Origin of the sequence: Brevibacterium sp. Mu109, from assembly GCF_900169375.1 — a bacterium.
Lineage (GTDB): Bacteria > Actinomycetota > Actinomycetes > Actinomycetales > Brevibacteriaceae > Brevibacterium > Brevibacterium yomogidense_A.
In genome coordinates this window covers 57,672-113,131 of sequence record NZ_FXZF01000002.1, presented here as the reverse complement: position 1 = coordinate 113,131, position 55,460 = coordinate 57,672, and the positions used below count along the sequence as shown (strand labels likewise).

The following is a 55,460-nucleotide window of genomic DNA, read 5'->3' as shown; positions in this document are numbered from 1 at the left end:
CGCGGTCGGCTCGTCGAGGAAGACGAGGCGCGGGCTGCCGATGAGTGCAGCGGCGAGCCCGACGCGCTGGCGCTGTCCGCCGGAGAGTCGTCTGATCGATCTGTCCGCGAACGCGTCGATGCCCAGTCGGCCGACCAGGTCGTCGACGTCAGCCGGATCCCGGTAGAGGCGGGCGAGGTGCCGCAGCACGGCCACGGGCTTGGCGGACATCGGCAGGCCGCCGTCCTGGAGCATGACCCCTGTGAGGTCGGCGGTCCGCGCATGGTCGCGGTCGGGGTCGAGCCCGAAGATCCTCACGGTGCCGGAACGCGGTGTGCGGAGTCCCACCGCACACGCGATCGTCGAGGACTTCCCAGCGCCGTTGGGACCCAGCAGTGCGTGGACCTGTCCCTCCTGAGCGGTGAGTGAGACGTCCTCGACGGCGGTGGACCGGCCGTACGACAGGGCGATGCGCTCGACGCACAGGGGGAGGGTGCTCATAGGCACCACACTGTACTGTGTCGCGTTCGCCGGGACGCATACGTGACGGACGCGACAGGGTGCACGGAACACAGTGGGTGACCCCCGACGTTTACAGCAGTACAATTACGTCAGAGACTTGTTGCACAAACGAGTGCACTGACTGGTGAGGAGGTTCCGTGACTGCAGCAGAAGCGCTGCCGACCGAAGACGGCAGGACCCGCCAGCGCGTGCTGAGCGCCGTCCTGGACCACGGGCCGATCTCCGCGTCGTCGCTGGCGAAGATGATGGGGCTCACCGCAGCCGCCATCCGACGCCATCTCGACGCACTCACGGACGACGGCCTCATCGAGGTCAGGGCCCTCGCGGGCCAGCGTGCCGGTCGGGGACGCCCGGCACGGCACTACACCGTCACCTCAGCCGGCCACGCACAGATCTCGCACACCTACGACGAACTCGCAGTCGACGTGCTGGAGTACGTCAAGGATGCGGCCGGACCGGAGCTCGTCGAGGGCTTCGTCCGGCAGCATACGGATCGTCTGCGGGAGCGCCTGCGCGATCGTCTGCCCGACTACCGGCAGGGCGCCCAGGGGGAGGGGACCGTCGCGGAGCGCTCGCGTCGGCTCGCCCGGGCGCTGGATCGGGAGGGCTTCGCCGCATCGGCGACACCGGTCGCGGCCGGTACGCCGATGGAGGCGATGCAGCTCTGCCAGGGTCACTGCCCCATCAGGAATGTCGCCGAGCGCTTCCCCGAATTCTGCGAAGCGGAGCTCGGGGTGCTGTCCGAGTACGTCGGCGTCGATGTGCGCCGACTGTCGACCCTTGCGGGCGGCGCACACGTCTGCACCACACACATCCCCACGTCCGCACTGGCTCGTCCCCTCATCGGCGAGCCGGGCACGGACCCCAGGCAAGGAGGTTCACGGTGACCGACACCGCCGAGACCAACAGGATCCTCGAGCTCAACCCCGAGCTCAAGGACATCGGTGCCTACCAGTACGGCTGGCACGACAAGGACGAGGCCGGCGAGACCGCGGAGCGCGGTCTCAGCGAGGACGTCGTCCGGAACATCTCCGCGATCAAGGACGAGCCGGACTGGATGCTCCAGCGCCGGCTCAAGGCGCTGAAGCTCTTCGAGAAGAAGCCCATGCCGTCGTGGGGTGCCGACCTCTCCGGCATCAACTTCGATGACATCAAGTACTTCGTGCGCTCGACGGAGGGCCAGGTGCAGTCCTGGGAGGACCTCCCCGACGACATCAAGACGACGTACGACCGCCTCGGCATCCCGGAGGCGGAGAAGCAGCGCCTCGTCGCGGGCGTCGCCGCGCAGTACGAGTCCGAGGTGGTCTACCACAAGATCAATGAGGAGCTCGAGCGCCAGGGCGTCATCTTCATGGACACGGACACCGCCCTCAAGGAGCACCCGGAGATCTTCCAGGAGTACTTCGGGACGGTCATCCCCTCCGGCGACAACAAGTTCTCCGCGCTGAACACCGCCGTGTGGTCGGGCGGCTCGTTCGTCTACGTCCCCAAGGGCGTCCACGTCGAGATCCCGCTCCAGGCCTACTTCCGCATCAACACGGAGAACATGGGCCAGTTCGAGCGGACGCTGATCATCGCGGACGAGGGCTCCTACGTCCACTACGTCGAGGGCTGCACGGCACCCATCTACAAGTCGGACTCGCTGCACTCCGCAGTCGTCGAGATCATCGCGAAGAAGGACGCCCGCGTCCGGTACACGACGATCCAGAACTGGTCGAACAACGTGTACAACCTCGTGACGAAGCGTGCGATCGCAGAGCAGGGCGCGACCATGGAATGGGTCGACGGCAACATCGGCTCGAAGGTCACCATGAAGTACCCGGCGATCTGGCTGACGGGCGAGTACGCGCGCGGCGAGACGCTGTCGGTCGCGTTCGCCGGTGCGGGACAGCACCAGGACACCGGTTCCAAGATGGTGCACGCCGCGCCGCACACGCAGTCGTCGATCGTCGCGAAGTCCGTGGCACGCGCCGGAGGCCGTTCGGGCTACCGAGGCCTCGTCCACATCCACCCCGGTGCGCACGGGTCCTCGAACAACGTGCTGTGCGATGCGCTGCTCGTCGATGACAACTCGCGGTCGGACACCTACCCGTACATCGACATCCGCGAGGACGACGTGACCCTCGGCCACGAGGCGACGGTGTCGAAGGTGAGTGAGGACCAGCTCTTCTACCTCATGTCCCGCGGGATGGAGGAGACCGAGGCGATGGCGATGATCGTGCGCGGGTTCATCGAGCCGATCGCGCGTGAGCTCCCCATGGAGTACGCACTCGAACTCAACAAGCTGATCGAACTGCAGATGGAGGGTTCCCTGGGCTGATCGGGTCCCCACAGACCCTGCTCAGCACACTCGGAACCACCAGGAGACCTAAGACACATGACACAGACACTGGATACGCGCTCCGGCGTGCCCGCACTCCTCAACGGCCGCCAGGACCGCATCCGCAGCTTCGACCTCGCGGACTTCCCCCCGGTCACCGGCCGGGAGGAGGAGTGGCGCTTCACCCCGGTGAAGCGCCTGGCCGACTTCTTCGAGGACGCCGGGACCGACGCGGCGCTCTCCATCACCACTGACCTGCCCGAGCAGGTGACCGTCGAGACGATCGATCTCGAGGCGGCACGCGCCCTCGGCATCCTCGAGCCCGAGGACCGCCCTGCCGTCATCGCGGCGGCGCGGGCCGGGGGAGTGACCCACTACTCGATCCCCGCGAATGCGGAGATCGACGAGCCCGTCATCATCCGCGCGAACGGCACGGGCGACGACACCGTCCATGGGCACGTGCTGCTCACGATCGGCGCCAATGCCAGGGCGACGGTCGTCTTCGAGCACGAGGGCCGCGCCCGGTACTCGGAGTTCTTCTCCGTCATCGTCGAGGACGGAGCGTCACTCACGCTGGCGTCCCTGCAGATGTGGGACGACGGATCCGCGCACCTCGGGCAGCACGACGCGCTCGTCGGCAAGGACGCGCACTACCGCCACATCTCCGTGACGCTGGGCGGCGACATCGTCCGCCTGGGCTCGAACGTGCGCTACCGGGGCCCCGGCGGCGAAGCGGAGCTGCTCGGGCTCTACTTCGCGGACGCGGGCCAGCACCTCGAGCACCGCACCTTCATCGACCACAACACCCCGAAGGCGACCTCGAACGTCATGTACAAGGGCGCGCTGCAGGGGAAGGACGCTCGCAGCGTCTGGGTGGGCGACGTGCTCATCCGTCCTGAGGCAGAGGGCATCGACACGTACGAGCTCAACCGCAACCTCATCCTCACGGACGGTGCCCGCGCCGATTCGGTGCCGAACCTCGAGATCGAGACCGGCGATATCGAAGGTGCGGGTCACGCGTCGTCGACCGGCCGGTTCGACGAGCAGCACCTCTTCTACCTCATGAGCCGCGGCATCCCCGAAGAGGAGGCCCGTCGACTCGTCGTCCGCGGCTTCTTCAACGAGGTGATCCAGAAGATCGGCATCCCGGAGATCGAATCCGCGCTCACCGACAAGATCGAAGAAGAGCTCGCGCGGAGCGTCCAGTGAGCCTCGTCCCCGTACTCCCCGCAGCAGACCTGGCCGCCGGCTCCGCCGTGCGCATCATCGTCGAGGACCGGGAGGTCTGCATCGCGCGGACCGAGGACGGAGACGTCCACGCGATCGACGACGTGTGCACGCACGGTGAGGTCTCCCTCGCAGAGGGCGACGTCATCGGCTGCACGGTCGAGTGCTGGCTGCACGGCTCCGCGTTCGATCTGCGCAGCGGGGAACCCACGACACCGCCGGCGTTCGAACCCGTCGAGGTCTACGCGTGCGAAGAGCGCGACGGACAGATCTTCGTCGACGTCTCCGGCTGACAACACACTTCCACTCAGACACGAATACGAGGTAGTCATGACCACTCTCTCCATCAAGGATCTGCACGTCTCCGTCGAGACGGAGACCGGGCCGAAGGAGATCCTCAAGGGCCTCACGCTGGACATCAACAGCACTGAGACGCACGCGATCATGGGCCCCAACGGCTCCGGCAAGTCGACGCTCGCGTACGCACTCGCGGGCCACCCCCGCTATGAGGTGACGTCCGGCACCGTCACGCTCGACGGCGAGGACGTCCTCGCGATGTCCGTCGACGAGCGTGCGAAGGCGGGCCTGTTCCTCGCGATGCAGTACCCCGTCGAGGTCCCCGGCGTGACCGTGACGAACTTCCTGCGCACCGCGAAGACCGCGGTCGACGGCGAGGCCCCCAAGCTCCGCACGTGGACCAAGGAGCTGTCCGCATCCATGAAGAACCTGCGCATGGACCCGGAGTTCGCCTCGCGCAGCGTGAACGAGGGCTTCTCCGGCGGTGAGAAGAAGCGCCACGAGATCCTGCAGATGCAGATGCTGAAGCCGAAGTTCGCGGTGCTGGACGAGACGGACTCCGGACTCGACGTCGATGCCCTGCGCATCGTCTCCGAGGGCGTCAACGTCGCGCGGGAGAACAGCGACCTGGGCGTCCTGCTCATCACGCACTACACGCGCATCCTGCAGTACGTCCGCCCCGACCGCGTCCACGTGCTCGTGAACGGCCGCGTCGCGGAGTCCGGCGGCCCGGAGCTCGCCGATCGCCTCGAGGCCGAGGGCTACGACCGCTTCCTCGTCGAGGCCTGAGCGGATACGCGTCGATGGATCATCTCGAGACCACCCGCGTGCGGGGCGATTTCCCGCTGCTGGAGCGCACGGTCAACGGCAAGCGGCTCGCGTACCTGGATTCGGGTGCGACCGCGCAGAAGCCGACGTGCGTCATCGACGCGGAGCAGGACTTCCTCACCCGGTCGAACGCCGCCGTCCACCGCGGGGCGCACACCCTCGCGGTGGAGGCGACGGACGCCTTCGAGGCCGGCCGGTCCGCCATGGCCGGGTTCGTCGGCGCGGCGGAGGAGGAGATCGTCTGGACGAAGAACGCCACGGAGTCGCTCAATGTGATCTCCTACGGCTTCGCGAACGCCTCCGCAGGCCTCGGCGGGTCCGACGCGGAGCGGTTCCGTCTGGGTCCCGGCGACTCGATCGTCGTGACGCAGATGGAGCACCACGCGAACCTCGTCCCATGGCAGCAGCTCGCGCTGCGCACGGGGGCCGAGCTCCGCTGGCTCGGGCTGACGGACGATGGCCATCTCGACCTCACTGATCTGTCGGAGGTCGTCGACGCATCCACCCGCGTGGTCGCGTTCACGCACGTGTCCAACGTCCTGGGGACCGTCAACGACGTCCCCCGGCTCGTGGAGCGGGCCCGCGAGGTCGGTGCGTTCACGGTGCTGGACGCGTGCCAGTCCGCGGCGCATCTCCCGCTCGACCTCCACGGCCTCGGCGTTGACTTCGCGGCGTTCTCCGGGCACAAGATGCTCGGCCCCACCGGGGTCGGCGTGCTCTACGGACGCAAGGAGCTGCTCGACGCTCTGCCGCCGGTGCTCACCGGCGGTTCCATGATCACGACGGTGACGATGGAGGAGTCGGGGTTCCTGCCCGCACCGCAGCGGTTCGAAGCGGGCACGCAGCCGGTCGCCCAGATCGTGGGCCTCGCAGCGGCTGTGGAGTACATGAGCGAGATCGGGATGGACGTCATCGCGGCGCATGAACGGGCGATCGGTGCGGCCCTGCTCGACGGAGTCGCATCCGTGCCCGGGGTCCGGATCCTCGGACCGCGCGATCCGGCCGTGAGGATCGGCGCCGTCGCGTTCGACGTGGACGGCGTCCACGCCCATGACGTCGGACAGTTCCTCGACGCCCAGGGCGTCGCCGCACGCGTGGGCCACCACTGCGCCCAACCGCTCCACCGCCGCTACGGCATCACCGCCTCGACGCGCGCCAGCGCCGCCGTCTACACCGACCAGGACGACGTCGACCAGTTCGTCGCGGCACTCCGCGGCGTCCGACCGTTCTTCGGCCTGGATGGAGGCACACCATGACGGATCTCACACAGCTCTACCAGCAGGTCATCCTCGACCACGCGAAGCAGCGCGTGGGCGAGGGCACCCTGCGCGCACCGTCCGCGGACGAACGGCCCGCGGGCTTCGGCTCGTCGCATCAGGTCAACCCCACGTGTGGTGACGAGATCACCGTCGAGTACGGTCCCGTCACCGGCACGGAGCACCCTCTGGTGTGGGACGGCTCCGGCTGCTCCATCTCCATGGCGTCCGCGTCCGTCGCCGGCGAACTGCTCCAGGAGCAGGGCGCCGACGGCTTCCGCACGGCGGCACCCGCATTCCGCGAACTCATGCACTCACGCGGGAAGGGCGAGCCGGACGAGGACCTGCTGGGAGACGCAGCCGCGTTCCAGGGCGTGTCGAAGTTCCCCGGTCGCATCAAATGCGCTCTGCTCGCGTGGGTGGCGTTCGAGGACGCGATCGCGCAAGCTGAGACTACGAAGGAGTGATCACCCATGCCTGAAGTCATCGATTCACCCAGCACCGCGTCGCCCGAAGAGGTGACCGAAGCGCTCTATGACGTGATGGACCCCGAACTGGGCGTCAACGTCGTCGACCTCGGACTGCTGTACGGCGTCAACGTCGACGAGGAGGGCATCGCGATCGTCGAGATGACGCTCACATCCGCAGCCTGCCCCCTCACGGACGTGCTCGAGGACCAGGTCGCCCAGGTGCTCGACGGGATCGTCCCGGCGTTCCGGCTCAACTGGGTCTGGATGCCGCCGTGGGGCCCGGAGAAGATCACCGAGGACGGCCGCGAGCAGATGCGCGCGCTCGGCTTCAACATCTGAGCGTCACCATCTGAACCACCGGTCCACCGGGCTTCGGAGCGCAGGGGCTTCCGCGCCGTCGGCACTGACACGTGCTGACGGATGCGGGGCCCCTGCGTCGTTCCCGGTAGCATGATGTGGCCCCGAAACACGTCCCACCCCGAAACGGAGAATCTGTGACCCTCACCGCCGCCGCCGATGGATCGGCACTCGGCAACCCCGGCCCCGCAGGCTGGGCCTGGTACATCGACGAGGAGCGCTGGGCGGCAGGCGGCTGGCCCTCGGGGACGAACAACCGCGGTGAGCTGCAGGCCGTCATCGAACTCCTGGAAGCCGCAGCCGACGTCGACGATCTCCACATCCTCTGCGACTCGAAGTACGTCATCAACTCGATCACGAAGTGGATGCCGAAGTGGAAGCTGCAGGGCTGGAAGAAGGCCAACAAGGAAGACGTCCTGAATCGTGACCAGATGGAGCGACTCGACGCACTCATGACGGCCCGGGACGCGGCGGATCTCAGCGTGCGCTTCGAATGGGTGAAGGGCCACTCGGGACACTCGCTCAACGAGGCCGCCGATGAGCGCGCCCGCGCAGCGGCAGAGGCCATGCGCGCCGGCAGGCCGGCTCCCAGCGGCCCCGGGATGGGGACGCCGAACGGCGCCACAGCCGAGCCCACCCTCACCACCCCCGAGGCGGCTGCCACCGAGACCTCCACGGTCGTCGTGTCGTGCCCGCTCGAGGTCGACCTCGCGGAGGCGATCGTGTCACGTGCACGGTCCGCCGGCCGCAGCCCGCAGGAACTGCTCGCGGATCTGATCCGCACCGGATGGGAGGCCCGCGCATGATCTCTGCAGGAGACTTGAGCGTCGTCGTCGGCTCGCGCACACTCATGACGGGTGTGTCGTTCCGCGTGGACAGGGGAGACCGTGTGGGTCTCGTCGGCCGCAACGGCGCGGGGAAGACCACACTCACCAAGGTGCTCATGGAGGAGATGCAGCCGACGGAGGGCACCGTGTCCCGCTCCGGTTCCATGGGCTACCTCCCGCAGGATCCGCGCGCCGGCGATCCGAAGTCGACCGGCAGGGAGCGGATCCTCGGAGCCCGTGAGCTCGATGTGCTGGCGCGACGCATGCGTCGGGCCGAGGAGCAGATGTCCTCACCGGATCCGAAGGTGATGGAGAAGGCCATCGACAAGTATCCGCGCATCGAGGCGGAGTTCGTCGCCGCAGGCGGGTACGCCGCGGAGTCGGAGGCGTTCTCGATCGCGGCCAACCTGGGACTCGACGAGCCCCTGCTGAATCAGACGCTCGACACGCTGTCCGGCGGTCAGCGCCGCCGTGTCGAACTCGCACGGATCCTGTTCGCCGCGCCGGACACGATGATCCTCGATGAGCCCACGAACCACCTCGACGCGGAATCCGTGATGTGGCTGCGCGACTACCTCAAGACGTACTCCGGCGGACTCGTCATCATCTCCCACGACCTCGATCTGATCGACGAGGTCGTGAACAAGGTCTTCTTCCTCGACGCGAACCGCCAGGTGATCGACATCTACTCGATGTCCTACCGCCAGTACCTCAAGCAGAGGGAGGCGGACGAGCGGCGACGTCGCCGGGAGCGGGCGAACGCGGAGAAGAAGGCGTCTGCCCTGCACGCCCAGGCGGACAAGATGCGGGCGAAGGCGACCAAGACGGTCGCGGCGCAGAACATGGCGAAGCGCGCGGACAAGATGCTGTCCGGGCTCGAGGCGGAGCGTGCCGCGGACAAGGTCGCGCACCTGCGCTTCCCCGCACCCGCCGCCTGCGGTCGTGTGCCCCTGACGGCGGAGGGCCTCTCGCAGTCCTACGGATCGACAGAGGTGTTCACGGGCGTCGACCTGGCGATCGATCGTGGGACGCGCGTCGTCGTCCTGGGCTTCAACGGAGCCGGCAAGACGACGCTGCTGCGCCTGCTGGCCGGTGTCGAGGATCCGGATTCGGGCGAGGTCGTACCCGGTCACGGCCTCAAGCTGGGCTACTACGCGCAGGAGCACGAGACGCTCGACATGTCGAAGTCCGTCCTGGAGAACATGCGCGCGGAATCGCCGCACCTCGACGACACCGGAGTGCGCACCGTGCTGGGCTCGTTCCTCTTCAGCGGAGACGACGTCCACAAGCCGGCGAGCGTGCTGTCCGGCGGTGAGAAGACCCGACTGGCCCTGGCCACACTCGTCGTCTCCAGCGCGAACGTGCTGCTGCTGGATGAGCCGACCAACAACCTCGATCCCGCATCACGCGAGGAGATCCTGTCTGCGATCCGCCGGTACGAGGGCGCCATCGTCCTCGTGACCCACGATGAGGGCGCGGTCCAGGCACTCGACCCCGATCGGGTGCTGCTGCTGCCGGACGGCGATGAGGACCACTGGTCGGAGTCCTACCTGGACCTCGTGACGCTGACCTGACTGAGCGTGCCCGGCTGGGTCTCAGACGCCCAGCTGGGAGTCGAGTGCCGCGTCCTCGTCCTCCTGCTCGCGTCTGCGCGAGCGCGGGATCTTCCGCGGTTCCATCCCGAGGTTGGCGGCCAGCGCAGCCTTCCGGGCGGCAGCCTGACTGCGCCCGGGGCGCTTGACGCCCCCTGCCTTCAGCGCCTCCTTGTCCACCACGACGTACTCGACGCCGTCCACGACGGAATCCTCCGCGAGCTCGTCGTCGCGCTCACCGCGGCGGATGGCCGCGCGCTCCCGCTTCGCGGCGTAGGCGACTCCGACCAGGATCATGATGCCGAAGGTGATCCACTGGAACGTGTAGCTCAGGTGCGAGCCCGGGTCCGTGTTCGGCTCCGGCAGGGCCTCGAGGGGTTCGGCCGGGGGCGGTTCCTCGGAGTCGAGGTACCCGTACGCATTCGCATAGGCCTCCTCTCCCACGATGAGCGGCGGATCGACTGCCACGACGGACTCACCGGTGTTCTCCGACGGGTCGCCTTCCTGCGCGGGACGCAGCCACGCGGAGATGGTGACCTCCCCCGGGGGAGGGGCGGGGGCCTCGGCGGCGGATGCATCGGCACCGGAGCCGGACTCCCAGCCGCGGGCCACGAGCAGCGTGCCGCCGCCCTGCACATCGAAGGGCACGAGGATCCAGTAGCCCGCGCTGCCGGCCTTCGGGCGGTTGCGGGCGACCACCGATTCGTCAGTGCGATAGGTGCCCGTCGCCTGGACGTGCGTCCACTCCTCGTCCTCCGAGAACGGCGCATCGGTGCTCGGCAGGACCTCGTCGAGGGGCACTGCCGGGGCGCCGTAGTGCGCCTCGATGCGCTCGATCTCCGCGTCCCGATTCGCGCGGCGGTCGTTCTGCCACGACGCGAGGAGTCCGCAGACCAGCGCGGCGACGATGGCGAAGGCGAAGTACTGCAGCCATCGGCGGGAGAAGAGGAGCTTCATCCAGCACCCTCGGGGATCGCATGGGCGTCGACGGTCTCACGGTGGAAGCCGCGCAGCGAGAGGAACTCCTCGAGGTGCTCGCGGTGCTCGTCGCACGCGAGCCAGACCTTGCGCCGGTCCGGAGTGTGGAGCGACGGGTTGTTCCACAGCAGAGCATGGACGGCCGCGTCGCCGCAGCCCTTCGCGGAACAGATGAGCGCGGGTGCCTCAACGGCCATCCTCGTCCTCCTCGGGTGTCGTGCGGTCGTACGTATCGGCCAGGACCTCGCCGACGATCAGCGGCTCCGCGGACGCGTCCGGCGCCTCCCGTGCGTCGGATGCGCCAGAGCGATCAGAGCGGGTCGGTTCGGGCGGGAGGACGGACCGCGGTGGTCCGTCGACGCCCGACATGTCGTAGTGCACCAGCCGCTCGTTGCGGGAGTTCGCGATGACGACCGCGATATACGGCAGCACGACGGCGCCGCCCAGCATGACCCACCGGAGCGGACCGGTGACGACGAAGGCGAGCAGAAGGCACACGACTCGGATGATCATCGAGATCGTGTAGCGCCTCACGCGCTGTTCGTAGTCCTTGTCAGCGGATTCCTGTGCATCCGAGACAGAGGTCGGGGGTCTGTTCTCCGCCATAGCCACTGCTCATTCTATCTCCGATAGTGTGGTCCCTGTTCATGCCCACCCCGCAGACCGTGTGATCTCTGCGGCTCAGCTCGACCTGCCCAGGAGAGATGACAATGACCCAGACCACCCCGAGTGCTCCAGAGGCCGCCGTGACACCTCGCGTCGTGCTCGTGACCGGCGGCAATCGCGGCATCGGACGGACGATCGCGGAGCAGATGATCGCCACCGGCCACCGGGTCGCGGTCACCTCGCGCAGCGGCGACGCGCCGGACGGGGCACTCGCCGTCGCGGCGGACGTGACCGATGCGGACTCACTCGATCAGGCGTTCACCACCGTCGAAGCGGAGCTGGGCCCGGTCGAGATCATCGTCGCGAACGCGGGCATCACCGCGGACAACCTCCTCATGCGCATGACGGATGACGAGTTCACCTCCGTGATCGACACAAACTTGGGCGGCGCCTACCGCACGGCCCGCCGCGCGATCACGAACATGATCCGCGCGAAGTACGGCCGCATCGTGCTCATCTCCTCGGTCTCCGGGCTCTACGGAGTGGCCGGGCAGTCGAACTACTCCTCGTCGAAGGCGGGGCTCGTGGGCCTCGCCCGGTCGATCACGCGCGAGGTCGGCTCCCGCGGCATCACCGCCAATGTCGTCGCGCCGGGCTTCGTCCGCACCGACATGACGGACGAGCTGCCGGAGAAGCAGCAGAAGGAGTACCTGCAGCAGATCCCGGCGAAGCGCTTCGCGGAGCCGGACGAGGTCGCCAAGGTGGTCCGCTGGATCGCCTCGGACGAGGCCGCGTACATCTCCGGTGCCGTCATCCCGGTCGACGGCGGCCTGGGCATGGGACACTGACCCACACGACTCTTCGCACGATTCTTCGACGGCAGACGTCGCCCTCGACACCCTCTGATCAGAAAGGCCCACCTATGGGAATCCTCGACGGTAAGCGCATCCTCATCACCGGCGTGCTCACGGAGGCGTCGATCGCCTTCGCCGCGGCCCGCCTCGCACAGGAGCAGGGAGCGGAGGTCATCCTCTCCTCGTTCGGCCGCCAGATGAAGATCACCTCGGTCATCGCGGAGCGCCTCCCGCAGACGGCTCAGGTCATCGAGCTCGACGCGACGAACGACGACGACCTCGCCGCGCTGCCCGAGCGCCTGGGCGGGAACATCGACGGCATCGTCCACGCGATCGCCTTCGCACCGAAGGACGCACTGGGCGGCGTCTTCCTCGACACCCCCTTCGAATCCGCATCCAATGCGTTCCACGTCTCCGCGTACTCGCTGAAGTCGATCGCGGTCGCGGCTCGTCCCGTGCTCAACGAGGGTGCGGGCATCGTCGGGCTCACGTTCGATGCGCGGATCGCCTGGCCGGCGTATGACTGGATGGGCGTGGCCAAGGCCGCTCTCGAATCGACCTCCCGCTACCTCGCGAAGTACATGGGTGCCGACGGCGTGCGCGTGAACCTCGTGTCCGCCGGTCCGCTGAAGACGACCGCGGCGAAGTCCATCCCCGGCTTCGAGGCATTCGAGGACGTCTGGGGCCAGCGCGCACCGCTGGGCTGGGACCAGACGGACACGGAGCCCGCGGGCAAGGCGATCGTCGCCCTGCTGTCCGACTGGTTCCCGGCGACGACCGGTGAGATGGTCCACGTCGACGGCGGTCTGCACGCGACCGGCGCCTGACCCCCGTGGCGGGCGGGTACGGTGAGAGCATGCCTCTCCTCGTACTCGCCCGCCACGCGCATACCATCCCCGCAGCCGAGGCCGGAACCGACGACTTCGACCGGCCCCTCAGCGACGCCGGTCAGGCCCAGGCCCGCCGGATGGGGGAGCACCTGGCCTCGCTCTCACCCGCGATCGACACGGTCATCGCCTCCTCAGCGGTCCGCACAGTCGCCACCGCCGAGGCCATCACGAGCGGTCTGGGTGCGGCACCTGCCGCTGTGGTGAAGGATCCATCGCTCTACAGCGGCTGGGTGGATGCCTGGGCCGATGCGATGGCCGCGATCCCGGCCGATGCTGCCGGAGCCGTCATCGTCGGACACGAACCGACCGTGAGCGGTGTCGTCGCGCATGTGACCGACGGCGGTGCCTCCGGGCAAGTGCCGCGGTTCCCGCCGAGCTCCATCGCGGTGTTCCGCCTGGAGTCGTGGGACGACCTGAACGCGCCGCACGTCGCCGGCGCGGCGCGGCCGGAGCTCATCCGTCACTTCAAGGAGTGAGGAGTGCGCGTCGGGCCTGTTGCCACACCGTCATGAGGTCCCGCTCGTCGACGATGACGTCCGCGTGGGGGCGCAGAGCCGGCTTCGCGCAGAAGGCGACGCCCACCGCGGCCGCCTCGAGCATGTCGATGTCGTTGGCACCGTCGCCCACGGCGATCGTGCGCGATACGTCGATGCCGCGCGCGCGGGCGATGCTCTGCAGATGACGGGCCTTGCCGGCGCGGTCGACGATCTCGCCCAGGACGCGCCCCGTGAAGACCTCGGTGCCGCCCTCCGCGCGGGTCTCGAGGTGGTTCGCACGCACCTCGTCGATCTCCATCCCCCGCGTCACCTGTTCGATGACGGCGGTGAAGCCCCCGGACAGGAGTGCCACCGCCCAGCCTGATGCCGCAGCCGCGGCGACGACCTTGCGAGCACCGCGCGTCAGCGTGACCGCGGCCGCGGCATCGGCGAAGACGCTGACCGGCAGGCCCTCGAGGACCGCCACCCGCTCCCGGAGGCTCTGGGAGAAGTCCAGCTCTCCGCGCATCGCACGCTCCGTCACCGCAGCGACCTCGTCGCGTCTGCCCGTCGCGTCGGCGAGCAGCTCGATGACCTCCTCCTCGATGAACGTGGAGTCGACGTCGAACACGAGCAGGCCCTGATCAGTCATGATTCGATCCTAAGCCGAGTGAGCGCGGTGATGACCCGGGCCGCCGCGCTGTGGACCTCGGCGAGTGCCGGGCCGACCACCGGACCGCCCGTCTGGGCCGGCACCGCGAGCGAGGACAGGCTCCCGTGCACGTGCAGCGCCGTGTGGAGGCTGCGGGCCGCATCGTGATCGCCCGTGAGGAGTGCGAGCGCCGCGTGCTGCGTGTCGTCGTGGTCTCCGGACAGATCCGCCTGCCAGTCGCGCCAGGGAAGGTCCGCGAGGGGCTCTGAGTCTGCGTCCGTGAACGACTGCCCGTGCGCTTCGACGGCCGCGAGCGCGTGCATGACGGACTCGCGCAGGCGGCGTGAGGCCTCGGCGGGGGTGGTGTGGTCGACAGTGGTGAACACGGACGGTGCGCAGGGCACGACTACGACATCGCCCTCCAGACCCACCGCGGCGACTGCAAGGGCTGCGCCGTCCGCATCCTCGACGACGCACAGCGCCCGGGTCCGCGCAGAAGCGCGCGCCGTCGCCCGGCGTCCGTCGCGGTCCAGGCGCGGCACCCGCAGCGGCAGCGACGGGTGGACGGGTTCGGCACGGACCCTCACGGCTCCGGCACGGCGCAGACCGGCGGCCCAGAGCAGCAGCCCGGCAGGGACCTCGGCGCCGGACCCCGCAGGGGGCGCGAACACGGTGTCGGACACGACCAGCGGGACCGGCAGGCCGGCGGACACGAACGCCTCCGACACGTCGTCGGGGACAGTGCGTTCCGCCAGCCGCGCAGTGACCGCGGTGGCGAAGAGGACGGGGAGGAGGGGTGTCGTCGTGAGCATCGCTGGAAGTATAGGGTGACAGGTATGAGTGCAGTGGTGGAGTTCGATTCGGTCAGTGTCCGTCGCGGTCAGACGATCCTCCTGGAGGAGCTCAGCCTGACGGTGCGCGAAGGCGAGCACTGGGCCATCCTGGGGCCCAACGGTGCCGGCAAGACGACCCTCCTGCAGCTCGCCGGGGCGCGCATGCACCCGACCACGGGCACGGTGAACCTGCTCGAGGAGACGCTGGGACGGGTCGACGTGTTCGAGCTGCGACCGCGCATCGGCTTCGCCTCGTCGAACCTCGCGCAGCAGACCCCCGGTTCGGAGATCGTGCGGGACCTCGTGCTGACCGCAGCCTACGGAGTGCTGGGCCGGTGGACCGAGGAGTACGAGGAATCGGACGTGCAGCGTGCCGAGGACCTGCTCCACGCGTTCCGAATCGGAGATCTCGCGCACCGGCCGTTCGGCACCCTGAGCGAAGGGGAGCGCAAGCGCGCCCAGATCGCCCGCTCGCTCATGACGGACCCGGAGCTCCTCCTGCTCGACGAGCCCGCCAGCGGCCTCGACCTGGGCGGTCGCGAGGAGCTCCTGCAGGCGCTGACGGAGATCCTCGGCTCGCCCAGCGCGCCGACGACGATGATGGTCACCCACCACGTCGAGGAGATCCCCCAGGGCGTGACGCACGCTCTGCTGATGCGGGACGGCGGCATCGTGTCCGCGGGCCCGCTGCGTGAGGCGCTGACCGCTGAGAACCTCACCGCCACGTTCGATGTACCCGTCATCCTCGATGAGCAGGACGGGCGCTTCACCGCTCGCGCGCACGACTGATCCGTGGAGATCTACGAAATCATAGCCATCCTCCTCGCGGGGGTCGGCGCAGGGGCCATCAATGCCGCCGTGGGATCGGGCACACTCATCACGTTCCCCGCTCTCGTCGCGTTCGGGGTCCCGCCCGTCACGGCGACGATGAGCAACGCGATCGGCCTGATCCCCGGAGGCGTCGCGTCGTCCTTCGGCTACCGCGAGGAGATCCGAGGGCAGGGCAAGCGGCTGCTCAAGCTGGTGCCGGCGTCACTGATCGGCTCGCTGGTGGGAGCGTTCCTCCTCCTCACGCTGCCGGACGACACGTTCGAGTCGGTCGTCCCCGTCCTCATCGTGGTGGCGCTGCTGCTGGTGGTCTTCCAGCCGATGGTGCAGCGCTTCCTGCGGAAGAAGAAGACTGTTGAGATCGTGGAGACCGCCGAGGTCGATCCGGCTTCCGCAGGCATGGGTCTCCTGTCGCCCGGTCGGTGGATGCTGGTCACCCTCATCGTGTTCCTCACCGCGATCTACGGCGGCTACTTCGCCGCAGCGCAGGGGATCATCCTCGTAGGCCTGCTGGGGCTGGTCCTGCCGGACAGCCTGCAGCGGATCAACGGGGCGAAGAACGTGCTCGTGCTCGTCGTGAACATCACGTCTGCGACGGTCTACACGATCGTCGGCTTCGATCGGATCCATTGGCTCGCGGTGCTCCTCATCGCGATCGGATCGCTGTTCGGCGGGTACTTCGGTGCACGCGTGGCACGGAAGCTCAGCCCCGTCCTGCTGCGCGTCATCATCGTGGTCCTGGGCCTCGTGGCGTTCTGGCGCATCCTCGCCCTGTGATCGGCCGCAGGATCCCGTGAGCATCTGGAGGACGCGGCAGTGAACACCCCGAAGAAGCCCGAACCGACGGATGAGGAGATCCTCGCCCTCGCACAGACGTGGGGGATCGACGTCGAGCGGCTGCGGTTCATCGACGAGCGTTCGGACGATTCGGAGGGCGCTGCCGCTACCCGAGACACAGCTGCTCTCGTGGCGGAGTACTCGCAGCTGACCGACGTGCGGCTGCGCGCGTCGACGGAGGCCGCCAACGGCCTCTACATCGCGGAGTCGAGCAAGATCATCAACCGTGCCCTCGCCGCGCATCACACGCCGAGGTCGTTCTTCATGACCAGACTGTGGTTCCCCCGTCTGGTGGAGACGCTCAGCAGCACCTGGAGGCGCGACGCACCGATCCTCATCGGATCGGACGCACGGATCGAGGGCATCACCGGATTCCATCTGCACCGGGGAGCGCTGGCATCCATGGAGCGTCCCGACCCGGTGCCCGTCGCCGAGGCCGTGGCGGGCGCACGACGGGTCGTCGTCGTGGAAGACGTCGTCGACCACACGAACGTGGGTGCGATCTTCAGGTCTGCGGCGGGCCTCGGCGTCGACGCTGTCCTGCTCTCTCCCGAATGCGCCGACCCCCTGTACCGGCGATCCATCCGCGTGTCGATGGGGACGGTCTTCCAAGTGCCGTGGGCCCGCTTCACACGATGGCCGCACGGACTGGGGGAGCTGCGGGAGACCGGCTTCACCGTCGCCGCGCTCGCGCTCGAGGAGGACAGTGTTCCGCTGAAGGAGTTCGCCGCCGGTGCACCCGAGCAGGTGGCGCTGGTCATGGGCACCGAGGGCGACGGGCTGCGGCGGGCGACCATCGATGCCGCCGACGCGACCGTGCTCATACCGATGGCGCACGGTGTCGATTCCCTCAATGTCGCCGCGGCGACGGCTGTCGCCTGCTACGCACTGCAGATCGATGAATGACGACATCGCCGAGTGAGAAGGTCGCAGAGTGAGAAGAAGGAGTCGCTTCGATGACGATGAATCAGCCGCAGCCTGAGTCCGCACCGCGGGTAAGACCCGATCGCGCGGTCCTGGCCCGGCACCTCGACGCTGTGAGGATCACCGGTCGGGTCGCGACTCCGCGGGAGAACAATCTGGCCCACATCGGGCGGTTCCTCGCACAGGAGCGGCAGTTCGACTTCGGGGTCTCACTCTCGCGCGAGTGGACCGAGGACGAGGTGTTCGACCTCATGGTCGACAGAGTCGGGATCAGCGACGACCGCCGATTCGTCGAGGGCGTGGATACGATCTCCGCGGAGAAGTGCATCGACGCACTGGACCGGATGCGATCCGTGCTGCTGGAGGTCGTGGAGGCGCGCGGGACGCTCCTCTTCGCGACCGGGCACCCGGCGGGCCTCCTGCCTGTGCATCAGGCAGTGGCCGCGTGGGCGCAGTCGCGCGGTGCCACGATCGCGGGCCTCCAGGTCGATGAGACGTCCGAACCCGTGTGGGTGAGTGCTCCAGCGGGTGCTCCGGTGGGTGGTGATGTGCGGCGGATGGACCGCGTGCACGTCTGGCATCAGCACGGCGGTCTGCCGCACACGCATTTCGCAGAGCCGATGCTCGCCCTGCTCGAAGCACTGCAGTCGACGGGGGAGGGTACACCGGACCTGGTCGTCGCGGACCATGGCTGGGCCGGGGCCGCCGGCAGCGCGGGCCTGCGCACAGTGGGGTACGCGGACTGCAACGATCCTGCGCTGTTCGTCGCCGAGGCGCAGGAACAGGTCGACGTCGCCGTCCCCCTCGACGACAACGTCCTGCCGCAGTTCTACGAGCCTCTCATCGACTACCTCGTCGGCGAGTAGCGCGGCCCCTCAATCGGCTGCACGGCGCTCTCACCCAGCAGTGCAGTCCGTGCCGTAGGGGTTCTCGTTGCAGTCATCCTCGACGCGGTACTTGTGGTAGCGGTAGACCGTCATGGAGAGGCCGTCGCTCTGGACTGCGGCGGTTCCCGGGATCGGGCTCCAACCGCCGCCGTAGCTGTACTCGCCGGTGTAGACAGTCGTGAGCGTGACGGTGCGGTCGCCCTTGTCGCTGTACGTATGGGTGATCGACCCGTACTGGGGGTGGCTGGGCTCCCTGCCGGGAGACGTCGCGGAGGTGGAGTTCCCGTCGCCGAAGTCCCAGTGGAACTCGATCGGTGTCGCACGCACCTGCAGTGGGAAACCCAGCAGTTCCGCGGAGAACTCCCTGACGCTCGCATCCGCCCAGAAAGCGGTCGGTTTGCCGATGACCGTCCAGTCGACGGGGAGAGCGTGCGGAGTCGACGGCGGAATGTCGAAGCTCGCGAAGTCGGACTCGCTGGGAATCGGGGGAGCTATGCCACCGCCGCCGTCCGGGTCGGACTCCGGATCGCCGTGCTCGCATATGGTCGCTTCTTGCCCCTCTGGAATCTCGCACCAGGACCCGGGTCCATCGGGGTCGGTCCGAGGTCCTCCGCCGCCACGTCTGTCGCCGCGGTCTCCACCGCCATTCCCGCCGCCCCCGCCGTTGTCCCGTCTTGGAGGTGGTTTGTTCCCTCCACCGTCGCCTCTACATTCGATTTTGTTCTTCCCACGATGTGCGCAGTCCGGACCTGCCGAGTTTGTTGAGAGCGACTGTGCTGGAGGGCTGACTTTTATTGTTGCGAGCATTGGCAGGAGGATCATTAAAGTGACTGCTACGAGGAACTTAGCGGATCTCATTGCACCCCGCACCGTCCTCATAGAACCTTTGGTTGTATAAGGTCCACTCTGAGTCAATCAGTTCGGCTTCAACATATCCCATTGTTTCTATATCCTGGTTAACCTCATGGCCCTCAACGGCATCACCAGTATCCGGGTCAACCACGCCCCAGTGATCGTAGTCATAACAAATTCCGACCATTGCGTAATTGTGATCCTCGAATCGCCAAACCGCAGTATCGGAAATGGTGACAGAACCGCCTACTTCGTGGCCATCAGCGTTAACTTCTGAGACAAACTCTTCATGTGACGAGATAAATTTCGGATCCAGGTTGTCTTTAATGGACTGTAAACCAGATACTGATTGCGCGGTGACATCCGACGTATACGTGCTGAACTCATCAATCAGCAGCAGGAGTTCTTCGACCTCGGCTTCGTCCTCGGCCGACAGGTCGACTTCGCTCGTATAGGGCGGCAGAGACGGCTCATACTCGGCTGGCTCCACTGACTCGTCGGCGCCGGCAGTGGGGCCGACTGTGGGTACTGCATCGGCTGCGCCCGAACACCCTGACAGCCCGATCAGCGACAGCGTCGTCAGTGCCGCTCCGGCGATCCCCAGTGCTCGGCGAGTTTTCTCACCTCGACGAGACCGTCCGTGGCACAACCGTGCGCCTGGTCGGAACTCCTCCACCCGCAACCACCTCATCAGCATCGATGCCAGTGGGCGTTAATCTATACGCTCTCCTCGAGTTTCGGAAGAGAACGACCAGGAGCTGTGGAAAACTTCCGAGCGGGGACCCCAGCCGCGCGAGCCCCCCTACACGCCCGCAGTCAGGCTTCGCGCCGTCAGGCGATCTCGACCGCGAGGTCCTCGACGACCTCGGCGGCGGGAAGCTGTGCGAGAGCCGCTCCGGGCATCACGATCTTCGACCCGCGGATCCCGGAGCCGATGACCACCTCCGCCTGCTCCACCACACGCGAGTCGATCAGCAGACGCCATCCCTCCGGCAGACCGATCGGACCGATGCCCCCGTACTCCATCCCGGAATCCTGAACCGCTCGATCCATCGACAGGAAGGAGGCCTTGCGCACGTCCAGCAGCTTCCTGGCCCGCTTATTCACGTCCGCTCGCGTGGACGCGAGCACCACGCACGCCGCGACACGCTCATCCCCGTCCCGCGTCCCAGCGATCACCACACAGTTCGCGGAGGCCTCCGCAGGCAGGTCGTACGCCTCCATCAGCGCCGCGGTGTCGGCGAGGTCCGGATCGATCGCGAAGGCGCGAGCGTTCTGCAGCGCGGCCGGGGCCTCGGCGGCGGCTCGGGCGACCGGGTCGCCCAGGAGGGGCGGCTGGTGCTCGACTGCCTCGGGCAGGGTGAACGTGGTGACGAACTCGGGAAGAATGCTCATGCCCTCAGCCTAGCCACGAGCGGTCCGCACCTGTGTACAATGAGTAGCTGGTCCGCGCGCGGCCCCTCGGGGCCAGACCTCCATGTCGGTCGCGGACAAGTGCGGAATTCGGGCACTGGCAGGCAGCGCGAGCTGCATCAGGGCCTGATCAGAATTCACAGCAAAGGACTTAAAATGAAGAAGGACATCCACCCGGAGTACAGCCCGGTCATCTTCAATGACCTCGCTTCCGGCACCAAGTTCCTCACCCGGTCGACCGCGACGAGCGAGAAGACCCTCGAGTGGGAGGACGGCAACACGTACCCCGTGATCGACGTCGAGATCTCTTCGGCATCGCACCCGTTCTACACGGGCAAGCAGCGCATCCTCGACTCCGCCGGCCGCGTGGAGAAGTTCAAGGACCGCTACAAGGGCTTCGGCCGCCGCGGCTGAACGCGTTCTCACACGGCTGCGGGCCCGGAATCCTCTTCGCGAGGGTTCCGGGCCCGCAGTCGTTCGGTCCAGGCGTTCAGTCCTCGGCGCCGTAGTCCTCCACTGTCACGAACAGCCCCTCCTGCGGCTGAACACGCGAGGCGGGGTGGAAGAGCGAATCGACCCCGGTCGCGTTCACGAGCGAGGAGGCGATCCCGTGGGCGACCCGGGCCTTCGCGCTCCGGACCGCCTCCGCGACGTCAAGACCCGTCGCGAGTCCCGCCGCGATCGAGGAGGCGAAGGAGCACCCCGCACCGTTCACGAGCTTCTCGTGAGCCTTCGGCGCCGTCAGGACGGTGACGCGCTCTCCCGACTCCGTCTCCTCGAGCAGGACGTCGATGGCGTCCGGTCCGGCCAGACGCGCGCCGCCCTTCACGACGACGTGCTTGGCACCCATCGCCTTGATCGCGCGAGCGGCCGTGACCATCTCGTCGATCGACTCGATCGGATCCGCGCCGGTCAGCGTCGCCGCCTCCTCGAGGTTCGGGGTGATGACAGTCGCCAGGGGCACGAGGTTCTCGACGAACAGGTCCTTGAGGTCGACCATCGTGCCGCTGCCCTTGCAGACGAGCACCGGGTCGAACACGTAGGGCAGCTCGTTCTCACGGAGACGGCCGGCGAGGGCGAGCGCCGAATCGACGGACCCGAGCATCCCCGATTTGATGACGGAGAAGTCGTGGATCGCGAGTGTGGATTCCAGTTGCTGGACGATGAGGTCCGTGTCGAGGAAGTTGATGACGTGCCCGAACGAGTCGTCCGGATCGAACGTGACGACGCAGGTGACGACGGCGGTGCCGAACGCACCGTACTCGTTGATCATCTTGAGGTCCGCTGCGATGCCCGCACCTCCGGACACATCAGATCCTGCAATGGTGAGGACGCGGGGAGTGGTGGGATCAGTCATGCGAGACGATGTCCTTCGTCGTTGGTCTTCAGTGTCTGCCTCCGAGCTTCGACGACGGGCCTGGGGAAGGCACATCGCTGAGCCCGAATGGATCGCCTCGATCATATCGCTTCGTCACGCCCCTCCGGGGTACCCGTGCTGTCGCCAGGCTTCGTAGACCGCGATCGAGGCGGAGTTCGCGAGATTGAGTGACCGGCGGGACGGCTGCATGGGGATCCGCACCTGGAGGTCGACGTGCGGATCGTCGACGACCTCGTCGGGCAGCCCCGTGGATTCCCTGCCGAACAGGAGCACGTCGCCGGGCTGGTAGGCGACGTCCGCGAAGCTGTCCTGCGTGTGCGTGGTGAAGGCGATGACGCGGCGGCCGCCCAGCGTCTCCCACACGTCTTCCAGGGTCGGATGGACGGTCACGTGCGCGAGGTCGTGGTAATCGAGACCGGCTCGCCGCAGCTTCGCGTCGGAGAGGTCGAAGCCCAGGGGCTCGACGAGGTGCAGATGCGCTCCGGTCACGGCCGCAAGACGGATTGCGTTGCCGGTGTTGCCGGGGATCTCTGGAGTGTGGAAGACGATGCTCAGGTCCTTCATAAGAGCTTCAGCCTACTGACGTCCCCGCGGGGACGTCGCAGGGGCCCATGGGGGAGCGGCAACAGCGGACCGTTCGGTTTATCTATCGTTCATGATGCGCAGTTCGATGATCGGATATCCCTTTGAGCGGACTTCCATGTCCGTGCCTCCTTCTACTGTGTCAGCACAGCAGCAGATCGGGGAGCCCACCCGCGACGACGGCGTCGCGCATCCCCGATGGACCCGATGGACCTCAGGAGGATGCGATGACGGACAGCACCGACGACACTCAGGGCGACGGCCTCCCCAGCGCGGTCGGGATCGACGAGGCGCAGGAGATCGCGGACCGCATGCGTCGCCTCGCCGGCAGCATCGCCCGGCAGCAGGCGCAGTTCCTGCAGCTGCTCGACCAGATCGACCGGTCAGAGGCGTGGACGCACTGGATCGGCGTCCGCACCCTCGCCCAGTGGGTGTCCTTCGTGTGCGAGATGGATTCGCACACCGCACGGGAGCACATCCGGGTCATGCGGGGCCTGCGCGCGCTGCCGCAGGTCGCCTCCCTGCTGGAGGAGGGGAAGATCTCCTTCAGCAAGGCGCGCGAGATCACTCGCCTGAGCGGTCGCATCGACGACGAGGAGGCGGCGGAGATCACCCGGCATGCGACCGCCTCACAGATCTCCGCGATGGTCGCCGCCTATCGGCGACTCGACCCGTCGGATCCGGAGGGCATCGCCGAGGTCCGGGTCCCCCTGGCATCGTCCGCCGAGGCCCCCGGCAGTGAGGAGGCCGCGGTCACTGTTCGTCTGCCTCGCCGGCTGGAGCAGGACTCTCTCTACATCTCCACCCAGCAGTACGGGCGGACCCGCATCATCCTGGATCTGCCGGAGGCCGATGCGGTCGAACTCCTGGAGGCGCTCGATGCAGTCCGCGATCGCCTTGACCGCACGGAAGAATCCGACGACGGCGCCGACGGCGGACCCGACAGCGGGGGAGAGGCGTCCCCTCCACCGCCCGTGCGCGCCGAGCATCGTGCGACGCGGGTCGATGCCCTCCTCGAGGTCATGCGGGAGCACCGGGATGAGATGTCGCGGAAGGACCGGGGACGCGCGGCCCGCGCCACAGTCGTCGTGCACGTCTCGCCCGAGGCCCTCGGTGCAGGCAGCGGCGCAGAGGGTGCAGAGAGCGCAGAAGGTGCAGACGTCCCCGCGGGGACGTCACGGAGGCTGACGGAGCGCTGCCACGCTGCGGAGCGCGGCCCACTGACGACCGCCTCGGCGGCTCGCCTGGCCTGCGGCGGCGAGCTGGTCGGAGCCCTCGTCGACGCCAGCGGAGACGTGCTTGCGCTGGGGCGCTCCCGCAGACTGGCATCTCCGCAGCAGCGCATCGCGCTGTCCGCCAGGGACCTCCACTGCCAGTTCCCCGACTGCACCCGCCGCCACAGCCTGGAGGCTCACCACATCCGCATGTGGAGCGAGGGCGGCCCCACGGACATGGACAACATGCTCCTCCTCTGCCGATCGCATCACATCGCCGTCCACGAGAACCGCCTGCGCATCACCCGCGCCGCCGACCGGCCCTTCACCGGCGCCCTGCGCGCGGGGTCGGGGTTCGACGTCCACACGGAGGAGGGCGCGCTCCTCCGCGCAGGCGATGAGCTGCTCTCGGATCCCTCCGACTGCCCCGATTCCGCGGACCCCGCCCCCGCGACGTCTGTCACCCATCCGTCACTCGTCGACCTCCCGAATGCCCGACTGGGGCCCTGTGAGCCGGACATCGTGACGATCGGCGGCGGGTGGGGCTTCACCCTCGATGCAGGGGTCGCGTGGCTGTTCGATGCGGAGAGGACACTGCGCGACCATCGGGCCGGCGGGCAGGCGCAGGGCTCTGCGTGAGCGACACCAGCACACTTGCCGCGTTCGAACGTGTGTTCGATACTGGGGGTATGTCCGTCGCCCCCACACCCGCCACCGCCGCAGCAGATGCGGTGACGGATGCGCGCGCACTCACGCAGAAGCTGAGTCGTTCCCTGGGCATCCCCACGGCGACGGCCCTCATCGATCAGGCACGCCCTCGGCCGGTCGGCTCCGCACTCGCAGGACTCTTCGCGCGGGGAGGCCTTCCTCAGGGAGAAGTCGTCTCCCTCAGCGGGCGGGCCGTGCTCTCCCTCGCGCTGGCCTGCTGTGCGGAGACGACCCGGGACGGAGGGTGGTGTGCGGGCATCGGACTGGGAGCACCAGCGGCCTCAGCGATGCGGGATCTGGGAATCGACCTGTCACGCTTCGTCTGCCTGGACACCCCTGCACAGGACTGGATGCGCGTGACGTCGATCCTGCTGGAGTCCTTCGACGTGCTCGTCGTCGATCCGGGGTTCTCCGCCTCGGCGGGGGACCGAGCGCGGATCGCCGCCAAGCTCCGGGACAGCAGAGCGACCCTCATCCTGCTGAATGGTCCTGGAGCAGCGAAGGGAGGAGTGAAAGAGCGTGGGAGTTCGTTCCCCGGAAGCTCCGAGCGGCTGACAGTCCTCGAGGAATCCTGGGAGGGGACGGATCGTGGCACGGGCCGTCTGCGCAGCAGGACCCTGCGCCTGCGCAGCGCGCACACCGGCGAGCACACCCTCGTCCTCCCCGACTCCCACGGCGCGACCACAGCTCCGCGGTCTCGCCCCTCCTCTTCCTCCGCTGCTCCCGTGGCCTCCGCCGCTGTATCCCACAGCGTCCCCGCAGGGACGCTCCGTCTCGTCTCAGACTCCTCCACACGCTCCGACGGTGCCCCATGACGCAGCGGCTCCTCGCCCTCATCGTTCCGGATTGGCCAGCGCTCGCAGCGGCGATCGACGCGGACCTGTCCGCCACGGATCCCGTCGCCGTCCTGCGGGCGAACCGGGTCGTCTCCGCGAATGCGCCGGCCCGAGCACTGGGCATCAGCCGGAACATGCTGAATCGGGCCGCACGGAGCCGCTGCCCGGGCCTGGTCCTCACCGCGTGGGATCCGGAAGGGGAGGCCCGCCTCTTCGTCGCAGCGACGCAGGCCCTCGACACCGCAGTGGCCCGCTTCACCGTGCTGGGGCCCGGAGCGGTGAGCGTTCCGGCCGACTCCCTGCAGCACGTCCACGCGGATGAGGCCTCCGCGGTGGAGTATCTTCTCGCCAGACTCACGGAGTCGACCGGCTGGGAGTTCCTGCCCGGGATCGCGGACACGCCCTTCGCCGCGCTCCTGGCCGCGCGCACCTCCACCCGTGTCGAAGCCGGTCGCACCCCGGAGTTCCTCGCCGTCCAACCCGTCCACGCGCTCGAAGCCGCGGACCTCCTCGACGAGACCCTCGACCCGGAGGACCTCAGCGATCTCGTGAGCGTGCTCTCCCGACTGGGGCTCCGCACACTGGGCGACCTCGCGCGGCTCGATCCTGCAGACGTGGGAACCCGGTTCGGACGGCTGGGGATGCGTGCTCGGGATCTGGCACGGGGCCTCGGCGATCGAGGGCTGCGCGACCACACGCGCGAAGCGGACCTGTCCGTCGAGGCGCCGCTCGAACCTCCGACGCCGCGCACGGACGTCCTCGCCTTCCGCGCCCGCAGCGCCGCCGCAGAGCTCTTCGCCTCGGTCCGTCGGCGATCTCTCGCGTGCACCCAGGTGACGATTCGGCTCACCGCGACCTCGGGGGACCACCACGAGCGGACGTGGCGGCTCGAGGACATGGACGACAACCGGGTCGCGGACCGGGTTCGCTGGCAGGCGGAGGGCTGGCTGAGCTCTCGGACCGGGCGGAAGACACGGAAAACGCGGAAGAAGGAGTCCGAGCAGAAGGAGACTGCACAGGAGAAGGCTGCCCAGAAGGAGGCTGCCCAGGAGATCGCGCCCGAGGACGACCTCGGTCTCGACGAGGGGATCGCGCTCCTCACACTCACCGCGGCAGAGCTCGCGGCCCCACTCGAGACCCAGCGCAGCCTCCTCGACGGGAGCTCCGGCGACGTCTCCCACAGCCTCGAGCGGGTGCAGGGCCTGTTCGGCCCCGATTCCGTGCTGGTCCCCGGCGTGCAGGGAGGTCGGGATCCCGGTGAGACGAACCTCTGGACGCCGTGGCAGCAGACGCCCCGTGCCGCACGCGATCCCGAGGCCCCCTGGCCGGGCACGATCCCCGCCCCGCACCCCGCACGCGTCCTCGACACCCCCATCGAGCTGCTCGATGAGTCCGGCGCGTCCGTCAGTGCCCGGCCGGCAGGTCTCGACAGGCCGCCCGCCCTTCTGCGCATCCCCGGATCCGGGGCGTACCGGATCGTGGATCATTCGTCAGCATGGCCCGTCGACACCGGCTGGTGGGACCCTGCTCTCCGCCAGTACCGGGTGCGTCTCCAGGTGCTCGCCGACGACGGCACGGCCTTCCTCGTGTGCAAAGAGGAAGGGCGCTGGCGCCTGCTGGGAGAGTACGCATGAGGGAAGTGGCCGCATGACGGGCTTCAACCCGCGCACGCCCTGGTCCGAGCTCGAACGCAGGCTCTCCGACCGGCCCCCACCCGAGCAGGCGCGCACAGACCAGCCGAGCACAGACGAGCCCGGCACAGATCTGCCCGTCTCCGTCGGATCGTGGGGGACTCGACCTGCCCGGAGACTGCCGGACGAGACTCCACACGACAAGGCACCGGCACACCGCGTCCCCGCGGGGACGCCCTATGCGGAGCTCCACGCTCACTCTGACTTCAGCTTCCTGGACGGGGCCTCGGAACCGGAGGAGCTCGTCGAGACAGCGGTCGCCGCAGGGCTCACAGGACTCGCCCTCACCGACCACAACGGCCTCTACGGCGCCCCGCGCTTCGCCTCCGCCGCCGCAGAGGCGGGCCTCTCCACGGTCTTCGGCGCGGAGCTGTCGATCGGCCTCACGGAGCACATCCCCGGTCAGGTGGATCCGGACGCGGAGCACCTCCTCGTGCTGGCCCGCGGGGTGGACGGCTACCGGCGCCTGTCCGCCGCGATCACGACGGCGAACATGCGCGGCGAGAAGAACAGGCCGGTCTTCCACGCGGAGGAGCTCCTCGAGGAGACACGGACCTCCGGGGCCTGGCAGCTGCTGACCGGGTGCCGGAAGGGACCACTCGCCCGTGCACTCGACGACCCAGACGACCCCGACGGCGGCCTCACCGCCCTGCGGAACCTGCGCGATGCCGCAGGCCGCGACAACCTCGCAGTCGAGCTCACCCGCCACGGGCTGCCGGACGATGACGAGCGCATCCGCCACCTCACGGAGCTCGCGGAGCGGACGGGCCTGCCCCTCGTCGCGACGAACGCGGTCCACTACGCCACCCGCGCCCGCCACCGCGACGCGCAGGTGCGCGCGGCAGTCCGCTCCCGCCGCAGCCTCGACGCGATGGCGGGCTGGCTGCCGCCCACCGCCTCGGCCCGCATCCACACGGGCGAGGAGATGCTCGCCCGCTTCCCCCGCGCCGCGGTCGCCCAGTCCGCGCGCATCGCCGCCGAGGCCGCCTTCAGCCTCCGTGCCGCCGCACCCCGCCTGCCCACCACTCCGATCCCGCCGGGCCACACGGAGGCCGAGCACCTGCGCAGCCTCGTCTTCCCCGGAGCCCTCCACCGGTACGGCTCCCGTGAGACGGCGCCTCAGGCGTGGGCGCAGGTCGACCGCGAACTCGACACGATCGAATCGATGGGCTTCTGCGGCTACTTCCTCATCGTGTGGGACATCGCCCGGTTCTGCCGGGAGCGCGACATCTTCTGCCAGGGCCGAGGATCCGCCGCGAACTCCGCCGTCTGCTACGTCCTGGGCATCACGGCGGTGGACGCGGTGCGCTTCGGGCTGCTCTTCGACCGCTTCCTCACCCCTGACCGGGAGGGCTACCCGGACATCGACGTCGACATCGAATCCGATCGTCGCGAGGAGGTCATCCAGTACGTCTACGACCACTACGGCAGAGACCGCGCCGCACAGGTCGCGAACGTCATCACCTACCGGGCGAAGTCGGCGGTCCGGGACGCGGCCTCCGCACTGGGCTACGCACCCGGCCAGCAGGACGCCTTCTCGAAGGGCATCCGCCGCTGGTCGAGCCTGCCCGCAGCCGGCGAGCCGGTGGGGGACAACGAGGACGGGGTGCCCGGCCCGGTCCTCACCGCCGCCGCCGGCCTGCTGGGGACGCCCCGGCACCTCGGCATCCACTCCGGCGGGATGATCCTCGCGGATCGGCCGATCGGCGAGGTCGTCCCCATCGAGCCCGCCACGATGGAGGGGCGCACCGTCGTCCAGTGGGACAAGGACGACTGCGCTGCGATGGACCTCGTGAAGTTCGATCTGCTGGGGCTCGGAATGCTCACCGCCCTCCACGAGTCGATCGATCTCATCGCCCGGCACACGGGGGAGCGGATCGACCGGGCCGCACTCCCGCAGGAGGACCCGGCGGTCTTCGACATGCTCTGCGCGGCCGACGCGGTGGGCGTCTTCCAGGTCGAGTCCCGCGCACAGATCGGCACCCTGCCGCGACTTGCTCCCCGCAGCTTCTACGACCTCGCCGTCCAGGTCGCGCTCATCCGGCCGGGCCCCATCCAGGGCGGATCCGTCCACCCCTACATCCGCCGCCGGCAGCAGAAGGAGGAGGTCACCTACCTCCACCCGCTGCTGCGCTCGAGCCTCGAGAAGACGCTGGGCGTGCCGCTGTTCCAGGAGCAGCTCATGCAGATGGCGATGGACGTGGGCGGGTTCTCCGGGGCGGACGCGGACGAGCTGCGCCGCGCGATGGGATCCCGCCGGTCCGAGACGCGGATGCGACTCCTGTCCGAGCGCTTCCTCACGGGAGCCGCAGCCCGCGGCGTCGATGAGGAGATCGCCGTGGCGATCTTCGACAAGATCGCCGCGTTCGCGAACTACGGCTTCCCCGAATCGCACGCGATCAGCTTCGCGAACCTCGTATACGACTCGGCCTGGCTCAAGCGGCACCATCACGCGGCCTTCACCGCCGGGCTGCTGCGCGCCCAGCCGATGGGCTTCTACTCCCCGCAGTCGCTCATCGCCGACGCCCGCCGCCACGGGGTCGGCATCCGTCCCGTCGACGTGAACGCCTCCCAGGTGCTCGCGGATCTCGAGGCGGACCCCGCGTCCGGCGGCGGATGGCCGGATGCCGCCGGGGGACTGGCGATCCGGGTGGGCCTGGCCTCTGTGCGGGACGTGGGGAAGGACGCCGCCGAGGTCGTCGTCGCCGCCCGCAGCGACGACGGCCCCTTCGCGTCGGTCGGCGAGGTCGCCCAGCGGACAGGGCTGTCCACCCGCGCACTCGAGGGACTCGCGACGGCCGGCGCGTTCGCCTCACTCGGCCTGGACCGCCGGGAGGCGCTGTGGGTGGCCGGCGGGCAGGCGGGTGCCTCTCCGGCGACGCTGCCGGGGACCTCGGGCCCGGAGACCGCACCGGCGCTGCCGGGCATGGACGCCTTCGAGACGACGCTCGCGGAGCTGTGGGCGACCGGGGTGACCGTCGACGGGTACCCGACGGAGGTGCTGCGGGAGGCTCTGCGCACCCGCGGGTACGGCTCCACGCGGGATGCGTGGGACGTTCACGACGGCACCCGTGTGACGGTCGCCGGCATCGTCACCCACCGCCAGCGGCCGTCGACCGCCGACGGGATCACGTTCTTCAACCTCGAGGACGAGTTCGGCATGCTCAACGTCGTGTGCACCCGCGGACTTATGCAGCGGCACCGCAGGATCGCACTCACGAAGAACGTCCTCGCGGTGACGGGCCTCATCCAGCGGGCGGACGGGGCACTGCGTCCCGATGGCGCGCCGGGCGCCGCCGTCGTGAGCCTGTATGCGCACCGGCTGACGCCGATCGCCACGGACATCGCCCCGCGCGCCCGTGACTTCCAGTGAAGTCGATGGTCCCCAGTGACGTCGATGACTTCCAGTGACGCGCTGTGACACCGGAAGAGTCCGATTGTGACGTTCGATGACGCACCCCTCGCCGGTCGGCTGCGGGTTCAGCCACGATGGACCCAGTACGACACTGACGGACCTCAGTCCGGTGCCCGGCCCCACGCCGCGCGCCCTCCAGCGAAGGAGCTCCCCATGACCGCGTTCGAGACCCTCCAGATCCACGCCGGCCAGGAGCCGGACTCGCAGACCGGCGCCCGCGCGCTGCCGATCTACCAGACCACCTCCTTCGTCTTCGACTCCCAGAAGACCGCGGCGGACCGCTTCGCGCTGTCCGACCTCGGCCCGATCTACACCCGTCTGGGCAACCCCACGAACGAAGCGGTCGAGGGCCGTGTCGCAGCGCTGGAGGGAGGCGTCGGCGCCGTGCTCGTCGCCTCCGGCCAGTCGGCGGAGTTCCTCGCGCTGCTGAACGTCGCGGGCGCGGGCGACCACATCGTCGCGAGCGGCAGCCTCTACGGCGGCACCTACAACCTCTTCGCGGTGACCCTCCCGAAGCTCGGCATCGAGACGACCTTCGTCGAGGCGGGCGACCCCCAGGCCTGGAAGGACGCGGTCCGGGAGAACACGAAGGCGTTCTTCGCCGAATCGATCGCGAACCCGCGCTCCGAGGTCCTCGACATCGCGACCGTGGCGGATCTGGCCCACGACGCCGGCGTCCCGCTCATCGTCGACAACACGATGGCGACCCCCTACCTCGTCAAGCCGATCGAGCACGGCGCGGACGTCGTCGTCCACTCGGCCACGAAGTTCCTGGGCGGACACGGCACGTCGATCGCAGGCGTCATCGTCGACTCCGGGAACTTCGACTACACGCGCTACCCCGATCGCTTCCCCGGCTTCAACGAGCCCGACGAGTCCTACAACGGCCTCGTCTTCGGCCGTGACCTGGGCCCCGACTCGCCCTTCGGCGCGAACGTGTCCTACGGCATCAAGATCCGCGTCCAGCTGCTGCGCGACCTGGGTCCCGCGGCCTCGCCGTTCAACGCCTTCCTCATCGCCCAGGGCATCGAGACGCTCAGCCTGCGCATCGAGCGCCACGTGGAGAACGCCAAGAAGGTCATCGACTTCCTCGACGGCCACCCGCAGGTGGAGAAGATCCACTTCGCCGGACACTCATCGAGCCCCTGGTACGAACTGGGCAAGAAGTACCTGCCGAAGGGCGCGGGCTCCGTGCTCGGCTTCGACATCGCCGGAGGATTCGACGCGGCGGTCGCCTTCGTGGACGCACTCGAGCTCCACTCGCACGTGGCCAACATCGGCGACGTCCGCTCTCTCGTCATCCACCCCGCCTCGACGACCCACTCGCAGCTGAGCGAGGAGGCACTCGTCGCTGCGGGCGTGAACCAGAGCTTCGTGCGGCTGGCCGTGGGGATCGAGGGGATCGACGACATCCTCGCGGACCTGGAGACGGGCTTCGCCGCCGCGCAGGCAGCGGCGGGAGCCTCCTCGGGTCAGGACACCCAGGGTGCCCAGTGACGACTGTCGTCCCCGAGACCTCGCACCGCACGCGCACCGCGCGTCTGGGAGCACTGACACTGGAGACCGGCGTCGTGCTCCCGGACGTGACGCTCGCCTACGACACGTACGGCGTGCTGTCCCCGCAGCGGGACAACGCGATCCTCATCGAGCACGCGCTCACGGGCGACTCGCATGCCCACGAGTGGTGGGACGGGCTGATCGGCCCCGGCCGGACGCTCGACACCGACCGCTGGTTCGTCGTCTGCGCGAATGTGCTGGGCGGCTGCTCGGGCTCGACGGGACCGGCCGACCCCACGAGCGCTGAGCACGCGGGGAGCGCCTTCCCGCTCATCACGGTCCGCGACACCGTGCACGCAGAGCTGCGGCTCGCGGATCAGCTGGGGATCGATGTGTGGCACACGGTGCTCGGCGGGTCGATGGGCGGCGCTCGTGCACTCGAGACCGCTCTCATCGCCCCGGACCGGGTGGCCCGCACCGGTGTCTTCGCGGCTCCCGCCTTCTCCGATGCGGACCAGATCGCGTGGGGCCACATCCAGATCGCAGCGATCCGCGCGGATCGCGAGCGCGGCCTCGGCATCGCGCGGCAGATCGCCCACCTGACGTATCGCGCCGATGCAGAGCTCAACCACCGGTTCGAGGCGCGCCAGCAGGCGACGAATGCTCCTGCACAGGAACCGGGGGAGAGGTACTACGCGATCCAGAGCTACCTCGACCACCAGGCGGGGAAGCTCCAGGGCCGCTTCGACCCGGATTCGTACGTGACCCTGTCACAGGCGCTCATGGACCACGACGTCCGCCGAGGCCGTGATGCGGACCTGCGCCGGGCCCTCGCGGGAGCCGGGGGCCGGTTCCTCGTGGCCGCCGTCACCAGCGATCGGCTCTACACCCCTCCGCAGGTGCGGCTGCTCGCCGACAGCCTGCCCGCCGGTGCCGAATTCAGGACGATCACCAGCTGGGCGGGCCACGACGGCTTCCTCACGGAATCCGATCAGGTCGGAGCGCTCATCTCCGAGCTGCTCGCTTCCTGAGCTCCTTCTCGTCCACCGGCCAGTCAGAGCGTGCACGCGCGGCGCGGTAGTAGGCACGGGCTTCGTCCTGCCGCTCCGCCTCCGCCCCGTCGGCGATCGGGGAGCGACGATGCGCCGGGCCGTAGCCGAACGAGTCGACGAGGTCGAGCGAGTTCTCGGCGAGCTTCGCGCACAGGGAGTCGATCGTCGGACCGATAAGGCGGGCCCGTGCCATGGGCAGGCGGCCGTGCATGCTGTGCCAGCCCATGTGCTTCTCGATGAGGGTGAGGCCGTAGAGGTCACGGATCCTCCGCAGGATCTTCGCCTCGTCCGGGTGCCGGCCCTCGTCCTCGACCCGGTGCATCTCCGTGTTGAGGCCCTGCCACTTGAGCAGCTCGATGTAGGCGATCGAGGCTTCGATGAGCTCGTTCTGGTGCTTGTTGAACAGCGCCGCGCTGTCCGCCTGGCTCATCGAGCGCGCCGGCCGCAGCGCCTGGGCGACCGAGGCGACCATCGTCTCGACGCGGTCGGAGAGGAGTGCCTCCTGCACCTTGCCCGACCGGACCCGCTTCGATCTCACCGATGTGGTCACGAGGTCGCCGATCGTCCGGCCGATGTTCGCGACGCCCGTGCGGAAGAGGGTGTGCTCTGCGGCCTGCGCGCCGATGAAGCGGGCGGCACCGCCGAAGTCGATGTCCTTGAGCTCCTTCGCGTAGTCGGTGAGGAGCCGCTTGCCGACCAGCTGGAGGAGGACTGTGTTGTCACCCTCGAACGTCACGTACACGTCCATGTCCCCGTAGAGGCCGACGAGCCGGTTCTCATCCATGTACCCGGCACCGCCGCATGCCTCCCGGCTCTCCTGGATCGTGTCGAGCGCGTCCCACGTGCTGAGTGCCTTGAACCCGGCCGCCTGCGTCTCCAGCAGCTCGCGCTCCTCACCGGATTCGTCCGCGCCGGAGAACACCGCGTCGAACGTGTGCAGCAGCGTGTCGTGCGAGATGGCGTTCGCGTAGGTCTGGCTGATGAGCGGCATGAGCCTGCGCTGGTGGCGCTGGTAGTCGATGAGCCGCGTCTCCTCGACGGGTGAGGTCGATGTGAACTGGCGCCGGTCGTGCGCGTACCGCACCGCGATGTCGAGCGCGAGCTTCGACGCGACGACTGCGGCCCCGTCGAGCGAGACCCGTCCCTGCACCAGGGTGCCGAGCATCGTGAAGAAGCGGCGTCCGGGTGAGTCGATCGGCGACGAGTACTCCCCGTCGGCCGTGACGGCCCCGTAGCGGGTCAGGAGGTTCCCACGGGGGACCCGGACCTGGTCGAAGGCGATCCGACCGTTGTCGACGCCCAGGAGTCCGCCCTTCTTCCCGTCGTCCTCGATGGTGATGCCGTCCACGACGCTGCCAGCCTCGTCGCGGACGGGGACCACGAACGCGTGGACTCCGTGGTTCACCCCGTTCGTGATGAGCTGCGAGAACACGACCGCGGCACGAGCGTCCCGTGCAGCGTTGCCGATGTACTCCTTCGTGGCCGCTCGGAACGGCGTGTGGATGACGAACTCCTGAGCCTCCGCATCGTAGGTCGCGGTCGTCGCGACCTCGGCGACATCGGATCCGTGGCCGATCTCCGTCATCGCGAAGCTGCCCAGGAGTCGGCCGGACAGCGCGTCGTCCAGCCACTTCTCGTGCTGTTCGTCGTTGCCCAGGTGCATGATCGCCCCGCCGAACAGTCCGAACTGCACGCCGGCCTTGATCTGCAGGCTGGGGGATGCCGCGACGAGCTCCTCGAAGCCCGCGACGTACTCCGCGTGGCTGTTGCTGCCGCCCTCGCCCTCGGACAGCGGCAGTCGTGTGAGACCGGATTCGGCGACCGCCGCGATGCCTGCGGTGGTCGCAGCCCGCAGCTCCTCGAGTGTGCCGTCGGCGGGCAGGTGGAGCGACGGATCCTCGGTGAGGTCGCGCATGCGCCGGCGGGCCTCGGCCCATTCGCCGTCGAGCACGTCTCGCAGGACCGTCGCATCGATCGTGAGCGGCGTCTTCCCTCGGTTCATTCGTCTTCCTTTCGTGAGGCCCACAGCCACGTGGCGAGGCGGGTGGTGAACTGTTCGGTCGAGTCGGTGTCTGCCGAGCGGTCGTCGCCCAGCCAGTTCAGGGTGCAGCTGCGGACGAAGCCCACGGCGCCCGAGGCCCACATCCGCTCCGTGGAGCCGGTCAGTCCCATGCGCGCGCACAGGAGGTCGACGACGTCGTCGAGGAATGCGCCCCCGCCGTCGTCCGAGGTGACGACGGAGTCGCAGAACCGATAGACGGCGGGGGACCGCACGCCCAGGGCGACGAAGGCGGAGATCATCGCCTCCAGCGCCTCCTGCGGAGTGCCGTCCGGGCGCCCAGCCTCATCGAGCGACCGGCGGATCACGTCCATGGCCCAGTCGCCCATCGCCTGCTGCAGCCCCCGACGGTCGTGGAAGTACCGGTAGAACACCGTCTTCGACGTTCCCGTCGCCTCCGCCAGGCCGTCCATCGACACCGTCTCGCCCCGCGTGGAGATCGCGATGCGGGCGCTGCGCAGGAGCTCACGGCGGCGCGTGCGGCGGTGCTGCTCCCAGCGGAGGCTCCGACCATCGCGGACGGTCTCATCGGTCATCGCACGGGCTTTCATGTAACTGACGGTATCAGGTACGGTCGGTACCGGTGAATCGGCTCAGAGCTGACTGAATCCGTCCGCGCGACACCCCCAGACGCGACACCTCAGACGCGTTCCCTCCAGAGAGGACCCACTCCATGACCCAGTCCCCGCAGCCCACGCGACCCGCAGCGATCCTCGGCGGCAACCGGATCCCGTTCGCGCGCGCCCATAAGCAGTACGCGCGCGCATCGAACCAGGACATGCTCACGAGTGCCCTCGACGGCCTCGTCGCCCGCTTCGGACTGGCGGGGGAGAGGCTGGGCGAAGTGGCCGGCGGCGCCGTCCTCAAGCACTCCCGTGACCTCAACCTCACGCGCGAGGCCGTGCTCGGCTCCGCGCTGTCTCCGGAGACTCCCGCGTTCGACCTGGGGCAGGCGTGCGCGACGGGGCTCGAGGCGACGGTGTCGATCGCCCAGAAGATCCGTCTGGGACAGATCGACGTGGGCATCGGATCTGGTGTGGATTCGGCCTCGGACGCTCCGATCGCGGTGAGCGAGGAGCTGCGCGGTGTCCTGCTGGAGCTCAACCGCGCGAAGACGATGTCGCAGCGCCTCAGGGCCGTCTCCCGCCTGCGGCCCTCCGATCTCGCGCCGGCGCTGCCGGACAACGGCGAGGCGCGCACGGGGCTGTCGATGGGCGAGCACCAGGCGATCACCACCGCGGAATGGGGCATCTCGCGCGAGGACCAGGATGCCCTGGCGCTGGCCTCGCACCAGCGGATGGCGGCCGCATGGGAGCGCGGCTTCTTCGACGACCTGGTCACCCCCTACCTGGGAGTCTCACGCGACACCAACCTGCGGGCGGACTCGACGATGGAATCGCTGGGCGCACTCAAGCCCGCGTTCGGCCGCGGTCTGTCCGCGACGCCCACCATGACGGCCGGCAACTCGACACCGCTCACGGACGGCGCGTCCTCTGTGCTGCTGTCGTCGCAGGAGTGGGCCGCGGACCACGGAATCGAACCGCTCGCGTACCTGGTCGACGCCGAGGCCGCGGCAGTCGACTTCGTCACCGGCAGCGAGGGCCTCCTCATGGCACCGGCCTACGCCGTGCCGCGACTGCTGGCCCGCAACGGCCTCACGTTCGCAGACTTCGACGTCTTCGAGATCCATGAGGCGTTCGCCTCGACTGTGCTCACCCATATGGCCGCATGGGAGAGCGAGGAGTTCTGCCGCGAGAAGCTGGGACTCGACGCACCCCTGGGCCCGATCGATCGCGACAAGCTGAACCCCAACGGCTCGTCGCTCGCCGCCGGCCACCCGTTCGCCGCCACCGGCGGGCGGATCATCGCGTCGGTCGCGAAGCACCTCAAGGAGACCGGCCAGCGTCGCGCACTCGTCTCGATCTGCGCCGCCGGAGGCCAGGGCCTCACCGCGATCGTCGAGGCCTGACAGACACCACCACTCGGAGGAACCCATGACTGATCGCTACACCAAACTCGCCAACGGTCCGCTCAAGGCACTGGTCAAGACGCTCGGGCTGCCCAGCCCCGTCCCGCTGCGCCGTCACAGTGACGGCGCGTACCTCAGCGAGCCCGTGCTCGTGCTGGGAGCCGGTGCCGCTGCGGACGCCTACGCACAGATCCTGCTGGACAACGGCTTCGAAGTCCGCCGCAAACCCACCTCGGAGAAGCTGTCGGCCGTCCTCGCCTTCTTCGACGAGGCGCAGGAGCCGACCGACCTCTCGGAGATTGCCCTGGAGATCGGGGGAGCCCTGCGCGGGCTCGTCCGCTGCTCCCGCGTGATCGTGTTCTCCCGCGATGCCCACATCAGCCCGGAGCGTCCCGCGGACACGGACCCGGCCCTCAACGCGACGCGCAACGGTGCGGTGGGCCTCATGCGGTCGCTCGCCCATGAGATGCGGGGCGGGTCCACCGCCAACGGCATCGTCGTGTCGGACGGCGTCCCGATGGACGCCCCGAGCGTCGTGAGCGCCCTCTGGTTCCTCCTGTCCTCGAAGTCCGCCTACGTATCGGGCCAGCCGCTGCACGTCACGACGGCTCACGGAGAGGCCGCCACCGCCGAGGCACTGGCCGGTGCACACCTGGACGGTCGCCTGGCCGTCGTCACGGGTGCGGCGCGGGGGATCGGCGCGGCGATCGCCGCGACGCTCGCCAGGGACGGAGCGACCGTCGTGGGCGTCGACGTGCCGCAGGCCGGCGACGCGCTCGCACGAACGATGAATGGGATCGGCGGCACCGCACTGCAGCTGGACATCACCGCGGAGGACGCGGGCCGGGTCATCGCGCAGCGCGTCGGGGAGCCGATCGACATCCTGGTGCACAATGCGGGCATCACCCGCGATCGGATGCTCGCGAACATGGAGGCCTCGCGCTGGGACTCCGTCATCGCCGTGAACATCGCCTCGCAGCTGCGGATGAACACGCAGCTCACCGAGGCGGGCGCATGGGGCAGCGCCCCGCGGATCATCTCGCTGGCCTCCACCTCCGGCATCGCAGGCAATCGCGGTCAGACGAACTACGCCGCCTCGAAGGCCGGGGTCATCGGGATGGTCGCCGCGTCCGCGGATCGCTTCGCCACACAGGGCGGAACGATCAACGCCGTGGCCCCGGGCTTCATCGAGACGGAGATGACCGCGAAGATGCCCACGCTCACGCGTGAGGTCGCGCGCCGTGTCGCGAGCCTGCAGCAGGGCGGGCTCCCCGTGGACGTCGCCGAGGCGATCGCCTTCCTCGCCGCACAGTCCTCCGGAGGGATCTCCGGCACGACGCTGCGCGTGTGCGGACAGAATCTGGTGGGTGCCTGATGCTCAGGACGTATCTCGCCGCTGCGGGTTCGAGTGTGCTCAAGCGCATCCGCCCCGCTGCCGCCGGCCCCCTCTCCCGGGTCGCCGGCCCAGAGTCCCCCCGCCGCACGGAGACCGTGACGGCCGATCCGCAGACGGTCGCGGAGTTCTGCCGCGCCGTCGGAGAACCGGTCCGCAACACCGTGCCGGTCACGTGGCTGCACGCCCAGGGGTTCGCAGCCAGCCTCTCGCTCCTGAGTGCTCCGGACTTCCCCGCTCCGGCCATGGGGATGGTGCACGTCACGAACTCCCTCACCCAGCTGCATCCCGTGCGCGTGGGCGACGCCGTCACCGCCACGGTGTGGATCGACGCGATCCGCACGCACCCGAAGGGGACGGAGATCGTCGTCGCGGCCGCGTTCGACGTCGACGGCCGGCGCTGCGTCGACGAGCGCTGCCATTACCTCGCGAAGGGAGTGCGGGTGGACGGTGCGACTCCTCACGACCCGGCGGAGCGCACGCCGTTCGAGGCACCCGATGCCACGATGAGCTGGAGGCTGACGCCCCGGACGGCGGATACGTATGCGCGAGTCTCCGGCGACGTGAACCCGATCCACCTGAACGGACTCGCGGCGAAGGCATTCGGGTTCAGGGGCCGGATCGTCCACGGGATGTACACAGCGGCCCGTGCGCTCGCATCCGCCCAGATCCGCGCCGATGCCTTCACGTGGGACGTGGAGTTCGCGACCCCCGTGGTGCTGCCCTCGACAGTCGCCGTGCGCGTTGCCCACGGCAGCGCTCTGACAACAGTCGACGTGTGGAATCCGCGCGACGGACGGCCCCACATGCTGTCCTCCATACGCACCGAGAGCGGCACCGAGAACGGTACGGAGAATGGTACGTCGAACGGGCGGCAGTGAGCCCGCTCACAAGCGGTCGGATCGATTTGGACTGGACCTGAGGAGTGTGTAATCTTGTCTCTGTTGCCCGCGCGGGTGGCGGAATTGGTAGACGCGCTAGCTTGAGGTGCTAGTGCCCTAATAATGGGCGTGGGGGTTCAAGTCCCCCTCCGCGCACAGCAGTGAGTGAGGCCCCTGGCCACGGAGAGATCCGCGGTCAGGGGCCTCACTCATTCACGAGGGCCCCACCCCTCAGCTCAGGGGAGGTCGCGCAGGATCCATCGGCCGGCCGAAGAGGGCCATGCGCCAGCCCGGCGGGCGGTGATCCGACCAGTACCGCTCCACGGCCTCCTCGTAGCAGTCGACGAGGCTCTCCGTCGCATTGCGCCAGCCGTGCTTCTCCGTCTCCTGACGGCCACCGGCGGACAGCCGTGCCCGCAGCGCGTCATCCTCGAGCACACGTGAGACCTTCGCCGTGATGTCGTCGACTGAGCCCGGCTCGTGGAGGAGGCCCCCGACGCCGTCATTCACCGCGAAGGGAAGCCCGCCGGCGCGAGCGCCGACGACGGGGACGCCCGAGGCCATGGATTCGAGGGCGACGAGGCCCAGCGTCTCCGTGGTCGAGGGGAACACGAAGAGATCGGCACTCGCATACGCGGCGGCCAGCTCCTCGCCGCCCATGTATCCGGTGAAGACGGTGCGGGTTCCCGCGAACAGACGCTCCAGCTCCTCGCGGTGCGGTCCCGATCCGACGAAGGCCAGCCGGACGTTCTCCGGTAGCCGATCCATCATCGGGCGCAGCAGGTCGAGGTCCTTCTCCTTCGACAGCCTGCCGACGTAGACCAGCAGCCGATCATCCGGGTTGCCGGCCGTCAGGCGCTCGCGCATGGAGCGGTCCGCGCGCTCGGGACTGTAGGCATCGGTGTCGACGGCCTTCGGCCACAGCTGCACGTTGCGGATGCCCGAGCCGCGCGCCCGCTGCACCATCTGCTGCGAAGTGCAGAGATTCACCTGGGCGAAGTTGTGCATCCAGGTGATCCAGCGGCTCGTGGTGTCCGTGATCCACTCCAGGCCCAGACGCTCCGTGTACGACGGCACGTCGGTGTGGAAGCTGGCGACCAGCGGCAGATCCCGCCTCCGCGCCGACAGCGTCCCGTACGCTGCGAGCCAGATCGGGTTCACAGCATGCACCACATGGGGGTGGAAGCGCTCCATGACCCGTGCGATCTCCGGAGTCGGCAGGCCGACGGACAGCTCCGGATACCAGGGGCGGAACGGGACCGCCCGCACCCGGACGACCTCGAAGCCCGCGAACGACTCCGGGGGGTGGCCCGGAGCGAAGACGACGACCTCGTGCCCCATCGCCTGGAGCTGCTCGAGGGAGCGGACCAGCCGCGTGACGACTCCGTCGACCTTGGGGAGGAAGACCTCCGTGAAGACGGCGATGCGCACCTGGTCAGCCGGCCGTCACGCGGACTCGGCGATCCGTGTCGGTGCACCGACCGCCTGGTTCTCGGTCCACAGCGACGTCGCCGGGATCTTCGTGAGGTCGGCACGATCAGCGTATCGACGGGCCGTCTCCTCGACCTCCTGCAGGAGTCCGGAGGAGAGGGTCGTCGGCTCGAGGCCCAGATCGAGGAAGGTCCGGTTCGACGCGTACAGGTCGTTCTCCGCGGACTCCTGCCGGGGGTTCGGGACGAGCTCCAGCGAGGCGCCGGAGATCTCGCAGATGAGCTCCGCCAGGTCGCGGACCCGGTGGGTCTCCGTCATCTGGTTGAAGATCTTCACCTTGTCCCCGCCCGCGGGCGGGTTGTCGACCGCGATCGCGATGCAGCGCACCATGTCCTGGATGTGGATGAAGGCGCGCGTCTGCCCACCCGTGCCGTGGACCGTCAGCGGATAGCCGACGGCCGCCTGCATGAGGAAGCGGTTGAGGACGGTGCCGTAGTCGCCGTCGTAGTCGAAGCGGTTGATGAGGCGCTCGTCGAGCTGGGTCTCCTCCGTGTGGGTTCCCCAGATGATGCCCTGGTGGAGGTCCGTGATCCGCAGCTTGTCGTTCTTCGCGTAGAACGCGAAGAGATGCTGGTCGAGCACCTTCGTCATGTGGTAGATCGAACCGGGATTGGACGGGTAGAGCATCGTCTGGTCGATGAGCTCGCCGGTCGCATTCCCGTCCGCGTCCTCGCCCGGCACCTTCACGTCGAGGTAGCCCTCGGGGATGCGCATGCCCGCCGTGCCGTAGCCGTAGACGCCCATCGTGCCGAGGTGGACCAGGTGCACATCGAGATCGGATTCGACGATCGCGGACAGCACGTTGTGCGTCGCGTTCACATTGTTGTCGATCGTGTACCGCTTGTGGGAGGGGGACTTCATCGAGTACGGGGCCGCCCGCTGCTCTGCGAAGTGGATGACCACCTCCGGACGGGCCTGCGACAGCAGTGCAACGAATTCCTCGTAGTCCTCGGCGAGGTCGACCTCGTGGAAGTCGATCGTCCGTCCCGTGGCCTCGGTCCACGCCGCGAGCCGCTCCTGCGGGGTGCGGATGGGCGTCAGCGAATCGGTCCCGAGCTCCTCATCGATCCGACGGCGGGACAGATTGTCGACGATTCCGACGTCGTGGCCCAGCTGGGAGAGGTGGAGGGCCGCAGGCCATCCGCAGAAGCCGTCTCCGCCGAGGACAAGGATGCGCACGTATGTCTCCTTCAAACGTTCATGTCGAGCTCTGGTCTCGTTCGTCGCTCCACACTACCCGCCCCGTAGACTGGCTGATGGACAGTGTTCTACATGGAGGTGAACTCATGACGGACGCCCAGGTCGGGGCCCCGCTCCCCGACATGCCCGACGACTTCTCATCCGTGCTGGTGATCGTCGCGCACCCCGATGATCCCGAGTACGGGATCGGCTCCGCGGTCGCAGCCTGGACGCGCGCCGGGAAGCGGGTGGGCTATCTGCTCGCCAGCCGGGGCGAGGCCGGCATCGAGGGGCTGGACCCCGCAGAGTCCGCGATCGTCCGCACGAAGGAGCAGGAGGCCGCGTGCCGGGAGGTCGGCGTCACCTCACTCGTCTTCCCGGACGAGCCCGATGGGCGGATCCTCGCGACCCCTCAGCTGCGCACGAAGATCGCCCATGAGATCCGTCGCTTCCGACCGGAGCTCGTCGTGCTGCTGAACTTCCAGCCCACGCGGGGCGGACGGTTCTTCAATTCGGCCGACCACCGCAACCTCGGCCAGGCGGCGGTCGACGGCGTCGCAGACGCCGGCAACGAATGGATCGTGCCCGGCGCGCGCTACGACGGAGTCGCCCGCATCGTGGAGTTCGGTGCTGAGCCCACCCACCGTATCGACGTGACGGACGGGGTCGAGGCGGCGGTCGCCTCCCTCACGTGCCACCGGGAGTACCTGGCCGCGCTCTCCGACGAGCCCGTGGAGGAGCAGGCGCGTGCCCAGATCGACTCGACCCTCACCCATGAGGACGGGCGCGCCTACCTCGGGTTCCGCGTGTACGGCTGAGCGTCGACCTGAGCACCTGAGACCGCCCTGACGAAAGGACCTGTTCCATGACGCAGTCCCCTTCCACGCCCCAGCCCCACGATCCCTACGAGAGCGCCGTCGCAGAGACCACCCGGATCGCGCAGCGACTCATCCGGTTCGATACGCAGAACTGGGGCGAGGGGAAGGCGAACCCCGAGCTCGAGGCGACGGAGTGGATCGCGGCCCAGCTGGCCGAGGTCGGCCTCGAGTCCACCATCAGGGAGTCCGAGCCCGGTCGCGCGAGCCTCGTCGCTCGCATCCCGGGCACTGATCCGGACGCCGGAGCCCTCGTCGTCCACGGCCACACCGATGTGGTCCCGGCCGACGAGTCGGAGTGGTCCGTCGATCCGTTCGGCGGCGTCATCGAGGACGGGCTCCTGTGGGGCCGCGGCGCCGTGGACATGAAGAACATGGACGCGATGATCATCTCCAGCGTCCGCGACATGCTGCAGAAGGGGCTGCGTCCCCGACGTGACCTCATCATCGCCTTCTTCGCGGACGAGGAGGCCGGCGGGGGATACGGGGCCGGCTGGATGGTCGACAACCACCCGGAGCTGTTCTCAGGCGCGACCGAGGCGATCAGCGAGGTCGGCGGCTATTCGACGACCATCCGCGGACAGCGCGTCTACCTCGTGCAGACCGCGGAGAAGGGCCTCGCCTGGCTCCGCCTGCTCGCCCACGGCACCGCCGGCCACGGTTCGATGGTCAACGACGACAACCCGATCACCCGACTCGCAGGGGCGATCTCCCGGATCGGCGCGCATGAGTGGCCGGAGGACATGCCCCAGTCCACGCGGGACCTCCTCGAAGGGGTCTCGGAGATCACCGGCATCCCCTTCACAGCGGAGACGACCGAAGAGCTCATCAGCGAGCTCGGCACCGTGTCCCGGTTCGTGGGCCCCACGCTGCGCAACACCTCCAACCCGACCATCCTCCAGGCCGGGTACAAGCACAACGTCATCCCCGCGACGGCCCAGGCGTTCGTCGACTGCCGTGTGCTGCCGGGCCAGTTCGAGGACGTCATGCTGACGATCAAGGAGCTCGTGGGAGAGGGGATCGACGTGGAGCCCGTGACCGTGGGCGACGCCGTCGAATCCCCCTTCAGCGGTCGGCTGGTCGACACCATGAAGTCATGCCTGCTCGACGCGGATCCCGGCGCGATCGTGCTGCCGCACACGATGAGCGGGGGCACGGACAACAAGTCGCTCGCGCGCCTGGGGATCGTCGGGTACGGCTTCGCGCCCCTGCAGCTGACGGATGACCTGGACTTCGCAGCCATGTTCCACGGCAAGGACGAGCGCGTGGCGCTGTCCTCACTGGACTTCGGCACCCGCGTGCTCAGTCGGTTCCTGCTGGAGGCGTGACGACTGAGCGCCGCGGCGGCTCCGCCCGCCGCGGCCATGACGCGATGACCACGCCGATCAGCACGCACGTCATCGCGACGATCGTCGTGACGGTGATCGTGGCCCCCGGGTAGACGAGGTCCACGACCAGCGAGCTCAGCAGGTTCCCGAAGAGCGACGTCATCGACACGAGCAGCACCCCCAGGTGACTGACCGTCGTCGACGTCACGCCGATGAACACGACCCCGAGCGCTCCGCCGATCAGCAGCCACGCCTCACCGGGCATCTGCGGCAGCCGCTCGACACGCGTGCCGGCCGCCCACACGGCTGCGCTGCACACGAGCAGGAAGACGAAGCCCACCAGGAAGTTCACGGTCGTGGCGGTGATCGCTGAGCGCGACGACTCCCGGACCCTGCCGTTGAGCGCTGCCTGCACCGAGGTCAGGGTCCCCGCCAGCAGCGGCACCAGCGGTGCCCAGAGCGGGATGCCGCGTGAGAATCCACCCACCGACACCAGCACGACGCCCGCGAGCACGACGATCGTGCCGATGAGCCTCCGCGCCGACGGCGGTGTGCGACCGCCGGGCGGCAGCGATGTGTTGTCCACGACCAGTGCCCCCAGCAGCTGGCCGCACACGAACGACATCGTGAGGATGGAGACGCCGATGAGGGGCACGGTGAGAGCCTGCGCGAGCACGACCGTCGAACCGCCCAGTCCTCCGAGCAGCATCCACCAGCGCACGGAGCCGCCCCGCAGATCCGCGAGGAGACGGCCCGCACCCCTACGCGCTCTCGCCGATGCCGCGAGGACGAGGACCATGAGGAGGAGGCCGCCGAAGAAGCTGAGGGTCGCGGCGTAGACACCCGAGCCGATGACGCCGGCGAGCGATCCGTTCGCCCGCGACTGGATGGCCATGAGGAAGCCGGCGAGCGCTGTCGCGGCACCGGCGAGGAGGATCGTTCCGTCTACCCGCACCCGGTGACCGTATCACCGGCCTATCCTGGGGTGATGGAGATCATCCTGGTGCGCCACGGCGAATCGACCGCGAATGCGGGCGGAGTGCTGGCCGGACGCGACGATTCCGTCGAACTCACTGTCACGGGCCGCACTCAGGTGCGCGAGGCCCGCGACCTCATACCGGAGCTCACAGGCGACAGTCCTGCCGCGGTCTTCAGCTCGCCCATCCGGCGGTGCCTCATGACCGCGGACGAGCTCATGCGGCCAGACGGATCCGTGGACGCTTCTCGTGCTGATCCGCAGAGCGCGCCCGCTGCCCGCACGGTGCTCGAGGAGCTCTCCGAGGTCCACTACGGGGAGTGGACCGGCAGGAGGATCCGCGATCTTCTGAAGGAGCCGCTCTGGGAGACCGTGCGGTCCACTCCCAGCCGCGCCCGGTTCCCGGGAGGCGAATCGCTCGCCGAGGTCGCAGTGCGATCCCGCGCCGCGCTCGAGTCCGCGTGCGAACAGGCGCACGAGCGCGGCGCGAAGGCGGCGATCCTCGTATCCCACGGCGATGTCATCAAGATGATGCTGGCCCACGCACTCGGCATGGAGGTCGACAGCTTCCAGCGGATCGCGGTCGCTCCGGCATCGGTGTCTCGACTCGTCGTGGGGAAGACCGGGTCGGTCCCTCCCATGACGGTCACCATGCTCGGTGCGACGGCCCGGGGGCGGCGCGCACAGGCGCGCCGGCCGGGCGGCGGACGCTGATCAGAGCGGCTGCAGGACTCCGGTGCCCAGCAGGATGTAGATGAGGACACCGATGGCCACGCGGTACCAGACGAAGACGGCGAACGACTTCGTCTGGACGAACTTGAGGAAGCCGACGATCACGACGTATCCGACGACGAACGCCACGATTGTCGCCAGCGCGGTGGGGCCCCAGCCGAGCACCATCTCGTTGCCGGCCGACACCTCCGACAGGGACTTGTAGAGGCCGTAGAAGCCGGAACCCATGACTGCGGGCACCGCCAGCAGGAACGAGTAGCGCGCCGCCTCGGGGCGGGTGAAGCCCATGAAGCGACCCGCCATGATCGTGCCGCCGGACCGGGACACGCCCGGGATGAGTGCGAGCGCCTGGGCGAATCCGTAGCCGAGTCCCTGCCCCCAGGTCATCTTGTCGAGGGTCTGGACGCGCGGTCCGACCTTGTCCGCCACGCCCAGGATGAGGCCGAAGACGATGAGCATCGTCGCGGTGATCCACAGGCTGCGCAGGACGGAGTCGATCGCATCCTGGAAGAGGAGGCCGAGCACGACGATCGGCACCGAGCCGATGATGATCAGCCAGCCCATCCGGACCTTCGGGTCGCTGCGGGACTCACGGCCCACGAGCGATCGGCACCACGCGCCGATGATCGACGTGATGTCCTTCCAGAAGTAGACGATGACGGCGGTCTCCGTGCCGATCTGGATGATCGCAGTGAAGAACGCACCGGGATCCCGGCCGGGCAGCAGGAACTCGCCGATGATCCGCACGTGGGCGGACGACGAGACCGGCAGGAATTCGGTGAGGCCCTGGACGATGCCCAGGATCACGGCGATGATCCAATCCATGGAGGATCATGTCCTTTGCTTCGGGGGCGTGAACCACGTCAGGCTACCCCTCATCCGGTAGCCTTCGGAACTATGCATTCGAACCGGATGGGCAATACGGGCCTGCAGGTGTCCGATCTCTCACTGGGGACCTTCGAATGGGGTCGACGCGTCGACGAGGCGACCGCTCGGGAACTCCTCGACGCCTACGCCTCCGCGGGGGGCACGGCACTCGAGCTCCCCGCCTTCGACGCCCCCGCCGTGGGTCTCGTCACAGGCATGCGGATCCCGTCCCGCGTGCAGCTCCTCGCACGGGTGGGAGTGCGCGCGACCGAAGCGGGGGGACCGCCCCAGCTGCGGACCGGCCGCTCCGATCTCCTGACAGATGTGCGCACCCTGCTGGGTGCGCTCGATCGCGATCACCTCGATGTGCTGGTGCTCGACGCGTTCGACGACCAGATCCCGGTGGAGGAGTCCGCGTCCGTCCTGCGCACCCTGGTGGACGCGGGAGACGTCGGCTACGTGCTGCTGTCGCACCACTCCGCCTGGCAGCTGTCGCTGCGCGCCGCTGACTCCGGACTCCCGTTCGCCGGCGCGATCGCGGAGTACTCGCTCCTGCGGCGCGACGCCGAGGCCTCCCTGCGGCCCGCGCTCGACTACCTGGGGCTCGGGCTCATCGCCGGCGCGGGCCTCGGGCGCGGTGTCCTGTCCGGCCAGTACCTGCGGGGACTGCCGACGGGCAGCCGTGGTGCGGGGGACCTCGGCGGATACGTCGGTGAGCTGCTCGACGACGACACGACCGGTGTCGTCCAGGGAGTCGTGAAGGCTGCGACCGCGCTGGGAGTCGACCCGATCGACATCGCCCTCGCGTGGAACCGACGGTCGCTGTGCGCCTCGACGATCGTGTCGCCGCGTACACGCGCCCAGCTCGATCAGCTGCTCGCGTCCGATCTGGAGCTGGCGGATGAGATCAGCGAGGTCCTCGACCAGATCTCGGACCCCTGCAACTGAGCTGATCAGCCGCGACGGGGGTCAGCCGCGGCTGGAGTCGCCCGCACCCGCGGTGTCGCCCGGCGCCGTGTCCGTGTCGTCGGTGTCCACGTCGCCGTCGTACGCGTCATCGTCGTCGTAGTAGTCGTCGCCCTCGTCCTCATCGTCCGAGTCGTCCTCGTCGTAGTCGTCCCCGTCCTCGCGGTCGTCCTCGACGTCGTCGAAGAGCTCGAACGGAGTCACCTCCCCGTACGCGGAGTAGAGGGAGTCCTCGTAGATCTCGAAGGCGTCCGCGAGTGCCATGTAGGAGGCCTCGACGCGGGGATCGGTCTCCGATGTGCGGTGCGCCGACGCCGCGAAGTGCTCGCGGACGGCGGAGAGGAAGTCTTCGAGGGCAGCGCTCGGATCCGTGCTCATGCAGTCCACTCTAGCGCCACCGGAGGGTGTCGGACAGGGGTCGGCGTCCTCGTATAGCCTGGGCGTATGCCCGCCCACGCCTTCGAGCACCCCGCACCCGACCGCTTCGTCGCCGGGACCGTCGGCCTGCCCGGGGAGCGCACCTTCTACCTGCAGGCGTCCTCGGACGGCGCAGTCCACTCCGTCATGCTGGAGAAGGAGCAGGTGGAGATCCTCGCGGAGAGGGTCGACGAGCTGCTCGACCTGGTGCGCTCGCGCTCCGACGACGCGCACGGCGTCCCCGCGGCCCCGGTTCCGGAGCTCGAGGACAACGGCGGCCTCGTGACCCCGGTCGATGCGGAGTTCCGGGTCGGCACGATGAGTCTGGGGTGGGACACGGAGGACCATCGCCTCATCATCGAGTGCTTCGAGCTCACCCGTGCGGATGCAGAGGCGGGAGCGAGCTCCGAGCCCGGTGCCGACGGCGAGGAGCGGTCGGTGCTGCGCATCCGCCTCACCGGTCCCCAGGCCCGCGAATTCGCCCGCCGGGGCGTGCAGGTCGTCACCTCCGGTCGGGGTGAGTGCCCTCTCTGCCATCAGGCGCTGGACCCCTCCGGTCACGTGTGCCCGCGCCTCAACGGGGTGGCTCGCTGAGCAGCGCGATGTGCCGACTGCTGTCCACCGGGACCGTCCGTCCCCTGGGCAGGATGAGGGGTGCCAGCAACGAGACGCTGCTGGCGACCGTCACCGGAGCAGTCGCCTCCGACGAACCGCAGCGCACCGTCCGCGCCGTGCTGAAGACCCGTGCGGGGGAGCGGCCGCTCCATGATTTCCCCACCGGCACGCTGTCGCTGCGTGAGGTCGCGGCTCACCGCTTGTCGGCCCACCTCGGCCTCGACGTGGTGCCGCCGACCGTCTGGCGGGACGACATCGGCGCGGGCGCCTCCCTCCAGGTCTATGTGGAATCGGATCCGACGGCCCGGGAGCCGGTGGTGCTCGTGGCCGAGGACGCCGTGGACGACGGCCTGGCCCCCGTCCTGCGCGCGGTGCTGAGCGACGGCACCGACGTGGTGCTCGCCCACGAGCTCACGCCCGACGTCCGCGCGCTGGCCCTCTTCGACGTCCTCATCAACAATGCGGACCGCAAGGGCGGTCACGTCCTGTGCGGGGCCTGGGAGTTCACGGACGGCGCGCCTCCACGGGTCGCGCTCCACGCGATCGACAACGGGCTCTCGTTCCACGCGGAGCCGAAGCTGCGCACGGTCCTCTGGGGCTTCGCCGGATCACCGCTGACCGCGCAGGAGCGCGCACTGATCGAGCGCGTCCGGGACGACGACCTGGTCCCCGTGCTGGGAGACGTGCTCGCGGCAGCGGAGATCGATGCACTGACCGAGCGCGCGACGGCGCTCCTCCGGAACGGGATCCTCCCGCTCCCCGACGCCGATCGCAGCCTGGTGCCCTGGCCGCCCCTGTGACGGTCCGCTGTGGCTCGGCGCACAGGTTCCGCTGAGACGCCCATCGCACGCCGGGAGACTCGTGTGCGTCGAGTTCGCGTTGCACGCGGCGAAGTGCCATGCTGGGCGCGTGAAGTCCTGGTCATCCCCTGAAATCCCCTCTGTCTCCGGCCGCGGGAAGCGCCCGACCGTGTTCTGCACCTCGCATCGCGGTCCGGCCGACACCCCGCGCAAGCTCAAGGAGGCGCGTCTCTACGTCTGCGGCATCACGCCGTACGATGCGACGCACCTGGGTCATGCCGCCACCTACGTCGCCTTCGACGTGCTCCTGCGCACGTGGAACGACGCCGGGGTGGACGTGACGTACGCGCAGAACATCACCGACGTCGACGATCCGCTGCTCGAGCGGGCGGACGCCATCGGGATGGACTGGCGCGAACTCGCGGAGTCGCAGATCGACCTCTTCCGGTCTGATATGGAGCTCCTGCGCGTCATCCCCCCGGACGCCTACATCGGAGCCGTCGAATCCGTCGACCGCGTGGTCGAGGCGGTCACCCGCCTGCTCGACAAGGGCGCCGCCTACACATTGGACAGCGGCGACGTGTACTACCGGGTCGGCACTCGCATCGACCCCCCGTTCGGCTCCACGTCCCACCTCGAACGGCACGAGATGCTCGAGCTCTTCGCGGAGCGCGGCGGCGATCCGGAGACCCCCGGCAAGGAGGACCCGCTCGACCCCCTGCTGTGGCGTGCCGAGCGCGAAGGGGAGCCCGCCTGGGACGGCGGCCGCCTGGGATCGGGCAGGCCCGGCTGGCACATCGAATGCGCCGTCATCGCCCAGGAGCACGCGGGCCTTCCGCTCACCGTGCAGGGCGGCGGATCCGATCTCGCCTTCCCGCATCACGAGATGTGCGCGGCCCACGCCACGGCGCTGACCGGCCACAACTTCGCGAAGGCCTACATGCACGTCGGCATGGTCGGGTACGAGGGCGAGAAGATGTCGAAGTCGAAGGGCAATCTGGTCCTCGTCTCGAAGCTCGTCGAGCAGGGAGAGGATCCCATGGCGATCCGTGCGCTCCTGCTCGCGCACCACTACCGCAGCGACTGGATGTACACCGACGCGCTCCTCTCCGACTCCCGTGAGCGGCTCGCCGAATGGCGCGCTGCCGCTCGCAGCGGGACGACCATGGATGCGGCGGAGGAGATCCTCAAGGACATGCGGCAGAACCTCGGCGACGACCTCGACACGCCGGCGGTCCTCGAGACGCTCGATGAGTGGGCCGACTCCGTGGGTGACGACGGCACCGCCGCAGGCACCGCACTGGTGGTCGACGCAGTCGACGCACTGCTCGGCATCGACCTGCGCTGACGCTGCACCGGCTGACGCGGATCCGCCCGGCTCAGGGGCCTCAGCCGTCTCCGCGACGGTGGAGGTACCGCTCGAATTCCCGGGCGATCGCGTCTCCGCTCGCCTCGGGCAGATCAGCGGTGTCCGTCATGCTCTCCAGCCGGTGGATGTAGGCCGCGAGGTCGTCGTCCGCGGCGACGGCGGCCTCGGCCTCCATCTCCCACTCGCGGGTGCTGTCCACGAGGTCTCCCTGGTCGAGGACCAGCCCCGTCAGCTCTTCGAAGGTGCCCTGGAGCGCCAGCTGCGCCTTCGGGGAGGGGACGCCCGCGACATATCCCGGCACGGCGGCCCACAGCGACAGGGCCGGGTGGCCTGAGGCCGACAGTTCGTGGGCGAGCACTCCGATGATGCCCGTGGGACCCTCATACTCCGTGCGGATCGCGTCCACGTGCGGGAAGGCGTCCGGCTGATCGGTCGTGACAGTGACGGGGATCGGACGGGAATGGACCGTGTCCGCGAGCAGCGCGCCCACGAGCACGACCGCATCGCCGTCGGAGACCCGATCGACGATGAGGGAGGCGAAGCGCTGCCAGAGGAATGCGGGCTCGTCGCCCACGATGACCTCGAGCGGGATGCCCGTGCCGGGGACCGTGCCGGTATGGATCTCTGTGCCCGGCCAGTCGATGCGGGCGCTGCCGTCGTCGCCGCGGACGATGTGCGGCCGCGCCGTCTGGAAGTCGTAGAACTCCTCGCCGCCGATCATCCCGGTCCGGGTGAGATTCGTCTGCCTGATGAGGTCCTTCGCGAACCTCGAGGCGGATTCCGCAGCGTCGTTCCACCCCTCGAAGGCGATGACGACGAGGCGGGAACCCGGGGCCGGCAGGTAGTCCATGCACCCACAGTACGCGCTCGGGCACCGCTCGACGGGGCGGGGCGACATGAGCACTCCCGCACGCGGCGGTGAGAGAGCATGTCACGTCGTCGTGAGAGGAGGCTCCGCACTCGTGATGCCACGCACTGCGTGAGCCAGGGCGTGCTGCGACAGCCGGTCGGTCACGCGGTTGCTGCTGAGCAGCAGCCTCCCGGGGAGCTCCACGAGACAGAGTCTGATGAGGAGGACCGCATCGCGGTCTGTGCGATTCCAGAGGTTCTCGGCGAGGTCGAGGATGAGCTGTCCGAGCACCGTCCGCAGTCGGTCGACGTTGGAGCGCTCCCGGGGTCCGAGCTCGCTGTTGATGAGGTCCTTGACTTCAGCGGCGAGCAGGAGCCGCGATGCCTCTTCGTGGGTCTCGGCATATCGCGCGGGGGCCAGTGCGGCGGTGATGACGGCATCGGCCGGGCTGGCGGTCGCAAGGGACTCATCGACCAGGGTGCGCTGGAAGTCGAGGAAGGCGTCGGCCTCGCGCACCCAGACCCGGGCGAGGAGGTTCGCCCTCGACCCGAAAGCGTTGTAGATCGCGCCGTTGCCGGCTCCGGAGCGGTCACTGAGCGCACGCATGGTCAGCCCAGCGGCTCCCTTCTCAACCCAGAGCGCGCTGGCGTGGTCGAGCAGGGAGTCGAGGTCGTGCTGACGGGGGCGTCCTCGGACCACTCTCAATCCTCTCGACACTGGAGTGCCCCAACCGGAGCCGCGTACATCGTCTGCTTGATGTGTCGGCTGGGACAAGCCTCTTGCTCCTGTGTTCGCGGCGTCGGTCGTGATGGGCATGGTGTCGCTACTTCGGGGAGATCCACATGGTGATGTCGGCGTGAACGACGACGGTCGAGGACCGGTCGGTGATGTCGACGTTGACGATGACTTCGCGAGCTTCATCGTCAGCGATGGCGGAGAGATCCTCGACAGTCGCGACGCCGGTGAGTTCGCCCTTCGCCTTCTTCAGGTAAGCGACGCTCATGCCCTTGGGGATCCAACGATGACTGTCGGGCAGTGAGATGTCGAGCGTAGTGCCCGCCACCAGTTCGGCGAGGTTGCAGCAAGCGATGGCGTGGACGGTGCCGATGTGATTGCGGACAGCCCAACGGTCGAACATCTTCACTTCGCCGCGACCGGGCTCCAGGCTCACGAACCGTGGCCTGATGGTGCGGAAGTACGGCGCTTTCAACGTCACGGCAGTCCCGAAGATCCGGTGGCCGAGAGGGACCTCCTTCAACCTTCCGTACGCGCGCTTGATGGCTGACTCAGACATGCACTCTCCTGGCGTCGGTGTGCGTACGAGAATATCGGAACGCGCGCTCCAAAACCAGGCGGGCCGGTCCGTCCGACAGGTGACCGCACGTTCAGCGAACGCCCTCATCCACCTCACTCCGGCCGCCTGGGGTTCGCCTTGAGGAGGACGGGGGCCGGACGCTATCGTTCGAGAGTGGTCCGGTGCACAGGACGGTGCATGGAATTCTTCGGAGGACAGTGTGAGTACCGAACTTTCGAGTGTTTGTGCAGTTCAGGAGCATGAGTATCCGAAGCGAGAGTTCAAGGCCGTCCTCTGGGACATGGACGGCACTCTCGTCGACACGGAACCGTACTGGATGCGCGCTGAGATCGAGCTCATGGACCGGCACGGCCTCCACTGGGACGAGACCCTGGGCGAGCTCATGGTCGGGAACACCCTGCTGCGCAGTGCGGAGATCCTGGGGGAGCACGGGCTGCCTCTGCCGCCCGAGCAGACGGTGGAGATCCTGCTGGACGGCGTCGTCGCCCAGGTGCGGGAGCACGTGCCCTTCCGTCCGGGAGCCCTCGAGCTCCTGGCGGACCTGCGTGCCCACGACGTGCCGTGCGCGCTCGTCACGATGTCCTACCGCAGGCTCGCCGAGGCGGTCGTCGCCGCGTGCGCACCCGGCACCTTCACCGCGCTCATCACCGGCGACGAGGTGTCTGCCGGCAAACCCGATCCGGAGCCGTACCTCGTGGGCGCGGAGGCGGTCGGGCTGCCGCCGAGCGCGTGCGCGGCGCTCGAGGATTCGCTGCCGGGACTGCGGTCCGCAGTCGCCGCCGGGACGCGGGCGGTGGGCATCCCGCACATCGTGCCGCTGCCGCGGCTCGACGGCGCCGTGCTCGTCGAGTCCCTCGCGGGGATGACGACGGAGGGCCTCAGCGACCTGCTATCGCGGTGATCTCCGGCGTGGGCGGGGGAGTCCCGCCCCAGGCGGGGCAGATCGGCTTGAAGTGGCACCAGCCGCACAGCGGAGTGCGCCGCGGCCGCCACTCGTCGGCCTCGGCCGCGCGGGCGATCGACTCCCAGAGCTCCAGGATCTCCATCTCCGTCCGCTCGATGTCTCCTGCGGTCGGACGCTTCGCGACGGTCGTACGGCTGCCCAGATAGAAGAGCTGCAGGGTGTGGACGAGCTCGCGCCTGCTCAGCCAGTGCACGAGCGCGTAGAACCTCATCTGGAAGTCGGCCTCGCTGCTGTACTGCGGCTTGGGCTGCTTGCCGGTCTTGTAGTCGACCAGGCGCACCTGTCCGCCCGGCGCACGGTCCGTGCGGTCGACGAAGCCGCGCAGCAGCAGACCGCTGCTCATGGGCGCGGAGACGAACTCCTCGCGTGCTTCCGGCTCCAACCTGTCCGGCATCTCGAGCGCGAAGTAGGCCTCCAGGAGTCCGCGTGCCTGCTCCTGCAGACGGACGATCTGGTCAGGGCCGGGGAACAGCTCCTCCACGGTCTGGGGATCCTTGGCGCGCAGTGCCTCGAGGGCGGGCGCGATCCCGTCGACCGCGCGCTCGATCGTGCGCTCCGGGGCCGAGGCGTCGAACAGCCGCTCGAGCACGGAATGGACCAGCGTGCCGCGGAAGGCCGCCTCCGAGGGCGGTTCCGGCAGCTTGTCGATCGTCCGCAGGCGGAACTTCAGCGGACACTGCACGAAGTCGTTGGCGCGTGAGGGTGACAGTGCGAGCAGTTCGGCCATGGGGCAACCGTACCCGTACGATGGTGCGGTGCCAGAACAGACCGCATCCGCAGACGCCCATGCGCCCGGCGCCTCCGGAGGACTCCGGCTCGGCACGGTGCTCGGCGCCCCCGTCCAGCTCGCGTGGTCGTGGTTCATCGCCGCCGGTGCGATCGCTCTCCTCTTCTCTCCCTGGATCTCACGCGTCCGCCCAGACCTCGGCCCGGGTGCGTACGTCATCGGCCTCGTCTTCGCCGTCGTGCTCTTCGGGTCCGTCTTCCTCCACGAGCTCGCCCATGCCGTAGCGGGCCGTGTGGCCGGCTACCGCGTCGCGGCGATCGAGCTCAACGTCTGGGGCGGCTTCACCCGGTTCGAGCCCCGTGAGGCGCCGGATTCTCCGCGGGCCGCGTGGACGAGCTTCTTCATCTCCGTCGTCGGGCCGGTCGTGAACCTCGCGCTGGGCGGGATCGGCTGGCTCCTCCTCGACTCCGTCGGCCGCGGCAGCGTCACCTGGCTGCTGCTGTTCGGCTTCGTGTTCGCGAACCTCGCCCTGGGCGCGGTCAACCTGCTCCCGGGCATCCCCCTGGACGGCGGCTGGGCGCTGCAGGCCGTGTTCTGGCGGATCACCGG

The 55,460-nt window shown here is 68.8% G+C and carries 58 protein-coding genes and 1 tRNA gene (2 of these 59 cut by a window edge); 37 read left to right on the top strand and 22 right to left on the bottom strand.

All coding sequences use genetic code 11. From position 1 onward, the window contains the following. Positions 1–480 carry the 5' portion of an ABC transporter ATP-binding protein gene (locus BSP109_RS01870; RefSeq protein WP_101599200.1) on the bottom strand. The gene continues 447 nt to the left of window position 1, outside the view, so only the first 480 of its 927 coding nucleotides appear in the window; the start codon lies at positions 478–480; the stop codon falls past the left edge of the window. A 158-nt stretch (positions 481–638) separates the two neighbouring features. Here BSP109_RS01870 and BSP109_RS01865 point away from each other — a divergent pair, with 158 nt between their 5' ends. The 10 genes from BSP109_RS01865 (at position 639) to BSP109_RS01820 (ending at position 9,657) form a co-directional block, all read left to right on the top strand. Further along, the gene (locus BSP109_RS01865) at positions 639–1,388 is read left to right on the top strand and encodes a metalloregulator ArsR/SmtB family transcription factor (protein WP_101599199.1); all 750 of its coding nucleotides are present in this window, start codon (positions 639–641) and stop codon (positions 1,386–1,388) included. Continuing rightward, positions 1,385–2,821, top strand: coding sequence for a Fe-S cluster assembly protein SufB (gene sufB, locus BSP109_RS01860; protein ID WP_257944513.1), 1,437 nt, complete (start codon positions 1,385–1,387; stop codon positions 2,819–2,821). The genes BSP109_RS01865 and sufB overlap by 4 nt, the downstream gene beginning before the upstream one ends. A gap of 57 nt (positions 2,822–2,878) precedes the next feature. Continuing rightward, positions 2,879–4,030 carry a Fe-S cluster assembly protein SufD gene (gene sufD, locus BSP109_RS01855; protein ID WP_087007371.1) on the top strand — a complete coding sequence of 384 codons (1,152 nt, stop codon included), beginning with the start codon at positions 2,879–2,881 and terminating at the stop codon, positions 4,028–4,030. After that, positions 4,027–4,341 (top strand): non-heme iron oxygenase ferredoxin subunit, encoded by a 315-nt coding sequence (locus BSP109_RS01850; RefSeq protein WP_087007373.1) that lies wholly within the window; start codon positions 4,027–4,029, stop codon positions 4,339–4,341. The genes sufD and BSP109_RS01850 overlap by 4 nt, the downstream gene beginning before the upstream one ends. Before the next feature lie 37 nt (positions 4,342–4,378). After that, positions 4,379–5,134: a Fe-S cluster assembly ATPase SufC gene (sufC, locus tag BSP109_RS01845; protein ID WP_087007375.1), complete on the top strand. Its 756-nt coding sequence runs from the start codon at positions 4,379–4,381 to the stop codon at positions 5,132–5,134. Between the two features lie 14 nt (positions 5,135–5,148). Next, complete coding sequence (locus BSP109_RS01840) at positions 5,149–6,429, top strand: cysteine desulfurase (RefSeq protein ID WP_087007377.1); 1,281 nt, start codon at positions 5,149–5,151, stop codon at positions 6,427–6,429. After that, positions 6,426–6,896, top strand: a complete 471-nt coding sequence (sufU, locus tag BSP109_RS01835; RefSeq protein ID WP_087007379.1) for a Fe-S cluster assembly sulfur transfer protein SufU — start codon at positions 6,426–6,428, stop codon at positions 6,894–6,896. Before BSP109_RS01840 ends, sufU begins: the two co-directional genes overlap by 4 nt. A gap of 6 nt (positions 6,897–6,902) precedes the next feature. Continuing rightward, entirely contained in the window at positions 6,903–7,238 is a 336-nt protein-coding gene (locus BSP109_RS01830; protein ID WP_087007381.1) for a metal-sulfur cluster assembly factor, read from the top strand. A 155-nt stretch (positions 7,239–7,393) separates the two neighbouring features. Continuing rightward, positions 7,394–8,062, top strand: a complete 669-nt coding sequence (locus BSP109_RS01825; RefSeq protein WP_087007383.1) for a ribonuclease H — start codon at positions 7,394–7,396, stop codon at positions 8,060–8,062. Continuing rightward, on the top strand, positions 8,059–9,657 hold the full coding sequence (locus BSP109_RS01820) for an ABC-F family ATP-binding cassette domain-containing protein (RefSeq protein ID WP_087007437.1): 1,599 nt from the start codon (positions 8,059–8,061) through the stop codon (positions 9,655–9,657). The genes BSP109_RS01825 and BSP109_RS01820 overlap by 4 nt, the downstream gene beginning before the upstream one ends. Before the next feature lie 21 nt (positions 9,658–9,678). Here the strand turns inward: BSP109_RS01820 and BSP109_RS01815 are convergent, their stop codons facing one another. Genes BSP109_RS01815 through BSP109_RS01805 form a run of 3 tightly spaced genes read right to left on the bottom strand, consistent with a single transcriptional unit; the run spans position 9,679 to position 11,259 of the window. Next, complete coding sequence (locus BSP109_RS01815; protein WP_101599198.1) at positions 9,679–10,632, bottom strand: SURF1 family protein; 954 nt, start codon at positions 10,630–10,632, stop codon at positions 9,679–9,681. Then, entirely contained in the window at positions 10,629–10,850 is a 222-nt protein-coding gene (locus BSP109_RS01810) for a hypothetical protein (RefSeq protein WP_087007386.1), read from the bottom strand. The genes BSP109_RS01815 and BSP109_RS01810 overlap by 4 nt, the downstream gene beginning before the upstream one ends. Beyond that, entirely contained in the window at positions 10,840–11,259 is a 420-nt protein-coding gene (locus BSP109_RS01805) for a DUF3099 domain-containing protein (protein ID WP_101599197.1), read from the bottom strand. Before BSP109_RS01805 ends, BSP109_RS01810 begins: the two co-directional genes overlap by 11 nt. A 104-nt stretch (positions 11,260–11,363) precedes the next feature. Here BSP109_RS01805 and fabG point away from each other — a divergent pair, with 104 nt between their 5' ends. From fabG to BSP109_RS01790, 3 genes are all read left to right on the top strand, one after another. Further along, complete coding sequence (gene fabG, locus BSP109_RS01800) at positions 11,364–12,107, top strand: 3-oxoacyl-ACP reductase FabG (protein ID WP_087007391.1); 744 nt, start codon at positions 11,364–11,366, stop codon at positions 12,105–12,107. 74 nt (positions 12,108–12,181) lie between these two features. Then, positions 12,182–12,940, top strand: a complete 759-nt coding sequence (fabI, locus tag BSP109_RS01795) for an enoyl-ACP reductase FabI (RefSeq protein ID WP_087007393.1) — start codon at positions 12,182–12,184, stop codon at positions 12,938–12,940. Between the two features lie 29 nt (positions 12,941–12,969). Then, complete coding sequence (locus BSP109_RS01790) at positions 12,970–13,479, top strand: histidine phosphatase family protein (RefSeq protein WP_101599196.1); 510 nt, start codon at positions 12,970–12,972, stop codon at positions 13,477–13,479. On the opposite strand, the gene serB is transcribed toward BSP109_RS01790, so the two are convergent. Next, positions 13,469–14,131 carry a phosphoserine phosphatase SerB gene (serB, locus tag BSP109_RS01785; RefSeq protein ID WP_101599195.1) on the bottom strand — a complete coding sequence of 221 codons (663 nt, stop codon included), beginning with the start codon at positions 14,129–14,131 and terminating at the stop codon, positions 13,469–13,471. The two genes, BSP109_RS01790 and serB, sit on opposite strands and share 11 nt — an antisense overlap. Beyond that, positions 14,128–14,943 (bottom strand): hypothetical protein, encoded by an 816-nt coding sequence (locus BSP109_RS01780; protein WP_101599194.1) that lies wholly within the window; start codon positions 14,941–14,943, stop codon positions 14,128–14,130. Before BSP109_RS01780 ends, serB begins: the two co-directional genes overlap by 4 nt. A 24-nt stretch (positions 14,944–14,967) precedes the next feature. Here BSP109_RS01780 and BSP109_RS01775 point away from each other — a divergent pair, with 24 nt between their 5' ends. The 4 genes from BSP109_RS01775 to BSP109_RS01760 are packed head-to-tail and all read left to right on the top strand — an operon-like array spanning position 14,968 to position 18,419. Further along, positions 14,968–15,753: an ABC transporter ATP-binding protein gene (locus BSP109_RS01775; RefSeq protein WP_101599193.1), complete on the top strand. Its 786-nt coding sequence runs from the start codon at positions 14,968–14,970 to the stop codon at positions 15,751–15,753. Positions 15,754–15,756: 3 nt separating this feature from the next. Next, positions 15,757–16,569, top strand: coding sequence for a sulfite exporter TauE/SafE family protein (locus tag BSP109_RS01770; protein WP_101599192.1), 813 nt, complete (start codon positions 15,757–15,759; stop codon positions 16,567–16,569). A 39-nt stretch (positions 16,570–16,608) separates the two neighbouring features. Further along, positions 16,609–17,535, top strand: a complete 927-nt coding sequence (locus tag BSP109_RS01765) for an RNA methyltransferase (RefSeq protein WP_101599191.1) — start codon at positions 16,609–16,611, stop codon at positions 17,533–17,535. A 50-nt stretch (positions 17,536–17,585) separates the two neighbouring features. Continuing rightward, positions 17,586–18,419 carry a phosphatase gene (locus BSP109_RS01760; RefSeq protein ID WP_374700116.1) on the top strand — a complete coding sequence of 278 codons (834 nt, stop codon included), beginning with the start codon at positions 17,586–17,588 and terminating at the stop codon, positions 18,417–18,419. A gap of 30 nt (positions 18,420–18,449) precedes the next feature. On the opposite strand, the gene BSP109_RS17935 is transcribed toward BSP109_RS01760, so the two are convergent. From BSP109_RS17935 to BSP109_RS01745, 3 genes are all read right to left on the bottom strand, one after another. After that, complete coding sequence (locus tag BSP109_RS17935) at positions 18,450–19,247, bottom strand: PKD domain-containing protein (protein ID WP_374700119.1); 798 nt, start codon at positions 19,245–19,247, stop codon at positions 18,450–18,452. A 37-nt stretch (positions 19,248–19,284) separates the two neighbouring features. After that, positions 19,285–19,968 carry a hypothetical protein gene (locus BSP109_RS01750; protein WP_146001071.1) on the bottom strand — a complete coding sequence of 228 codons (684 nt, stop codon included), beginning with the start codon at positions 19,966–19,968 and terminating at the stop codon, positions 19,285–19,287. A 155-nt stretch (positions 19,969–20,123) separates the two neighbouring features. Next, the gene (locus tag BSP109_RS01745; protein ID WP_101599188.1) at positions 20,124–20,687 is read right to left on the bottom strand and encodes a YbaK/EbsC family protein; all 564 of its coding nucleotides are present in this window, start codon (positions 20,685–20,687) and stop codon (positions 20,124–20,126) included. A 174-nt stretch (positions 20,688–20,861) separates the two neighbouring features. On the opposite strand from BSP109_RS01745, the gene BSP109_RS01740 reads away from it, so the two are divergent. Then, complete coding sequence (locus tag BSP109_RS01740) at positions 20,862–21,119, top strand: type B 50S ribosomal protein L31 (protein WP_087006601.1); 258 nt, start codon at positions 20,862–20,864, stop codon at positions 21,117–21,119. 76 nt (positions 21,120–21,195) lie between these two features. Here BSP109_RS01740 and BSP109_RS01735 read toward each other — a convergent pair whose 3' ends face one another. Then, the gene (locus BSP109_RS01735) at positions 21,196–22,062 is read right to left on the bottom strand and encodes a PfkB family carbohydrate kinase (protein WP_101599187.1); all 867 of its coding nucleotides are present in this window, start codon (positions 22,060–22,062) and stop codon (positions 21,196–21,198) included. Positions 22,063–22,176: 114 nt separating this feature from the next. After that, positions 22,177–22,647 (bottom strand): tRNA (cytidine(34)-2'-O)-methyltransferase, encoded by a 471-nt coding sequence (locus BSP109_RS01730; protein WP_101599186.1) that lies wholly within the window; start codon positions 22,645–22,647, stop codon positions 22,177–22,179. A 245-nt stretch (positions 22,648–22,892) separates the two neighbouring features. Here BSP109_RS01730 and BSP109_RS01725 point away from each other — a divergent pair, with 245 nt between their 5' ends. The 6 genes from BSP109_RS01725 (at position 22,893) to BSP109_RS01700 (ending at position 33,057) form a co-directional block, all read left to right on the top strand. Continuing rightward, on the top strand, positions 22,893–24,518 hold the full coding sequence (locus BSP109_RS01725) for an HNH endonuclease signature motif containing protein (RefSeq protein ID WP_101599185.1): 1,626 nt from the start codon (positions 22,893–22,895) through the stop codon (positions 24,516–24,518). A gap of 50 nt (positions 24,519–24,568) precedes the next feature. Beyond that, the gene (locus tag BSP109_RS01720; RefSeq protein WP_087006592.1) at positions 24,569–25,402 is read left to right on the top strand and encodes a hypothetical protein; all 834 of its coding nucleotides are present in this window, start codon (positions 24,569–24,571) and stop codon (positions 25,400–25,402) included. Continuing rightward, positions 25,399–27,057 (top strand): DNA polymerase Y family protein, encoded by a 1,659-nt coding sequence (locus tag BSP109_RS01715; protein ID WP_101599184.1) that lies wholly within the window; start codon positions 25,399–25,401, stop codon positions 27,055–27,057. Before BSP109_RS01720 ends, BSP109_RS01715 begins: the two co-directional genes overlap by 4 nt. A gap of 13 nt (positions 27,058–27,070) precedes the next feature. Then, positions 27,071–30,487 (top strand): error-prone DNA polymerase, encoded by a 3,417-nt coding sequence (locus tag BSP109_RS01710; protein ID WP_101599183.1) that lies wholly within the window; start codon positions 27,071–27,073, stop codon positions 30,485–30,487. Positions 30,488–30,682: 195 nt separating this feature from the next. Continuing rightward, a complete protein-coding gene (locus tag BSP109_RS01705) occupies positions 30,683–32,026 on the top strand; it encodes an O-acetylhomoserine aminocarboxypropyltransferase/cysteine synthase family protein (protein ID WP_087006588.1) in 1,344 nt (447 codons plus the stop codon). Next, a complete protein-coding gene (locus tag BSP109_RS01700) occupies positions 32,023–33,057 on the top strand; it encodes a homoserine O-acetyltransferase (RefSeq protein WP_087006586.1) in 1,035 nt (344 codons plus the stop codon). The genes BSP109_RS01705 and BSP109_RS01700 overlap by 4 nt, the downstream gene beginning before the upstream one ends. On the opposite strand, the gene BSP109_RS01695 is transcribed toward BSP109_RS01700, so the two are convergent. Both BSP109_RS01695 and BSP109_RS01690 read right to left on the bottom strand, forming a co-directional pair. Next, on the bottom strand, positions 33,032–35,080 hold the full coding sequence (locus BSP109_RS01695; protein WP_101599182.1) for an acyl-CoA dehydrogenase: 2,049 nt from the start codon (positions 35,078–35,080) through the stop codon (positions 33,032–33,034). The two genes, BSP109_RS01700 and BSP109_RS01695, sit on opposite strands and share 26 nt — an antisense overlap. Continuing rightward, a complete protein-coding gene (locus BSP109_RS01690) occupies positions 35,077–35,688 on the bottom strand; it encodes a TetR/AcrR family transcriptional regulator (protein ID WP_101599181.1) in 612 nt (203 codons plus the stop codon). The genes BSP109_RS01695 and BSP109_RS01690 overlap by 4 nt, the downstream gene beginning before the upstream one ends. 122 nt (positions 35,689–35,810) lie before the next feature. Between BSP109_RS01690 and BSP109_RS01685 the strand changes: the two genes are divergently transcribed. From BSP109_RS01685 to BSP109_RS01670, 4 genes are all read left to right on the top strand, one after another. Beyond that, complete coding sequence (locus BSP109_RS01685; RefSeq protein WP_087006581.1) at positions 35,811–37,106, top strand: acetyl-CoA C-acetyltransferase; 1,296 nt, start codon at positions 35,811–35,813, stop codon at positions 37,104–37,106. 25 nt (positions 37,107–37,131) lie between these two features. Further along, the gene (locus tag BSP109_RS01680) at positions 37,132–38,481 is read left to right on the top strand and encodes a 3-oxoacyl-ACP reductase (RefSeq protein WP_101599180.1); all 1,350 of its coding nucleotides are present in this window, start codon (positions 37,132–37,134) and stop codon (positions 38,479–38,481) included. Next, positions 38,481–39,380, top strand: coding sequence for a MaoC/PaaZ C-terminal domain-containing protein (locus tag BSP109_RS01675; protein WP_087006577.1), 900 nt, complete (start codon positions 38,481–38,483; stop codon positions 39,378–39,380). Before BSP109_RS01680 ends, BSP109_RS01675 begins: the two co-directional genes overlap by 1 nt. Positions 39,381–39,449: 69 nt before the next feature. Then, a tRNA-Leu gene (locus BSP109_RS01670) sits at positions 39,450–39,536 on the top strand. A gap of 75 nt (positions 39,537–39,611) precedes the next feature. Here the strand turns inward: BSP109_RS01670 and BSP109_RS01665 are convergent. Both BSP109_RS01665 and BSP109_RS01660 read right to left on the bottom strand, forming a co-directional pair. Further along, complete coding sequence (locus tag BSP109_RS01665; RefSeq protein WP_101599179.1) at positions 39,612–40,811, bottom strand: glycosyltransferase; 1,200 nt, start codon at positions 40,809–40,811, stop codon at positions 39,612–39,614. A gap of 15 nt (positions 40,812–40,826) precedes the next feature. Continuing rightward, positions 40,827–42,050, bottom strand: coding sequence for an NAD-dependent epimerase/dehydratase family protein (locus BSP109_RS01660; protein WP_087006573.1), 1,224 nt, complete (start codon positions 42,048–42,050; stop codon positions 40,827–40,829). A gap of 107 nt (positions 42,051–42,157) precedes the next feature. On the opposite strand from BSP109_RS01660, the gene BSP109_RS01655 reads away from it, so the two are divergent. After that, positions 42,158–42,868, top strand: coding sequence for a PIG-L deacetylase family protein (locus tag BSP109_RS01655; protein ID WP_101599178.1), 711 nt, complete (start codon positions 42,158–42,160; stop codon positions 42,866–42,868). Positions 42,869–42,915: 47 nt separating this feature from the next. After that, positions 42,916–44,253: a M20/M25/M40 family metallo-hydrolase gene (locus BSP109_RS01650; protein ID WP_087006569.1), complete on the top strand. Its 1,338-nt coding sequence runs from the start codon at positions 42,916–42,918 to the stop codon at positions 44,251–44,253. Here the strand turns inward: BSP109_RS01650 and BSP109_RS01645 are convergent. Next, the gene (locus tag BSP109_RS01645) at positions 44,228–45,208 is read right to left on the bottom strand and encodes a DMT family transporter (RefSeq protein ID WP_087006568.1); all 981 of its coding nucleotides are present in this window, start codon (positions 45,206–45,208) and stop codon (positions 44,228–44,230) included. The genes BSP109_RS01650 and BSP109_RS01645 overlap by 26 nt on opposite strands. A 33-nt stretch (positions 45,209–45,241) precedes the next feature. Between BSP109_RS01645 and BSP109_RS01640 the strand changes: the two genes are divergently transcribed. After that, the gene (locus BSP109_RS01640) at positions 45,242–45,943 is read left to right on the top strand and encodes a histidine phosphatase family protein (protein WP_087006566.1); all 702 of its coding nucleotides are present in this window, start codon (positions 45,242–45,244) and stop codon (positions 45,941–45,943) included. On the opposite strand, the gene BSP109_RS01635 is transcribed toward BSP109_RS01640, so the two are convergent. After that, the gene (locus tag BSP109_RS01635) at positions 45,944–46,786 is read right to left on the bottom strand and encodes an undecaprenyl-diphosphate phosphatase (RefSeq protein WP_087006564.1); all 843 of its coding nucleotides are present in this window, start codon (positions 46,784–46,786) and stop codon (positions 45,944–45,946) included. Between the two features lie 72 nt (positions 46,787–46,858). Between BSP109_RS01635 and BSP109_RS01630 the strand changes: the two genes are divergently transcribed. Then, positions 46,859–47,776, top strand: coding sequence for an aldo/keto reductase (locus BSP109_RS01630; protein WP_087006562.1), 918 nt, complete (start codon positions 46,859–46,861; stop codon positions 47,774–47,776). A gap of 21 nt (positions 47,777–47,797) precedes the next feature. Here BSP109_RS01630 and BSP109_RS01625 read toward each other — a convergent pair whose 3' ends face one another. After that, positions 47,798–48,172: a hypothetical protein gene (locus BSP109_RS01625; protein WP_101599177.1), complete on the bottom strand. Its 375-nt coding sequence runs from the start codon at positions 48,170–48,172 to the stop codon at positions 47,798–47,800. A gap of 66 nt (positions 48,173–48,238) precedes the next feature. On the opposite strand from BSP109_RS01625, the gene BSP109_RS01620 reads away from it, so the two are divergent. The 3 genes from BSP109_RS01620 to mshC all read left to right on the top strand — a co-directional run bounded on the left by BSP109_RS01620 (position 48,239) and on the right by mshC (position 50,974). Then, a complete protein-coding gene (locus BSP109_RS01620; RefSeq protein ID WP_101599176.1) occupies positions 48,239–48,805 on the top strand; it encodes a DUF3090 domain-containing protein in 567 nt (188 codons plus the stop codon). Positions 48,806–48,813: 8 nt separating this feature from the next. Then, positions 48,814–49,626, top strand: a complete 813-nt coding sequence (locus BSP109_RS01615; RefSeq protein ID WP_087006555.1) for an SCO1664 family protein — start codon at positions 48,814–48,816, stop codon at positions 49,624–49,626. Between the two features lie 109 nt (positions 49,627–49,735). Beyond that, positions 49,736–50,974: a cysteine--1-D-myo-inosityl 2-amino-2-deoxy-alpha-D-glucopyranoside ligase gene (gene mshC, locus BSP109_RS01610; protein WP_101599252.1), complete on the top strand. Its 1,239-nt coding sequence runs from the start codon at positions 49,736–49,738 to the stop codon at positions 50,972–50,974. A gap of 40 nt (positions 50,975–51,014) precedes the next feature. On the opposite strand, the gene BSP109_RS01605 is transcribed toward mshC, so the two are convergent. The 3 genes from BSP109_RS01605 to BSP109_RS01595 form a co-directional block, all read right to left on the bottom strand. Next, positions 51,015–51,845, bottom strand: coding sequence for a PAC2 family protein (locus BSP109_RS01605; protein WP_180959590.1), 831 nt, complete (start codon positions 51,843–51,845; stop codon positions 51,015–51,017). A gap of 81 nt (positions 51,846–51,926) precedes the next feature. Next, entirely contained in the window at positions 51,927–52,544 is a 618-nt protein-coding gene (locus BSP109_RS01600) for a TetR/AcrR family transcriptional regulator (protein ID WP_180959589.1), read from the bottom strand. A gap of 124 nt (positions 52,545–52,668) precedes the next feature. Continuing rightward, positions 52,669–53,139, bottom strand: a complete 471-nt coding sequence (locus BSP109_RS01595; RefSeq protein WP_101599173.1) for a hotdog fold domain-containing protein — start codon at positions 53,137–53,139, stop codon at positions 52,669–52,671. A 220-nt stretch (positions 53,140–53,359) separates the two neighbouring features. On the opposite strand from BSP109_RS01595, the gene BSP109_RS01590 reads away from it, so the two are divergent. Continuing rightward, positions 53,360–54,061 (top strand): HAD family phosphatase, encoded by a 702-nt coding sequence (locus tag BSP109_RS01590; RefSeq protein ID WP_256970267.1) that lies wholly within the window; start codon positions 53,360–53,362, stop codon positions 54,059–54,061. Here BSP109_RS01590 and BSP109_RS01585 read toward each other — a convergent pair. Then, entirely contained in the window at positions 54,039–54,851 is an 813-nt protein-coding gene (locus BSP109_RS01585; RefSeq protein WP_101599172.1) for a PD-(D/E)XK nuclease family protein, read from the bottom strand. The genes BSP109_RS01590 and BSP109_RS01585 overlap by 23 nt on opposite strands. Before the next feature lie 28 nt (positions 54,852–54,879). Between BSP109_RS01585 and BSP109_RS01580 the strand changes: the two genes are divergently transcribed. After that, positions 54,880–55,460, top strand: partial view of a site-2 protease family protein gene (locus tag BSP109_RS01580; protein WP_087006548.1) — the 5' portion only. It continues 577 nt past the right edge of the window; 581 of the gene's 1,158 nt are visible here — the first part of the coding sequence; the start codon lies at positions 54,880–54,882; its stop codon lies beyond the right edge, outside the window.

Coding starts and splice junctions, on each gene's coding strand:
- sufD (WP_087007371.1), top strand. CDS start 2,879: ATGACACAGACACTGGATACGCGCTCCGGCGTGCCCGCACTCCTCAAC.
- sufC (WP_087007375.1), top strand. CDS start 4,379: ATGACCACTCTCTCCATCAAGGATCTGCACGTCTCCGTCGAGACGGAG.
- BSP109_RS01840 (WP_087007377.1), top strand. CDS start 5,149: ATGGATCATCTCGAGACCACCCGCGTGCGGGGCGATTTCCCGCTGCTG.
- sufU (WP_087007379.1), top strand. CDS start 6,426: ATGACGGATCTCACACAGCTCTACCAGCAGGTCATCCTCGACCACGCG.
- BSP109_RS01830 (WP_087007381.1), top strand. CDS start 6,903: ATGCCTGAAGTCATCGATTCACCCAGCACCGCGTCGCCCGAAGAGGTG.
- BSP109_RS01820 (WP_087007437.1), top strand. CDS start 8,059: ATGATCTCTGCAGGAGACTTGAGCGTCGTCGTCGGCTCGCGCACACTC.
- BSP109_RS01815 (WP_101599198.1), bottom strand. CDS start 10,632: ATGAAGCTCCTCTTCTCCCGCCGATGGCTGCAGTACTTCGCCTTCGCC.
- BSP109_RS01810 (WP_087007386.1), bottom strand. CDS start 10,850: ATGGCCGTTGAGGCACCCGCGCTCATCTGTTCCGCGAAGGGCTGCGGC.
- BSP109_RS01805 (WP_101599197.1), bottom strand. CDS start 11,259: ATGGCGGAGAACAGACCCCCGACCTCTGTCTCGGATGCACAGGAATCC.
- fabG (WP_087007391.1), top strand. CDS start 11,364: ATGACCCAGACCACCCCGAGTGCTCCAGAGGCCGCCGTGACACCTCGC.
- fabI (WP_087007393.1), top strand. CDS start 12,182: ATGGGAATCCTCGACGGTAAGCGCATCCTCATCACCGGCGTGCTCACG.
- BSP109_RS01790 (WP_101599196.1), top strand. CDS start 12,970: ATGCCTCTCCTCGTACTCGCCCGCCACGCGCATACCATCCCCGCAGCC.
- serB (WP_101599195.1), bottom strand. CDS start 14,131: ATGACTGATCAGGGCCTGCTCGTGTTCGACGTCGACTCCACGTTCATC.
- BSP109_RS01780 (WP_101599194.1), bottom strand. CDS start 14,943: ATGCTCACGACGACACCCCTCCTCCCCGTCCTCTTCGCCACCGCGGTC.
- BSP109_RS01775 (WP_101599193.1), top strand. CDS start 14,968: ATGAGTGCAGTGGTGGAGTTCGATTCGGTCAGTGTCCGTCGCGGTCAG.
- BSP109_RS01760 (WP_374700116.1), top strand. CDS start 17,586: ATGACGATGAATCAGCCGCAGCCTGAGTCCGCACCGCGGGTAAGACCC.
- BSP109_RS17935 (WP_374700119.1), bottom strand. CDS start 19,247: ATGCTCGCAACAATAAAAGTCAGCCCTCCAGCACAGTCGCTCTCAACA.
- BSP109_RS01745 (WP_101599188.1), bottom strand. CDS start 20,687: ATGAGCATTCTTCCCGAGTTCGTCACCACGTTCACCCTGCCCGAGGCA.
- BSP109_RS01740 (WP_087006601.1), top strand. CDS start 20,862: ATGAAGAAGGACATCCACCCGGAGTACAGCCCGGTCATCTTCAATGAC.
- BSP109_RS01735 (WP_101599187.1), bottom strand. CDS start 22,062: ATGACTGATCCCACCACTCCCCGCGTCCTCACCATTGCAGGATCTGAT.
- BSP109_RS01730 (WP_101599186.1), bottom strand. CDS start 22,647: ATGAAGGACCTGAGCATCGTCTTCCACACTCCAGAGATCCCCGGCAAC.
- BSP109_RS01725 (WP_101599185.1), top strand. CDS start 22,893: ATGACGGACAGCACCGACGACACTCAGGGCGACGGCCTCCCCAGCGCG.
- BSP109_RS01720 (WP_087006592.1), top strand. CDS start 24,569: ATGTCCGTCGCCCCCACACCCGCCACCGCCGCAGCAGATGCGGTGACG.
- BSP109_RS01715 (WP_101599184.1), top strand. CDS start 25,399: ATGACGCAGCGGCTCCTCGCCCTCATCGTTCCGGATTGGCCAGCGCTC.
- BSP109_RS01710 (WP_101599183.1), top strand. CDS start 27,071: ATGACGGGCTTCAACCCGCGCACGCCCTGGTCCGAGCTCGAACGCAGG.
- BSP109_RS01705 (WP_087006588.1), top strand. CDS start 30,683: ATGACCGCGTTCGAGACCCTCCAGATCCACGCCGGCCAGGAGCCGGAC.
- BSP109_RS01695 (WP_101599182.1), bottom strand. CDS start 35,080: ATGAACCGAGGGAAGACGCCGCTCACGATCGATGCGACGGTCCTGCGA.
- BSP109_RS01690 (WP_101599181.1), bottom strand. CDS start 35,688: ATGAAAGCCCGTGCGATGACCGATGAGACCGTCCGCGATGGTCGGAGC.
- BSP109_RS01685 (WP_087006581.1), top strand. CDS start 35,811: ATGACCCAGTCCCCGCAGCCCACGCGACCCGCAGCGATCCTCGGCGGC.
- BSP109_RS01680 (WP_101599180.1), top strand. CDS start 37,132: ATGACTGATCGCTACACCAAACTCGCCAACGGTCCGCTCAAGGCACTG.
- BSP109_RS01675 (WP_087006577.1), top strand. CDS start 38,481: ATGCTCAGGACGTATCTCGCCGCTGCGGGTTCGAGTGTGCTCAAGCGC.
- BSP109_RS01655 (WP_101599178.1), top strand. CDS start 42,158: ATGACGGACGCCCAGGTCGGGGCCCCGCTCCCCGACATGCCCGACGAC.
- BSP109_RS01650 (WP_087006569.1), top strand. CDS start 42,916: ATGACGCAGTCCCCTTCCACGCCCCAGCCCCACGATCCCTACGAGAGC.
- BSP109_RS01640 (WP_087006566.1), top strand. CDS start 45,242: ATGGAGATCATCCTGGTGCGCCACGGCGAATCGACCGCGAATGCGGGC.
- BSP109_RS01635 (WP_087006564.1), bottom strand. CDS start 46,786: ATGGATTGGATCATCGCCGTGATCCTGGGCATCGTCCAGGGCCTCACC.
- BSP109_RS01630 (WP_087006562.1), top strand. CDS start 46,859: ATGCATTCGAACCGGATGGGCAATACGGGCCTGCAGGTGTCCGATCTC.
- BSP109_RS01625 (WP_101599177.1), bottom strand. CDS start 48,172: ATGAGCACGGATCCGAGCGCTGCCCTCGAAGACTTCCTCTCCGCCGTC.
- BSP109_RS01620 (WP_101599176.1), top strand. CDS start 48,239: ATGCCCGCCCACGCCTTCGAGCACCCCGCACCCGACCGCTTCGTCGCC.
- BSP109_RS01615 (WP_087006555.1), top strand. CDS start 48,814: ATGTGCCGACTGCTGTCCACCGGGACCGTCCGTCCCCTGGGCAGGATG.
- BSP109_RS01605 (WP_180959590.1), bottom strand. CDS start 51,845: ATGGACTACCTGCCGGCCCCGGGTTCCCGCCTCGTCGTCATCGCCTTC.
- BSP109_RS01595 (WP_101599173.1), bottom strand. CDS start 53,139: ATGTCTGAGTCAGCCATCAAGCGCGCGTACGGAAGGTTGAAGGAGGTC.
- BSP109_RS01585 (WP_101599172.1), bottom strand. CDS start 54,851: ATGGCCGAACTGCTCGCACTGTCACCCTCACGCGCCAACGACTTCGTG.